A 56,108-nucleotide genomic window follows, 5' to 3' on the forward strand; every position below is an offset into this window, starting at 1 on the left:
TTGCTGCCGGTGACAGTGACGGTCACCAACTGGGTATCGACGCCACCGAGGCCATCGCTGACCTGGACGCTGAACACCTCATCATGGCTTTCGCCGGCTTTCAGCGACTGCACGGCACTGGCAACGCCATCGGTGCCGTTGGCCAGGGTGTAGGTCCACTGGCCGGTACTGTCGACGGCGATCGAGCCGTAGGTTCCAGTTGGCGAACCATTGATAGCCCAGGCCGCGGTGGCAGCGTGGTCAATGTCGGTCGAACTGAACTGGCCACTGACGCTGAGGGTGGTGTCTTCCTGTACGGCGCCGATATCGTTGCCGGTCGCGAAGCTGAGCACCGGTGCGTCGTTGTTGCCGGTGACAGTGACGGTGACCAGTTGGGTGTCCACGCCGCCAAGGCCATCGCTGACCTGGACGCTGAATACCTCATCATGAGTCTCGCCGGCTTTCAGCGATTGCACCGCACTGGCGACGCCATCGGTGCCATTGGCCAGGGTGTAGGTCCACTGACCGGTGCTGTCCACGGCGATCGAGCCGTAGCTGCCGGTATTTGCCCCGGCAATGCTCCAGGTAGCGGTGGCGTTGTGATCGATGTCGGCTGAGCTGAATTGGCCGCTGACGCTGAGGATGGTGTCTTCCTGCACGGCACCTACATCATTGCCGGTGGCGAAGCTGAGCACTGGCGCATCATTGCTGCCGGTGACAGTGACGGTCACCAGTTGGGTGTCCACGCCACCAAGGCCATCGCTAACCTGGACACTGAATACTTCGTCGTGACTTTCGCCAGCCTTTAGCGACTGCACCGCACTGGCGACGCCATCAGTGCCATTGGCCAGGGTGTAGGTCCATTGGCCGCTGCTGTTGACGGCGATCGAGCCGTAGGTTCCAGCTGGCGAACCATTGATAGTCCAGGCCGCAGTGGCATTGTGATCGATGTCGGTCGAGTTGAACTGGCCACTGATGCTAAGGGTGGTGTCTTCCTGTACCGCGCCGACATCGTTGCCGGTTGCGAAGCTCAGCACCGGCGCGTCATTGCTACCGGTGACAGTGACGGTGACCAGTTGGGTGTCGACGCCGCCAAGGCCATCGCTGACCTGCACACTGAACACCTCGCTGTGACTTTCGCCAGCCTTTAGCGACTGCACCGCACTGGCAACGCCATCGGTGCCGTTGGCCAGGGTGTAGGTCCACTGGCCGCTGCTGTTGACGGCGATCGAGCCGTAGGTTCCAGCTGGCGAACCATTGATGGACCAGGTGGCGGTGGCAGCGTGATCGATGTCGGTCGAGTTGAACTGGCCGCTGACGCTGAGGGTGGTGTCTTCCTGCACGGCGCCAGCATCATTTCCTGTCGCGAAGCTGAGCACTGGCGCATCGTTGCTACCTGTAATGGTGATGGTGACAGTCTGAGTGACGGAAGCCGCGTTAGCCGCGCCACTGTCATCGGTGGCGACCACCTTGTACGAGAAGGTGATGGTTTCACCCGAACCGAGGAAGTCGAGGTTCTGGCTGCTGCTGTAATCCCAGCTGTTCTGATCGACCGAGAAACCAGCCACTAATGCTGAAGCCACACCCGCATTGAGGGTGCCGCCGCTCCAGGTAATGTCGTTGTTGGCGGTCTGCGATACGGTCACCACGTCGGTGCTGTCCAGATCGGCAAAGCCCAGGGCGCCACTGTCGCTCAGCGTGGCCGCACCGTTGCCTTCGTTCATCGCGCCGGTAGTGTCGGCAATGGTCAACGTTGGCCGATCGTTAGTGCCGGTGAGGGTGATGGTCACAGTCTGCGTTGCCGAAGCCGCGGTTGCCGCTCCGCTGTTGTCGGTGGCCACCACCTTGTACGAAAAGGTGATGGTTTCACCCGCGCCGAGGAAGTCGAGGTTCTGGTGGGTGCTGTAGTCCCAGCTGTTCTGGTCGACCGAGAAACCGGCGACCAATGCCGAAGCCACACCCGCATTGAGCGTGCCGCCGCTCCAGGCGATGTCGCCGTTGGCGGTCTGCGACACGGTCACCACATCGATATTGTCTGGATCGGCAAAGCTCAGGGCGCCGCTGTCGCTCAGCGTGGCCGTACCGTTGCCTTCGTTCATGGCGCCGCTGGTATCGGCAATGGTCAGCGTCGGCCGGTCGTTGGTGCCGGTGAGGGTAATGGTCACGGTCTGTACCGCGCCGTCGCCGATCACCACGTTATAGGTCTGGGTAACGGTTTGGCCTTCGCCCAGGAACTGCAAGGCGGCATTGTCTACCGCGAAGTGCCAGTTCAGCGAACCGCTCCCCGTGCCGGTGCTGTCGTGCAGTGGCGCTGTAGTGAAGCTGCCCAGGTAGCCGGAGGCGCCCGGCGTGACGGTGACGCTGTGGGTGTCGATCAGGTCGGCATCGGTGAAGGTGATGCTGCCGTTGGCCGCGTAGTGGCCGCTGTCTTCCTTGGCATCGCCGGTCTGCACGCCGCTGGTGATCTGCACCTGGTCGTTGGTGCCGGTGATGGTGATGATCACATTCTGCGTTGTCGACGAGCCATGCCCGTCACTGATGGTGACCACATAGGTTTCGGTCGCCGTCTGCCCCTGAGCCAGGGACTGGGCTGCCGCATTGTTCAGGGTATAAGTCCAGTCGACGGTGCCGTTGGCCGCATTGGCGGCTTCAGCCACGGCGGCAAGGGCGAAGCTGCCCAGCGCAGTGGTATTGCCTCCCGCCGCGGCGAAAGAGGCGGTATGGGTATCGCTCAGATCGACATCGTTAAACGCAATCGTGCCGGTCGTGCTGTGCGAGTCGGTCAGGCTCGGCGTGGCGGCCGCATCTTCGGTGACATTACCGGCCTGCGCGCCGAGGCCTAGCGTCACACTGTCATTCGCACCGGCAAATTGCACCTGCGCAGTGGCCCAACTGAGCGTGCCATTACCGAGACGAATCGCGTAGGTAAAGCTGTCTGTCAGGGATGCTCCGACAGCAAGCGCCTGCAGTTGCATCTTGAAGGCAGTGGATAAGGTAGCGGCGTCGTAGCCGACCTTTCCATCCGACGTAATCCAGATTTTCGCGCCATTGAGGCTGGTGTCGGAGCTCGTCGCCTCGATTCTGCTCGTGTCCTGGACCAGCAGATCGGCCGGAGCATAAACCTTGGTGGCAGTAGAAAGACTGGTTGCGTTATCGAGTGACCAGAGGGTCTTGGCGTTGCCCCCCAGGTCATTGGACATGACGTCCAGGTACACGACCCCCAGCAGGTCTTCAGTGATGGTCGCGTTGCCTGTGCCAATGACACCTGTAGTGAAAATGTCGTCCTGGGCCTGCGGTGTATTGGAAAACGAAGTCGCGGTGCCGCCGCTGGTGGTCGTGGTGGTAGCCATGTCTTTCTCCCGAGAATGTTTTTATAGAATCGCCAGGGATTTCCAACGGGACGCAGTCCCGTGCTTGTGCCGCTCAGGGGGTCAGGAGCGCTGCGAGGCGGCGGGGCGGACAGGGGCCCAAGCCGGGGGCTGCGCTGCGCGCGGCGCGCAGTAACCTGAGAGTTCCCATATGAGAGGGACTCCTGAAGTAATGTCTGGATGGGGGGCCGTTGTCTTGGGGGATCCTGACTCAGGGATCGGCCTTGCCTGATATCAGTTTGATAGTGGTTTAGTTGTGGGGGCGGGCGCTGTAAAGGTGTTAACCGGGGTTAACAGTACGAAGTGCCAATAATCCGACAAGCGGACTGCTCGATGTCAATATTATGTCGATTGGTTTTTGGCGAAGTGGCCGCAGGCACCCGGCACTCGTGCGGCTCGAATGAGCTGAAACCCTTATGCGGCATGGGCTGGCTGCGTCATACCGGTGCTGGATCCCCTCTCATTGCAGCGCCAGTTGTTAAAGAGCCTGCCAGGGCATTCCGCTGGCGGGCTCTCAGGCTCGTGTCCAAACGCCAAGATCTGGGGAGTGCTACCTCTGAAACGAATCCGTCCTTTTCAGTGCTTTGAGAAGTGTCTGATATTCGCCCCAACGACTTTTGCCTAGCCTGAGCGCTATCGAATGAGCGGGTCTGCAGGGAGGCGGGTATGGACAGGCGGGGTTTTCAGGTTGATTCAACGTCGCAGGTGGCGGCCTTCAAGGCGGGCATGACTGCGGATGGCGAGATGCTTCAGGCCATTGGCAACGGTTCGGCACTGCCACTGTTGCAAGTACTGGGCAGGCTCATGGACCTTGCGGGCGACAATGAACAAGCCGCACGGCGGCTCATCAAGAGCGTGATGACCTATCAGCAAAAGGACCTCGAGCTGTTACGTGCCTGTCAGCAACAAAATGACCGACAAGCCATTGCCAGGTTGTGCCACAAGATGGCGGGCGCTGCCTGTGTGTTGAAGTACCAGCCGTTGATTGCCAGCTGTCAGCAGCTGAAGGACATCAGCATTGAAGGGGCCTGGCCAATACTGCTGAACAGGGCGCAGGTAGTCGAACAGGCGCTGCTCAACCTTATGGACATCTGTTTAATAGCCCTTCGGGATGATGGTCCGATCGATCTGAGAGAGCTGCCTCGTGAGTGCTAGTTTCCGCTGCTCCGGAGGAAGGTCGTGCTCGATGCGCTGTCGCAAAACCGAAACCACCGATTCTGAAACGGGCAGATGTCCATGCGCTGCTGGATTTTGCAAAGGGTCTAGATGATTCCTTTTTGCCTGGCTAATTCAATCAGCGAGAGAAGGTTGGTGGTGTTGAACTTTTTCAAGAGCCTGACTTTATAAGTGCTGACCGTTTTGTGGCTGATCAGCAGGCTCGCCGCAATTTCCCTGTTATTGAGCCCCTGGGCCAGCAGCCTTAACGTGGTGATTTCCCGGTTGGTCAACTGAGAGGCGGCAATGCTCTGCATGTGATTGGTGTGAATGCTCTCCTGCAGCAGCATCAGAGAACTTTCAGGGAAGTAGGTATGCCCTGATAACAATGCCTTTACTGCGTCTCCCACCTCATCCAGCGCTTCATCCTTGCAGATGAAACCTGCCGCGCCTCCATGTAAACAGCGGACTGCAAAGTTTTTCGAGTCGCTGGAAGTCAGTATCAATGTCTTGACCGGAAAGTCGTTCGCCTTGAAGTGAGCGAGGACGGAGAGTCCGTCCAGTTGCGGCAAGTCCAGATCAAGTATCACCAGGTTTGGTTTGTGGGTGCGGACCACCTGGATTGCATCGACGCCATTTTCAGCTTCAGCGACGATATTATGCCCATTGCGCTCAAGTATGACTTTCAAGGCAATTCTGACCAAAGGGTGGTCGTCGACTATTACTATGTTTCCCATAGTGGGTTCTCTCTGTATTGGTTTTTTACGTATAGGCTTATATGTCTGATCTCTGTATTAAATTTCGCTTGTTGAAGTGTGAGGCCTTGTAAGGGAGGCGTTGTTTGGCCAAGGGAGACTCCTTTCTTTGATTTTGAGGTGGGGGTAGTGATCAAGGCGGACAGGCTGCTGCGGAACAGTTGGCGCACTACAGCTGAACACTAAGATTTGAAGAAGTACACAGTCTTTCCTCATCTGTAAAGACGAAATCAGCGTTGAGTTTATTAGGATTTTTCTGATGGGTGGATCGGCCATCTCTCAATTCAAATTTGAAGATTAATCGGTAAGGTACGGCTTCCTTTGACGACCTGTAGTGGGCTGTCAAAGGGACTCACTATTGTTATCGACTAACCGACTCTGATGTTGAATGAGAGAGGCTTGGTTGCCATGGCTGAAGTGGGTGGGTCATGGCTGAACCGGGAAGGTGATCAAACTTGATTTAACTTTCTTTGCCGATCAACGTGAACAAGGAAATCACATGAAACGAACATCCTTTGTATCCCTTGCAACTTCAAGCTTGATGCTTGCTGCATTTATTCCCTCGCTGTCTCACGCTACTGATGGCGTGATCAACTTCTCCGGCAGCATCAGTGCTGCGACTTGCAACATCAACGGCCAGGCACCGGGTGAAGACAACATTACCAACGTCGAATTGGGACGTATCGCTCCTTCGGCTTTTACCAAGATCGGGGATGCTTCGACGTTCAAGGCTTTCGATCTGGTGCTGTCCGGTGCGGAATGTACCGATAAGGCTAAAGTCACCATTGATTTCGACCAGCTAGGTAACGTCGATCCAGCGACCGGTAACCTCAAGCTGATCGGCACCGCGCCGGCAACGGGCGTGCAGATCCAGGTCTACAACAACGATGCTTCTGGCACCAAGATCCCGCTGGGCCAGGCAGAGACCTCGCCACAGGTCGCCACAGTCGCTGACAAGACGGCAACCCTCAAGTTCAAGGCGAACTATGTCGCGACCGCGGCTGCCGTCGGTGCGGGTTCGGGTAACTCCTACGTCCGATACACCCTGTCGTACAAGTAACGGCAAAGGTCCAAGGAGTGCGTCATGACGCCGAAAGCGCGTGTTTGGTCTTCTTTCGTTCTCGGCGTCATGTTCCTGGGCGTTTGTTCTGGAACTGTGCAGGCGTCGATAGTCATGCAGGGTACCCGGCTGGTTTATCCCGCGGAGGCTCGTGAAGTGACAATCAAAATGAATAACGCGGGGAATACGGCTTTATTGGCCCAGAGCTGGATTGACGATGGCGATTCCAGTAAGGCCCCTGAGGAAATAAAAGTTCCGTTCCTAGTGTCTCCCGCTGTTATTCGCCTGGACCCGGACGCCGCCGCAGCGCTGCGTATTTCTTATACGAAGGAGAAACTTGCCGGGGATCGGGAATCATTGTTCTGGCTTAATGTCCTGGAGACGCCTCCTCGAAAGGAAGCGGACGAAAACGTCCTGCAGTTCGCCTTCAGAACCCGAATCAAAGTGTTCTTCCGGCCGAAGAGCTTGAAGCCGGATGTCGATCTGGCGGCAAACAAGCTCGATTGGAAGTTGACAAGCCATTCGGATGTAAAAGGGGGCAGGGAAAGCCGAGCAGGTCTTCAAGTAACTAATCCGACGCCCTATTACATTTCATTTGCCAGGGTCGAAGTTGTTCTCGATGGTCAGAAAGTTGCCGTCAAGGATGAAATGGTCGCGCCTTTCAGTAACGGACTGTTCTTGTTGCCTGAGCATGCGCCGCAAACCTATCGTAAAGCATCCGTGCATTACGAAGTCATTAATGACTTCGGCGGGCGGCGCACACTTGATAGAGCGCTGTCCCGGTAACTCTTTCATTTTCACTCTGCCCATTTATATGGCGTAGTCGTCCGACGGTATTGAATATGTTGAACGTCCGGTGCCGTTGTCTGGTTGTCTATGCCTGTGCGCTAGTTATGTATGTTTTGAACTCGAGTCGATTTTTCTTATTTATTGTTTCTACGGCGACCATGGTCATGACGACTGCAGTATGGGCTGAAACTTCCGCGGGCTCTGGGGCATTGAACAAGACTGCCGCGGTATCGACAGAGTCGGATGTGGTGTTCGACTCGCAAATGTTGTTTCAAACCGAGGGCAGCTCGATCGATACCAGTCGCTTCGAGCGCCAGGACTTTCTCATTCCAGGCACCTACCGTATCGACCTGCTGGTGAACGGACGTTGGGGGGCCACCCAGGACATCGAGTTTCGCGATACCCACGGACCGCAAGGGGGGCAACCCTGCTATGAGCGTTCGCTGCTGACCCGGGCCGGTATCGACCTGGAAAAGGCCGACGCGGCCCAGCCTTCTTCCGCGCCTATGCCAGAGGGGCTCTATTGCGCGGACCTGGCGCGCTACATTCCTGGCGTCACGGCCAAGATCGATCTGCGGGAGCTGAAGATCGACCTGTCCGTACCGCAGTATTTCCTGCAGAAAAGCCGATCGAAAACCTATGTCGATCCAGCGAACTGGGATCGCGGCATTTCCGCGGGGCTGCTCAACTACAACACCAACCTGTTCAGCGTGCAGAACGATGGCGCCACCATGACCAGTGGTTATGCCGGGCTGAACATGGGGCTCAATGTCGGCGCGGTGCGCTTGCGGCATACCGGCACCCTGGCCTGGTCATCGCAGGCGGGCAGCCGTTACCAGCGCGGCCATATCTATGGCCAGACCGAGCTGCCGGCATGGCGTTCGCAATTGCTGGTGGGGGAGAGCGCCACCGAGGCCGATCTGTTCGACTCGGTATCGTTTCGCGGCGTACAGCTATTCAGCGACGACCGGATGCTCCCCGACACCGAGCGTTTCTACGCCCCGGTGGTGCGAGGTACGGCCAGCTCCAACGCCAAGGTCTCGGTGTATCAACGCGGTTACCTGATCTCCGAAACCTCGGTCGCTCCCGGGCCCTTCGAAATCAGCGATCTGCAGGCCGCCAGTTTCGGCGGCGACCTGAATGTCACCGTGACCGAGGCCAACGGGCAGAGCAGCAGCTATACCGTGCCCTTCGCCACCACGGTCCAGTTGCTGCGCCCGGGCAACTCCCGCTTCAGCCTCACCGCCGGCCAGGTCATCGATCCCGGGCTGCGTGGCGATAACCAGTATGTGCTGCAGGGTACGGCGCAGCGCGGCCTGGATAACGACATCACCGGCTACCTCGGCAGCGCGGTCACCGGCAGCTACATGTCGGCGCTGATAGGCAGCGCGATCAATACCTCTGTGGGCGGTTTCGCCGTCGACCTGACCCAGGCCCGGACCGATGTGCCCCGCAGCGGCAGCCTGCAGGGTTCGAGCCTGCGTCTTTCCTACAGCAAGAACCTGCCCAACAGCGGCACCAACTTCTCGTTGCTGGCCTACCGCTATTCGACCAGCGGCTACCTGGGCTTGCACGACGCGATCGCCTTGCAGGATTTCGTCGAGGGCGGCGAATCGCTGGAGTCCTTCGCCCGGGTGCGCGACAGGCTGGATGTGAACCTCAGCCAGCAGCTGGGCGCCACGGGGGGTCAGTTTTATGTGAGCGGTTCTTCGCTCAAGTACTGGAACCAGAAGAGCCAGGCGCTGAACTTCGCCATGGGGTACAGCGACCAGTGGCAGGGCAACAGCTATTCCTTCTCGGTCCAGCGGATGGAGGGACGCAGCGGGCGTTCCGGGCATCGGACGGAAAACAACGATACCGTCTTCAGTTTCACCCTGACGATTCCGCTGGGCCGCGAGACGCGCGGCGGGACCACGCTGAATAACTTCGTCAGACATGACCAGCGCACGGGCGCTCACCTGAGCAGCGGCGTGTCCGGGACCCTGGACGAGGCGGGCAAGGCCTCCTATGCGCTCTCTCTGGCCCGCAATGAGCAGCAGCGGCAGACCACGCGCAATGCCAGTTTCAACTACTTCCTGCCCGAAGTGGCCTTGAGTTCCAGCTATTCCGAGGGCAGCGATTACCGTCAGGCATCCATCGGCGCTTCCGGCGGCCTGGTCCTGCATTCGGGCGGCGTGACGTTCGCCCAGACCCTGAGCGAGACCACCGGCCTGGTTTATGCGCCCCATGCCGAGGGCGCGGCGGTCGGTTACAGCGGCGCGCGAGTGAACAGCAGCGGCTACGCCGTGGTGCCCAGCCTGACGCCGTTCCAGCTCAATACCGTGGATGTCGATCCGCAGGGCATCCCCGATGACGTCGAGCTGCAGGCGAGTTCGCGCAATACCGCACCGGTGGCGGGGGCCGTGGTGAGGCTCTCCTACCCGACGCGCAAGGCCCGTTCTTTCCTGGTCGACAGCCTGCAGCCCAATGGTGCGCACCTGCCGTTTGCCGCCCTCGCCACCGACGCCGAGAGCGGGGCGGAAATGGGCGCGGTCGGCCAGGGCAGTCGCCTGGTGCTGCGCAGCGAAAAGGACCGCGGCACGATCCGCGTCGAATGGGGCGACGAGCCTTGGCAGCAGTGCCTGATCGACTATCGCCTGCCGGAGCGCGACGGGGCGTCCGCCAAGGGCTATGAGGTGTTCGAACTGCCCTGTCGCGCGGTGGCCCCTGAAGCTGCGGCGGCCGGCCAGGCGAGGAACGGCTGATGCAGCGGACAGGTCATCCATCGACCCCGGCCCGGCGCGCCTGCTGCGGCCTGATCGCGAGCCTGCTGCTGATGACCCTCGGCAGCGGGGCGCAGGCGGCACTGGCGGTGACCGGTACGCGCTTCATTTACCCGGCCGGCACCTCGGACTTGTCGGTCAGGGTCGCCAACACCGGCGATGGGCCGATCCTGCTGCAGGCCTGGCTGGATAAGGGCGACGCCAGTACCAACCCAAGCCATCTGGACGTGCCGTTCGTACTGGCGCCGCCCATTGCCCGGCTCGATCCGCAACAGCGCAGCGCGCTGATGGTGCGCTACACCGGCGAAGCCTTGCCCGGCGATCGCGAGTCGGTGTTCTGGATCAATTTTCTTGAGGTGCCGGCGCGGACGACGACCGACGGCAATGTGCTGCGCGTGGCCTACCGCCTGCGCATGAAGCTGCTGTATCGCCCCGCGGGCCTTGTCGGAAAGGCCGACGAGGCGATCCGGCAGGTGACCTGGCGCCTCGACCGGGCGCCGGCCGCGGACGGGCAGATGGCCCTGCTGGCCACCAGCCGTGCGCCTTATTACGTGTCCCTCCCGCGCCTGGAATTGGGGGAGGGGGACCAAGCGATCAGTTGGCAGGGAATCACCGTCGAGCCGTTCGGCACGACACGCATCGCCTTGCCTGTTGCAAAACAGGCCGCCGCCCAGGCGACGGTCGTTCATTACCAGGTAGCGATAGACAGCGGGGAGACGCGGAGTGGAAGTGCGCGCATACAACCATAGTTTTGGCCAGGACAAGGCCCCGGCAGGCAGGCGCCTGCCGGGACGTGGCTCGGGTCTGGTCCTGGCGGTGCTGCTGCCGCTGACGGTGTCCGGTGTCGCCCAGGCCTTGCAGGTGCCCAACGCTGGTCAGGCGATGCGTGACATCGAGGCGGTCCAACCGGCCCAGCCCGCCCCCGCGGCGCCGGAGCTGGACCTGCCCAAGGCCGATACACCCGCCGCGCCAGCGGCCCCAGACACCTCCGGGATACGGGTGCGGATCACCGCATTCGTCATCGAAGGCAACCAGGTGTTCGACGACCCGCGCTTGCAGGCGCTGCTGGCCGACCTCAAGGACCAGGAGCTGGACCTGGCCGGCCTGCGCGGCGCCGCGCAGCGCATTACCACCTACTACCAGAAGCAGGGTTATGTGCTGGCCCGCGCCTTTCTGCCCGCCCAGGACATCGAGAACGGCGTGGTGCGGATCGAGGTGATGGAGGGGCGTTACGGGCGCATCGAACTGAACAACCGCTCCCGTGCCTTCGACCAGGTGGTGCGGGCGCCGCTGTCGTCGTTGAGCAGTGGCGAGGCGGTGTACGACGCGGACCTGGAGCGCAGCCTCTTGCTGCTGAGCGACCTGTCCGGGGTCCAGGCCCGGGGCACCTTGCGCCCCGGCCTGGAGTACGGGACCACCGACCTGGTGATCGATACCGAGGCCACACCGCTGCTCAACGGCACCCTGGAAGCGGACAACTTCGGTGGCTACTACTCCGGCGAGTACCGCCTGGGCGGCAGCCTCAACCTCAACAACCCGTTGCGCCTGGGCGACCAGCTCAGCCTGCGCGCACTGCGCAGCGACGAGGCGCAGCGCTACTACCGCGTGGCCTACCAGGTGCCGGTCGGCCCCTGGTCGACCCGCATCGGCGCGGCGTACTCGGAAATGAGTTACCGCTTGGGCCGCAACTTCGAGGTGCTCGACTACCACGGCGTTGCCAGCTTTCGCAGCGTCTTCGTCGCACAACCCCTGGTGCGCAGCCGCACCTTCGACCTCAGCGCGCAACTGCAGTACGAAGACAAGCGCCTGCGCGACGACATCGACCTTTTCGAGACCAGCAGCCGCAAGCAGATCGATCTGTGGACCCTGGGCCTGAGCGGCAGCGGCGAGGACCTGTTCCTCGGCGGTGGCCGCAACCAGTTCGATCTCTCCTACGCCAGCGGCCGGCTGCATCTGGGCGATCGCGAGGAGCAAGCCCGCGACCGGCGTACCGCGGGCATCGAGGGCGACTTTGCCAAGGTCAACCTCAATGCCGCGCGCCTGCAACGCCTGAGCGATCGCTTCCAGCTCTACACCCGCCTGAGCGCGCAGTGGGCCTCCGCCAACCTGGACAGTTCGGAAAAGCTCGGCCTGGGCGGCCCTTACGGCGTACGCGGCTACCCGCTGGGGGCCGGCAGCGGCGATGAGGGCTGGCAGGCGAGCGCCGAGCTGCGCTACGCCCTGGCCCCCCGCTGGCAGCTCAGCGCCTTCGCCGACAACGGCGTGGCCAAGACCAACCGGCGAACCTGGACCGCAGGGGACAACAGCCGGCGGCTCACTTCCACGGGCGTCGGCGCCACGTGGGTGGGGCCTTCCCAGCAAGTCAACCTGACGGCCGCCTGGCCCCTGCACGACAACGGGGAAAACGAAGGCCCGCCGCGCCGGCCGCGGATCTGGGCGAGCGCGACGCAATATTTTTAGGACCTGCTCGTAGCAGGAGTGGCGTCGCCCTGCAAATGGTTTGCAGGGCGTTAACAAGTGAAGAGGAAGTTACCCGTGAACAAGATCTATGCACTGGTTTGGAACCAGGCCCTGGCGTGCTGGAGCGTGGCCCACGAAGGGGCACGCCGGCGGCGCAAGTCCGGAGGGCGCAGGGGCATGGTGGTGGCGGCTGTCAGTCTGCTGGGCCTGGGCGCGATGTCATCGGCCTTCGCCTTGCCGAACGGCGGCAAGGTGGTGTCCGGTAACGGCGACATCCTGACGTTCAACAACGGCCAGGAAATGGCGATCAACCAGCATTCCGACAAACTGATCACCAACTGGAACGACTTCAGCGTCGCGTCGGGCCAGAAGGTGACGTTCAACCAGCCCGGTACCAGCTCGATTGCGCTGAACCGGGTGGTCGGCGTCAACGCCAGTAACATTCAGGGCCAGGTCAAGGCCAACGGCCAGGTGTTCCTGGTCAACCCCAACGGCGTCGTCTTCGGCCAGGGGGCCCAGGTCAATGTCGGTGGCCTGGTGGCGTCGACCAAGGATATCTCCGATGCCGACTTCAACGCCGGCAACTACAGGTTCGCGGGCAATTCGACGGCGCAAATCATCAACAGCGGCACCCTGGCCGCCGCCGAAGGCGGCAGCATCGCGCTGCTGGGCAACAACGTCAGAAACGACGGGGTCATCCAGGCGCAGATGGGCCGGGTCGCCCTGGGCGCGGGCAATGCCTTCACCGTGAACTTCGATGGCAACAACCTGCTCAATCTGCAGGTCGACGGTGCGGCGGTGGATGCCCTGGCGAAAAACGGCGGTCTGCTCAAGGCCGACGGCGGCCAGGTGCTGATGACCGCCAAGAGCGCCAACGCCATGCTGCAGACGGTGGTCAATAACCAGGGGGCGATCGAAGCCAATACCCTGCGTGGCACTTCCGGCAAGATCACCCTCGACGGCGGCGACGCCGGCACGGTGCAGGTGGCGGGCTCGATGAGCGCCGGCGCTATCGGGACCCTGGGCAACGGTGGCCTGATCGAGACCAAGGGTGCGAACACCGAAGTGCAACTGGCGGCCCGGGTCAACACCCAGGCCAGCAACGGCCGGACCGGCAACTGGAAGATCAGTTCGTCCGAGGTCAAGGTCAGCCCGAGCGCGGCGTCGGGCCGCAACACCGCCTATGCCGACACGCTGTCGAACAACCTGGCGACCACCAACATCGAACTGGCCAGCACCGCCGGTGACGTGGTGGTGGGCGGCCCTGTCACCTGGAAAAGCGGCAACCAGCTCAAGCTCTCCTCCAATGGCGACATCGAGCTCAATGGCGGCCTGACCGCTACCGGGGCCAACGCCCGGGCCGAAATGAACGCCAAGAAAGCGATCAGGCTCAATGGCAACGTGACCCTCAGTGGCGCCAACAGCAGCCTCGGCCTGAACCACGAATCCGGCTACGCCCTGGGAGAGAAGGCCGCGGTTACCCTGTCCGGCGCCGGTGCGGCGTTCGACTCCAACGGTTCGCAGTATGGCGTCATCCAGAACACGGCGCAGTTGCAGACGGTCAACAACAACCTCAACGGGTTGTACGTCCTGGGCAACAGCATCAAGGGCTATGGCAGCTTCAGGTCCATCGGCGGCAATAGCCAGTTCGCCGGGGTGTTCGACGGCCTGGGCAATACCGTCAGCGGTTTCACCGTGACCAACACCGGGCCGAATGTCGGTCTGTTCGCCGCGAACTCGGGTCGCATCAGTAACCTGAAGCTGGCGTCGATGACCATCAACGGCACCACCTCGAACGCCGGTTTCAGCAATGTTGGCGGCCTGGTGGGGATGAACAGCGGCACCATCGACAACGTCAGCGCCACTGGCCTGCGGGTCAACGGCAGTTCGTCGAACGCCAATATCGTCGGTGGCCTGGTGGGCTTTAACTCAGGTGGTTCGATCAATCGGGCGTCGGTGACCTCGAACCTGACCGGCAACGCCTACACCTCCTCCATCGGCGGCCTGGTCGGGGAGAACGCTTCGGGGCTGGCCGGCGCGGGCATCATCACCAACAGCAGCGCCAACGCCAATATTTCCGGGTCCATGCAGCGCAACTCCACGGGCGGCATCGGTGGCCTGGTCGGGAGCAACAAGGGCGGCCGCATTACCGACTCTTCGAGCTCCGGCAGCGTCGGCAACTACTACGCCTACGCCGGCCTGAACCTCGGCGGCCTGATCGGCTACAACCTGACGGGCGTGGTCGAGCGTTCGAACTCGTCGGCGATCGTGCGCGGCTACAGCGCCAGCAACGTGGGCGGCCTGGTCGGGCTCAACGTCAACAGCTCGATCAAGGAATCCAGCGCCAGTGGTGCGGTGTACGGTTCCAGCTCGATGGGCGTGGGCGGCCTGGTCGGCTCCAACCAGAACAGCACCCTGAGCGACGTCAAGGCCACGGGCAACGTCAGCGACTCGTCGGGCGCCCATGTGGGCGGCCTGGTGGGCTACAACAACTACAGCCAGATCGACACCGCCGAGGCCCTGGGGAATGTCACCGGCGGCGCCAACGGCAACATCGGCGGCCTGGTGGGCAACAACTACGGTGGCGCCATCAGCCATTCCGTGGCCCGGGGCAAGGTCGTGGGCGGCACTACCAGCCACGTCGGCGGCCTGGTCGGCTACAACGACGGCGACCTGAGCTCCGTCGAAGCCAGCGGCGAAGCCCGGGGCGGGATGAACAGCTACGTGGGTGGCCTGGTGGGTACCCACGGCCGCAACCTGGGCAGCAGCATCGATACCGCGACCGCCAAGGGCAATGTCTGGGGCGACCGGAACAGCACCATCGGCGGGCTGGTTGGGCAGAACCATGGCCAGGTGCTCAACGCCCTGGCCCTGGGGAGCCTGAGCGGTGGCTACTACGCCAAGCTGGGCGGCCTGGTGGGCTTGAACATGGGCCAGGTTCGTCAATCGGCGGCCACCGGCAAGATCAACGTCCTGCCTGCTTATGGCCAGCAGACCTACGGCGGCCTGGTCGGCGTCAACTACGGGACCATGGCCTACAACTCGGTCTCGGGCGAGGCGGCCCAGGTGCCTCTGGCCGGTCTCAACTACGGGGAAATCAAGTAAGCCTGAGTAACGTCCGTCGATAGCTCGCTATCGCGGATACCCGCTACGCCATGCCAGCGCATGGTGTAGCGGTTTTTCCCCAGGATTCACCCCTCTTTCAGGATGACCCCAATGGCGGATCATCGATGCATCACCAGCCCGGGACGCGCTTGCCAACTGCACGGCAGCGGGCGATCGGGCAGTCCAGAACACGGAGAATGGTCCATGCCCCATCCAATGGCGTTCAGGCGCGCTGGCCTCAGGCGCCGGTTATATCATGCCGCCCAGGCCATGGCCTGGCTGCTTCCGGGCCTGATCGCCGGCCCGGCCCAGGCGGCCATCGTGCAGAGCCAGGCCATCCAGTGCGCCTTCAGTAACGGTGCCGGCAGGCAGTGGCAAGAAGTGACCCCCTTGACCAGCACCACGACAGTGGGGGCGGTGCTGTTTCAACGGCCGGTCGCCCTGGTCACCAACTACCGCTATGGCAGTTCCTCGGGCAATGTCGCCCATGAGCTGGTGTCCGCCGGGCACTGGACCGCCGGCACGCCGTTGCCCGGCGGCATTGCCCCGACCAATGTCAGCGGCATAGGCTTCAAGATCGTCGCAAGCTCCTCGGACGGTGTCGTCCGGGAACTCTCCCAGACCCCCAGGCCCGTCGCCCTGGAAAAGGACCTGGTCCGTTTCGACTCCAGCGCCGGTCAGAACCAGCGCTCGCAGATGGTCACCAACTATGTCCAGTCGCTGATCCTCACGGTACCCCCCAACCAATTGCCCGGCGGCGAGTTGCGCGTCGAGCGGGTCGATGGCAGTTCCGCCCTGATGCTCTATGCGGTCGACCTGGTCCGGGGTGTCGCCAGCCTGGGGGCGGAGGTCACCATCCCGAACGACAACATCCCTGTCGGCATCTGCCGCACCCCCTATGCGCTACTGGGCCCGGCCATCATCAATATTGGCGGAGGCGGGATCACCATTCCCAACACCTGCGTGGTGGAGTCGTACAAGACCATCCCGGTGAAGCTGGGGCGTTTTTCCTTGACGGATTTCCCCAAGGTGGGCTCCACCTCGGCGTCGGTGCCGTTTCGCATCGAGCTGAGCCAGTGCGCCTTGAATGCCAAGCCGCAAATCACCTTCACCGATAAAGCGGCCGGCCACGGCGACCCGTCGGTGCTGAGCCTGAGCGCCTCGCCCGATGCCGCCAAAGGCTTCGGCATCGTCATGACCAACGAACTGAACGGGCAGCGGGTCAGGTACGACGGCACCCTCTACGACATGCAGCGGGTGGGCGACAGCGCGGTCATCCCGCTGCGGGCCGGCTACATTCGCACCGGCAGCGATGCCGAGGTCAAGGTCGGCGACGCCGATGGCGCGGCGGAGTTCACCTTTACCTTTCCCTGAGCCAAGCGTGCGGCAAGGGCTTTCCAAGGGGCGCAGAGGCCCCTCGATGACGATGGACGCCGCCGCGGGGCCTTTTCTACACTGTGCTCCGACCTGGGGATGGAGAGCACGCGGATGAATCGCAACGAACTGCGCAAGGCCGATATCAACCTGATGGTGGTGTTCGAAACCCTGATGCTCGAACGCAACGTGACCCGGGCCGCGGAGAAGCTGTTTCTCGGCCAACCCACCATCAGTTCGGCGCTCAACCGGCTGCGGGCGATCTTCAACGATCCGCTGTTCATTCGCGTGGGCCACCGGATGGAGCCGACCGCCCGCGCCGAGGAGCTGATCCAGCACCTGTCGCCGGCGCTGGACGCTTTGTCCCTGGCCTTGAGCCTGACCCGCGATTTCGATCCCGCCAGCAGCACCATGACCTTTCGCATCGGCCTGTCCGACGACGTCGAGTTCAGCTTGCTGCCGCCGTTGTTGCGGGCCTTGCGCCTGGAAGCGCCCAACGTGGTGTTCGTGGTGCAGCATGTCGATTACTGGCGGGTCCCGGACCTGCTGGCCTCGGGTGACATCACCGTGGGCATCACCCAGACCCGCGAGCTGCCGGCCAATGCCAAGCGCAAGCTGTTGCGGCATATCCGCCCCTGCGTATTGCGCGCCGATGCCAGCGATACGCCCCTGACCCTCGACGAATACTGTTCCCGTCCCCATGTGCTGGTGTCGCCCACGGCCAATGTCCGTGGTTTTGCCGACGACTGGCTGGCGGAGATCGGGCGGCAGCGCCAGGTGGTGCTGTCAGTGCCGCAGTACAGCGCGCTGCCGGCATTGCTGGCGGGCACCGACATGCTTGCCAGCCTGTCGGACTATGCCGCGCAGGCCATGGCCGCCTCGGGGCAACTCTTCCAGGAACCGTTCCCGTTCAAGACCCCGAACCTGGACCTGTCCATGGTCTGGCTCAGTCATGTCGACAGCGACCCGGCCGAGCGCTGGCTGCGTTCGCGGCTGGAGGCGTTCATGAGCGATCGCGAGCTGGCCGGGCCGGCGCCGCTCAAGGCGCAGTGAACCGCGGCGAGGCATTGCTGTGTAGTATGGGCGGCTCTTTCCTCGCCACCCTTCAGGGAGCTGCACCATGCCTCATCTGCATATGGAATACACCGCCAACCTGCCGCAAGTGGACGCCGAAAAGGCCTTGCTGCGGTTCAACCATGCGTTGGTGGCATCCGGGCAGTTCGCGGAATACGACATCAAGAGCCGGGCGCTGAAGGTCGAGACCTTTCGGGTCGGCACCGGCCTCGGCGAGCGGGCGTTCGTGCATGTGAAGCTGGCGCTGCTCAGCGGCCGCTCGCCACAGATCAAGAAGCAGCTGTCGCAAAGTCTGCTGGCGGTGTTGCAGGAACTCTGCGAATGGCCGGTTGGCGTCGAGTTGCAACTGGCGGTGGAGATCCTGGACATCGACCGCGAGTCCTACGCCAAGCTCAGCTTCGGCCTCTGATGCCGCATGGAGCAGGGCCTAGGCCAGGCCCTGTTGCACACAGACCTTGACCACCTGCTCGCGAAACCAGGTGTTGGCGCTGTCCTGGTCGGTGCGCTCGCTCCATTGCATGTCCAGGGTGAAGCCCGGCAGGCCGTTGGGCGCTTCGCAATGGCTGAACACCGCGTCGTTGGTCAGCAGCGCCTGGATGCGCCGGGGCAGGGTCAGGATGAAGTCGGTTCCGGTGATCAGTTTCAGCGCCGCGCTGTAGCTGTTGGAACGCGCGACGATCTGTCGCCGCTGGGCCTGGCGCGCCAGCCAGCCATCGACCATGTTGGTGGTCGAGGTCCAGGGCGTTGGGTAGACATGCCGCCGCTCGACGAACGCCTGCAGGCTGAAACGCCGCTCCTGGGGCGGCGTCGCGCGTTTGTCGAAGACACACACCAGGTCGTCCTCGAGCAGCATCTGCGATTTGAAGTCAGGGTGGCTCTGGTGAAAGTTCGGGCCGAAGCAGATCACCAGGTCCAGGCTGCCGTCGCGCAGTTCCTCGGCGGGGATATCGGTTTCCAGCTTGTGCACATTGACCGTCACCGGCAGGTCGGCGTAGTCGAAACCCTTGAGCAGCCGCGGCAGGATCAGCAGTTCGAAGTATTCCGGCGCACAGACGTTGAAGGTGACGGCCTGGCGCGTGGGGTCGAAGGTCGGGGCCCCGGAGTGGCACAGATTGATGCTTTCGAGGATCCCCAGCACGTGGCCGTACATGGTGGTGGCCTTGTAGGTCGGCCGCATGCCGGTGCGGGTGTTGATGAACAGTTCGTCTTCGAAGCTGGTGCGCAGCTTCTTCAGGCAGTAGCTGACGGTCGACTGGCTGACGCACAAGGTCTCGGAGACCCCGGTCACACTGCTTTGCTCGTACACGGCGACGAACACCATCAAGTCCTGCATGTCGAGCTTTCTAAGCAAGTTGCTGTTCAGCATCCGTTCTGTCTCGTTAGGCTCCTCGCGCCGGTTGCGCGCAAACTCGCCTGATGCTAACGGAACGATCGTCCTAATTGAATCCTCGCCCCGGGCTTTGACTGACAGCCAGGGGACAATTTGTTCCGAGAACACGACCTGCGCGCGAGATATGTCCGGTCATGGCTTCAGCCGGGCACGGGCGCCGGGCGACGGCTGCCGAGGATCAGGGCGAGCATGCCCAGCCCTACCAGCAGCGCGCCGAGCAGCTCGCCGGGCCAAGGCTGCCGGCCGAGCCAGAACCAATGGAACAGGGTGACGAACAGGGTGCTCAGGTAGATGTAGGAAATGACCGTGGCCGGCGCGATCACCCCGATGGCGCGGTGCAGCAGCCAGAAAGTCGCCAGGGTCGCGAACAGCGCCAGGTACAGCAGCCACAGGCCATCGCTCAGGCTCAGCAGGGCGGCGCTGCGCCAACCGCCGCCGGGCAGGCAGAAGGCGAACAGGAACAGCGCGCCGAACAGCATGTTCCAGAAGGTCATGGCGGCCGGGCTGCGGTCTTTCAGGCTGCTGGCTTTGAGCCGCTGGCTCAGGGGCGAATAGCCGGCCATGGCCAGGCAGCCGACCCCGTAGACGCCGATGGCATAGGGCGACGGCAGGCTTTGCGCGCCGCTGCCGTTGAAGGTCAGCAGCATGGCCCCGGCGGCTGCCAGCAGCATCGGCAGCAGGCGGTTTTTTGTGCTCCCGCCGGGCAGCAGGATGCCCTCGAACAGCAGCGTCAGCAGCGGCACCAGGGCGAACAGGATGCCGGTGTTGACCGCCGAGGTATGGCGCAGCGCCTCGAACAGCGAGGCAAAGTAGATCGCCAGCAACAGGCCCAGCAGCGCATGGGCCCGCAGCCCGGCCCGGGTGATGCGGAACGAGCCGTTGAGCAGCAGCGGCGGCACGAACATCAGCGCTGACAGCAGCAGGCGCAGGCCGGTCAGCAGGAGCGGGTCGATGGCCTGGCTGACCTGGGCCGCGGCGAAGAACGAGGCGGCGATCAGTGCCGCCCACAGCAGCATGCCGACATGGGCGTTGAGCACACTGGCGGGTTTCATGGCTGGGTTCCCGGGCTTATTGGAAGGAGGCTCATTGGAAGTGACGGTGGTAATGCCGTGGATCGAAGCGCAGGACCATCAGGATCATCAGCGCCATGACCGCGGTCAGCGCCCACCAGGCCCCTTCGAAACTGCCCAGGCGGTCGCGGATCATTCCCGCGAGCAAGGGCGACAGGCCGGCGATCAGGTAGCCGATGCCTTGCACGAAGGCCGTCAGGCCGCCGGCGCGGCGCGGGTTGTCCAGATGGTCGAGGGACACGATCAGGCTCATGGGGAACAGCCCGCCGATGCCCAGGCCCAGCAGGCAGGGCCAGAGCAGGCTGAGGTGCCGCGGGCTGAGGATCAGCCCGCAGAAGCCGGCGATGATCAGCAGCAACAGGGCCACCAGCACCCGGCGACGGTCCTGGCTGCGGTTGGCGATGGCCGGCGTCACCAGGCCCGAGACCACTTCCATGGCGGTGAGAAAGCCCAGCAACAGACCGGCGTTCTGTTCGCTTAAGCCCAGTTCCACGTAGTAGGGGGCGAGCCACGCCAGGACGCAGGTGTAGGACGCCGTACCCAGGCCGAAAAAGACCGCCAGCAGCCAGGCGCGGCGGTTGCCGGCGAAGGATTCGTGGCGGGCACCGCTGTCCGGCAGCCTGGGCATGGCGGCCCGTTGCCCGTACCAGAACAGCAGCGCCACGACCGCCAGGGCCGCCCAGATCGCCAGGCCCAGGCGCCAACTGCCGGTCCGGGCGCTCACCAGCGGGGCGAAGGACGCCGCGATGGCCGCGCCGCCCATGATCGAGGTGACGTACAGGCCCATGAACAGCGAGACGTTGTCGCTAAAGCGCGACTTGATCAGCGCCGGCATCAGGGCCTGGATCAGGGCGATGCCGAGGCCGGCGAGCACGGCGCTGAGGATCAGCTCGGCGGCCGAATCGACGAACAGCCGCGCCAGGGTCGCCAGGCCGATGAGCAGCAGCGAGACCACCACGCTGCGGTGGTCGCCCAGGCGCTGGCCGAGGCTCAGGCCGAAGAACATCGCCAGGCCCATGGCCATCACCGGTAGCATGGTCAGCAGCGCCGCGCTGCTGAAACTCAGGGCGATATCGCCGCGGATACCCGACAACAGGGGGCCGACGGCAGCCATCGAGGGCCGCAGGTTCAGGGCCAGCAGGATCACACTGAGCATCAGCCAGAAAGCAGGGCGGGGTGTGGCGCGAACGTTTTCCATGACCGGACCTTGAAGAATTCAGGTGCCGATTAGGCGATGGCCGGCCTCAGGCCGGCAAATCAGAAAGTCTGCAGTGCTATCGAAAAATTAAATAGCACTTGCAGCCGCTGCCGCGGGGGGGCGGCAGCGGCTACAGGTGCAGGGTGATCAGAACGGCTTGGTCGGCAGGTACTTGCCATCCAGGGTGATCACCGCGCGGGAACCGCCTTCCGGGTCTTCGACTTTCTTGATGTCGAGCTTGAAGTTGATGGCGCTGATGATGCCGTCGCCGAACTGCTCGTGCACCAGGGCCTTGAGGGTCGAGCCGTAGACCTGGAGCATTTCATAGAAGCGGTACACGGTCGGGTCGGTGGGGATGCCGCCGGGGATGCTGCCCCGCGACGGGATGCTTTGCAGCAGGCGGCAGGCGTCCTGGTCCAGGTCGAGTTTGGCGCAGACCACCTCGGCGGCAGCCGCCGGCAAGGCATGCTGGCCGAGCAGGGCGGCGGTGACGAACGCCAGGCTCAGGCCGGTGCCGTCGGCGAGCTGTTGCCACGACAGGTCCTTGCGCGCCTTGGCGTCGATGATCTGGTCGGCCAGGGCCAGACGTGGGGCTTGGGTGAATTGGGATTGCAGCATGTCGAGTTCCTCTTTGAGGGATGGTGAAAAAGGTGGTTTCAGGCCGCGTGTCGCGGTTTACCGGAAAAGGCGCAGGTGTCCGGGTGTTCGGCCAGGGACACGAAGTTCTGGCTCGGGCCATCCAGCGCGGCGATATCGCCACTGGCAATGTCGTAGACCCAGCCGTGCAGGTTCAGCCGACCCTGCTCCAGGGCCAGGGCGACCGCGGGATGCGTCTTCAGGTTAGCCAACTGGGCGATCACGTTTTCCCGGACCAGGGCATCCAGGCGGTCTTGTGCCGAAGCATGCTGGCGGGCGGCGTTGACCACCCGCGCCGAGTCGGCATGGCGCAGCCAGTTGGCCACGGCCGGCAGGTGGTCCAGGCATTTGCAGGTGGAGATGGCGGTCATGGCGCCGCAGTCCGAGTGGCCGCAGATCACGATATCGCCGACCCCGAGCACTGCCACCGCGTATTCCACGCTGGCCGAGACGCCGCCCGGCTCCGGCCCGTAGCTGGGCACGATATTGCCGGCGTTGCGGATCACGAACAGATCGCCGGGCTCCTGCTGGGTCAGCAGTTCCGGCACCACCCGGCTGTCGGAGCAGGTGACGAACAGGGCGCTGGGGCTCTGGGTGGTGGCCAGCTGTTTGAACAGCTCGCTGCGTTTGGGGAAGGCTTCGCGCTGGAACTTGAGGAAGCCGTCGATGATGGTCTGCATGATGATTCTCCTTGCATCGCTGATGGCGCAAGGATGGAAAATTTCAGCTATAGGGTCCAAGACTGGTTTGTTATGCTTTCCATAAGTCCTGCCTATAGTTGGAAGCCCAGCATGCTGCTACGTCATATCCGTTACCTGCTGGCGGTCGCCGAGCACGGCAACTTCACCCGCGCCGCCGAAGCCCTGCATGTGTCCCAGCCAACGCTATCGCAACAGATCCGGCAGTTGGAGGACAGCCTCGGCGCGCCGCTGTTCGACCGCTCGGGCCGCACGGTGCGCCTGACCGACGCCGGCGAAGCCTATGTGCGTTATGCGCGCCTGGCCTTGCAGGACCTGCAGGCGGCCAGGCGCGCGATGCACGATGTGCAGGATCTGCGGCGCGGTTCGTTGCGCCTGGCCATGACCCCGACCTTCACCGCCTACCTGGCGGGGCCGTTGCTGACCCGGTTCAACCAGCGTTATCCGGGGATCGGCCTGAGCCTCGAAGAGATGAGCCAGGACCAACTGGAAGCGGCCCTGGCCGAAGACCGCCTGGACCTGGGCATCGCCTTTGCCGGCCAGCACCTGCCGGACATCGACAGCCAGCCGCTGTTCGAGGAGCACCTGAGCCTGATGGTGAGCCGCGAGCACCAGGCCGGACTGCCGCGGGAACTGACGGCGGCTGCGCTGCAAGCCCTGCCGCTGGTGTTGCTCAGCGGCGATTTCGCCACGCGCCAGCATATCGATCGTTATTGCCGCGAGCAGGGCATTGCGCCGCAGATCGCCATCGAGGCCAATTCCATCGGCGCCATTGTCGAGATCGTCCGGCGCGGGCAACTGGCGACCCTCCTGCCCCTGGCCATCGCCGACGAACTGCCGGGCTTGCGGGCGCTGGACCTGCAGCCGGCCCTGGCGTCACGCCGGGTGGCGCTGCTGGGACGCAAGGGGGCCTATCGCAGCGCCGCGTCCCAGGCGTTTCGCCAGCTGTTGATGGATCAGGGCGCCGCCAGCCACTGATCGACCACGCCCTTGTAGAAGCCGGTGGCCTTGCTCAGGTGCAGCCACTGGTCGACGTAGCTTTTCCAGGCCACGTCGTCGCGCGGCAGCAGGAAGGCTTTTTCACTGTATTGCAGGTACTGCTCGGGGTTCACCGCGCAGAGCCCGGGCTTGAGCTTCTGCTGGAAGCGCGCCTCGGAGGCGTCGGTGATCATCACGTCGGCCTTGTGCTCCAGCAGTTGCTCGAAGATGGTCACGTTGTCGGCGAACAGGGTCAGGCTGGCCTTGGGCAGATGGGCCCGGGCGAAGATTTCGTTGGTGCCTCCCGGCGGTTCGATCAGGCGCACCGACGGCTGGTTGATCTGTTCCACGGTCTGGTAGCGCGACTTGTCCGCGCAGCGCACCAGGGGAATTTTCCCGTCGATCCCCAGGGTGTCGCTGAAGAAGGCTTTCTTCTGCCGTTCCAGGGACACCGAGATACCGCCCACGGCGATGTCGCACGGGGTGGCCAGGAAGTCCGGCATCAGGGTTTTCCAACTGGTCTTCACCCACTTCACCTCGACCCCCAGGCTCTGGGCCAGGGACTGCGCCATCGCGATGTCGATGCCTTCGTAGGCGCCGTCCGGGCGCAGATAGGTGTAGGGCTTGTAGTCGCCGGTGGTGCAGACATTCAGCTGCCCGCGCTCGATGACCTGGTCCAGGTGCGAGACGCTGGGGGCGGCAAAGGCCGGGGCGCAGAGGCTCAGCAGCGAGCAGAGCAGAAGGCGTGGGTTCATGCAGTCGATCCTTGAGGGCGAGGGGAAGGGGCGGCTCATTATTGGCGCCGGGCCCGGGCGGGGCAAGGCGCAACGCTGGCCGGGGCGCGGGTGGCCAGGTGCGTTGGACGCGTCTTGGCAAAGGGCCATGCCAACTATTTGTTGGCGTCTTTTTCACGAAACATTGATGGGTGGCTACCTAAGGTTCGTGCTGCCGTGGGAAACCGTTCGATAAGCGGTTTTCGACGACGCATTTCTTTCCAGGAACCAGCAGATCGTCATGTTCAAAACCAAACCCCTGCGCCCCGAATGGGTGACGCTGATAGCCAGCGCCTTTTTATTGTTCGGTTGCAACTTTGTGCTCTGGCAGCATCTGTTCAGCATTACCGCGTCGGACACCAGCGGCATTGCCATGCGCGTGGCGTTCGGGGTGATGATCTTCTGTGCCTTCAACATCGTCCTGACGTTATTGGCGTTTCGCCGGGTACTGAAACCGGTGCTGACCCTGTTGTTCATGGTCAGTGCCGGCGTGGCCTATTTCATGAGCCAGTACGGGGTGCTGATCGACGCCGGAATGTTCCGCAACTTTGCCGAAACCAATGCGACGGAAGTGCGCGACCTGCTGTCGCTGAAGTTGCTGGGGTATATCGTGGTGCTGGGCGTCTTGCCCTCCTGGCTGTTGTGGAAGACCCCGATCGCTTATCGCCGCTGGCACCGCGAGTTACTGAGCAAGTTGCTGGTCTCGTTCCTCTCTGCCACGGCTATTGGCGGGGTGGCCCTGGCCAACTACCAGGGGCTGGCTTCGCTGTTTCGCAATCACCATGAATTGCGCCTGATGATAGTGCCCAGCAACTACGTGGGGGCTTCCATCGGTTACTTGCGTGAGCAGGTGGTGTCGGCGCGCCAGCCGTTCATCAAGATCGGCGAGGACGCCCAGCGCAACCCGACCTGGCAGGCCCATGCCCGCAAGTCGCTGACAGTCCTGGTGGTGGGCGAGAGCGCCCGGGCCGAGAACTTCGGCATCCTGGGCTATGAGCGCAACACCACACCGCAACTGAGCCAGGAAAACGGCCTGATCGCCTTCACCGACGTGACGTCCTGCGGCACCGAGACCGCGGTGTCGGTGCCCTGCATGTTCTCCAACATGGGCCGCAAGAACTACGACGCCAGCAAGGCCAAGCACGAAGAGGGGCTGCTGGATGTGCTCAAGCGCGCCGGGCTCGAGGTGATCTGGCGCGACAACCAGTCCGGCTGCAAGGGCACCTGCGACCGGGTGACCCTCGACGACGTCAGCAACCTCAAGGACCCGGCGCTCTGCGCCAACAGCGAATGCCGCGACGAGATCCTGCTCCAGGGCCTGCAGCACTTCATCGACACCCTGGACAAGGATACCGTGCTGGTGCTGCACCAGATGGGCAGCCACGGTCCGGAATACTTCAAGCGCTACCCCAAGGCCTACGAGCACTTCACCCCGGTGTGCGAAAGCAATGCCCTGAACAATTGCAGCCGCGAGAGCATCGTCAATGGCTACGACAACACGCTGGTGTACACCGATCACGTACTGGCGACCCTGATCGATCTGCTGCGCAGCAACCAGGACAAGGTCGACACCGCCATGCTCTACCTGTCGGACCACGGCGAATCCCTGGGCGAATACAACCTGTACCTGCACGGCACGCCGTACATGCTCGCGCCCGAGCAGCAAAAACACGTGGCGATGCTGGCCTGGTTCTCGGACAGCTACCAGAAGGCGTTCTCGGTGGACACCCATTGCCTGCAACAGAGCCGGGAAAACCCCCTGAGCCAGGACAACCTGTTCCACTCGATGCTCGGCTTGCTGGAGGTCGACAGCAAGGTCTACGACCCGGGCCTGGACCTGTTCGCCGGCTGCCGCGGCAGCGTGGTCGACGGGGTGCTTGCACGCAAATGAAGCCTTGATCGGCGTTCGACCTTTTTTTCACGCTGCGGGCGCTAGCCTGTCAGCAGCCCATTTTTACAAGAGCCAGCAAAGCCATGTCCGCGCACCCTCCATCCCCCATCGAGCTTGAGTTCGTCAGGCGCTATGACCAGGCCCATGCCCGCGTCTGCGGCGACGAGCGCCCGCTGGGACTGGGGCGGCGCCTGTCGCTGTGGCGTGACGAGCGGCTGGTGCGCCACGCGCTGAAGGTGGCGGGCGAGCCGGGCCTGCTTCTGGACGTGGCCTGTGGCGCCGGGCGTTTCTGGCCGGTGCTGGGCGAGCACGGCAACCGGGTGATCCTGGCGGCGGACCCGTCCCAGGACATGCTTGAGCACGCCCAGACCCATCACCCGGCCAGCCTGCTCAAGCGGGTCAGGACCTTCCAGAGTTCGTCGTTCAGCATCGGCTTGTCGGCCAATGCGGTGGACTGCATCGTCTGCCTGCAACTGTTCCCCCATGTGGCCAGCAGCGAGGCACGCCTGGCCCTGCTGCGGGAGTTTCACCGGGTCAGTCGCGACGCGGTGATCCTTGCGGTGCGCCTCGACAGTCGTTTCAAGGCGGTGCAGGAGCGGCTGCTGGGCAGCAGCACGTTGCAACTGCAACCCGCGTCGCCGTTGCCCACCAGCAGGGCACGGGTCGAGGCCGAGTTCAAGGAGGCGGGATTCGAGGTGCTCAGCCACCAGGACTTCATCCCCGGTTGTGCCGCCTGGCGGGTTTACGTACTGCGCAAACAGGGATAGCCGACGGGGCTCGGACTATTCTTGGGACCCCAGGCCGATTTCGCGCAGGCTCTTGTCGAGTGGATGCTCGGAAATCGCCGAGGGCGATATATACTGCGCGCCATTCTTCAAGGGAGAGCCGTGTGGCCATCGATATTCACTGGATTCGCGACAACGATAGCCTCGGTCAATTCTGCACCGAGTGGCAGCAGTTGCCATTCGTCGCCCTCGACACCGAATTCATGCGGGTCGACACCTTCTATCCGATCGCCGGCCTGTTGCAGGTGGGCGATGGCCAGCGCGCTTACCTCATCGACCCCTTGACCATCGACGACTGGCAGCCCCTGGCGGCCTTGCTGGAGAACAGCGCGGTGGTCAAGGTGGTGCACGCCTGCAGCGAGGACCTCGAAGTCCTGCTGCGCCTGACCGGCAGCCTGCCGGCGCCGCTGTTCGACACCCAACTGGCGGCCGCCTACCTGAACCTGGGGTTCTCCATGGGCTATTCGCGGCTGGTCCAGGAAGTGCTGGGTATCGAATTGCCCAAGGGCGAGACCCGCTCCGACTGGCTGCAGCGTCCGCTGTCGGAAACCCAGGTCAGCTACGCCGCCGAAGACGCCGTGCACCTGGCCGAGGTCTACACCCAGCTGCGGCCGAAACTGTCCGCGGACAAATACGCCTGGGTGCTGGAAGACGGCGCCGAGCTGGTGGCCAACCTGCGCCGCGAAACCGACCCCTACGAGGTCTACCGCGACGCCAAGCTGGCGTGGAAACTGTCCCGCGCGCAACTGGCGGTCCTGCGTGAACTCTGTGCCTGGCGCGAGCGCGAGGCGCGGGCGCGGGACCTGCCGCGCAACCGGATCGTGCGTGAGCATTCGCTGTGGCCCCTGGCCAAGAGCCAGCCGGACAGCCTCGGCGCCCTGGCGAAAATCGAAGACATGCACCCGCGCACCGTGCGTCAGGACGGCGAGTTCCTGCTGGGCCTGATCAAGCGCGCCGCCAGCGTCGGCCCGGACCAGTGGCCGCCGGCGGTCCCCGAGCCGTTGCCGATGGAAGCTTCGCCCCTGCTCAAGCGCCTGCGCGCGGTGGGCCAGGCCGAAGCCGAGCGCCTGGGCATCGCCCCGGAACTGATGTTGCGCAAGAAAACCCTGGAAAGCCTGCTCAAGAGCGGCTTCCCCAACGGACCCTACCAATTGCCCGATTCGCTGCGTGGCTGGCGCCGCGAATCGATGGGCCAGGCGCTGCTCGACAGCCTGGCCACCGCCGGAGAACAGCCATGAAACGTATCTGCTCCATCTACAAAAGCCCGCGCAAGAACGAGATGTACCTCTACGTGCTCAAGAGCGATGCCCTGGAGCGCGTGCCGGAAAACCTGCTGCTGGCGTTCGGCAAGCCGCAGCACGCCTTCGACCTGGTGCTGACCCCGGAGCGCAAACTGTCGCGCGAGGACATCCACAAGGTGCTGGAGAACCTCGACAAGCAGGGCTACCACCTGCAGATGCCGCCGGCCGAGGACGAGTACATCGAACACTTGCCCGAAGAGCTGCTGCGCCGTAACGATCCGGTCTGACGGACCGCTGTAGAAGCCCCGTCCGGGGCTTCGTCGAAAAATGGAAATGACTTGTCCGGCGGCCGCCGCGATCGATGGAGCGATACTCCGTCGGCGGTCGCCTGTACCGTTTTTGTAAGGTTTGAACCATGCGCGTTCTGATTGCCGAACACGATCACGCTATTTATGCCCGTTTGTTGCGCCAGCTGGCGCCTGACCTGGAAGTACTGACCAGCGGCGATTCCGCTGAACTCGCGAAGCTGGCCGCGGACTGTCCGGTCTGGCTCGGCCAGCCGGACCTGCTGGCCACCCTGTTGCGCCAGGGCCACCGGCCGCAGTGGCTGCAATCGACCTGGGCCGGCATCACCCCGCTGCTGGCCGACGGCCTGCCACGGCATTACCGCCTGACCCGCGCCGTGGGGATCTTCGGCCAGGTCATGGCCGAGTACGTACTCACCTACATGCTGGGCCACGAGCGCGAAGTCCTGGCGCGGTTGGTCAGCCAGGTCGAGCGCAAGTGGGACAACCGCACGGGCCAGGGCCTGAGCGGGCGCAAGGTGCTGATTGTCGGCGCGGGCGATATCGGCCAGAGCGTGGCGCAGTTCCTGCTGCCGTTCGGCGTCGAGCTGTACGGCATCGCCAGCGAAGCCCGGGAGCAGGCGCCGTTCATTGAAGTGGCGGCATTGTCGGACCTGGGGCGTCTGGTGGGCGAGGTGGATTATGTGATCAACCTGCTGCCCAACACGCCGCATACCCATGACCTGTACGACGCGGCGCTGTTCAAGCAGTTCAAGCCGACCGGCCTGTTCATCAACGCCGGCCGCGGCGTCGCGGTGGTCGATGCGGACCTGGTGGCCGCCCTGAAGGAAGGCCATCTGGCGGGGGCGGTGATCGATGTCTGCCGTCAGGAACCGCTGCCGCAGCGCCATCCGTTCTGGACCGCCTGGGGCCTGTTGCTGACCGGCCACAGCTCGGCGCCGACCTCGCCGACCCTGATGGCGCAGCTGTTCATCGACAACCTGCGGGCCTATCAGGCCAACACGGCCTTGCGCGGCGAAGTGGATTTCGCGCGGGGGTATTGAGGGCGTATCGCGGACCCTGTAGCCGCTGCCGAAGGCTGCGATAGGACCGAAGGTCCTCCAGCGATCTAAGATCCTGCGCCCACGTTGTGGGCGATCGCAGCCTGCGGCAGCGGCTACAGGGATTGCATCCTTACAGGCTGAAGTCGCCTTCGGCCACGGTTTCGCTCAGCGGGCGACGCGGGCTCGGTGTTTCGCGGGCCTGCAGGTATTCGGCCAGGCTCGCCTTGTCCCCCAGTTTGCCGACGGCCACGGCGGCGTGCAGCGCATAACCTTCCGGAATTTTCAGCTCCTTGCGGGTCAGCTCCTGGTCGAAGCCGGCCATGCCGTGGGTGTGCCAGCCGCTGATGCTGGCTTGCAGCGCCAGGTGGCCCCAGGCCGAGCCGGTGTCGAAGGTGTGCCACAGGGCCGGGGTTTCTTCGCTGGCGCCCGGGGCGGTGAAGGTGGTCTTCGAGATCACGATCACCAGGGCCGAAGCGTTCTGCGCCCAGCTGCGGTTGAATTCGTTGAGCAGACCGAGGAAACGCTCCCAGTTCGGCGTGTCGCGGCGGGCATAGAGGAAGCGCCACGGTTGCGAGTTGTAGGCCGACGGCGCCCAGCGCGCGGCTTCGAAGAAGCTCAGCAGGGTTTCCTCGGGGATGGCTTCGCCGGTGAAGGCCCGTGGCGACCAGCGATCGGTGAACTGCGGGTGGATGGCGTACTCGGCAACGCGGGGATTGGCACTCATGACAGAGATTCCTGGCAACGTTTGAGAATGAACAGTGTGGGTAACCCGACGAGCGCAGTTGAGCTGGGCGATGGGGTTTTGCGACAGGCAAAGCTACTGTGCGCCATGCGGCCTGACAAGTAGTGCGTTACCGACAGTCGCCGGCGCTTGGCCCACGGGGCCGCTGGCACTAGACTGGCGGCCTTTTTCCTGTCCGATACCGATTACCCGAACCATGGCCGCCAAAGTCGAACCCTTCTGGATACGCAAGACCCTCGAACAACTCGATCAGGAGGAGTGGGAGTCGTTGTGCGACGGTTGCGGCCTGTGCTGCCTGCAAAAGCTCGAGGATGAAGAGGACAACAGCGTCTACTACACCCGTATCGCCTGCAAGCTGCTGGACCTGAAAACCTGCCAGTGCAGCGATTACGCCAACCGCCGCGCCTCGGTGCCGGACTGCATCCAGCTCACCCCGGGCAAGGCCGACGAGTTCAAGTGGCTGCCGCCGACCTGCGGTTATCGCCTGGTCAGCGAGGGCAAGGACCTGCCGCTCTGGCACCATCTGGTGTGCGGTGACCGCGATGCGGTGCACCACGAGCGCATTTCCCAATCCGGACGCATGCTCGCCGAAGGCAGCGTGGCCGAAGAGGACTGGGAAGACCATCTGATTTTCCGCGCCGGCTGAAGGCCGGCGCGTTCAAGCTGTGATTCACGAAGGAGTGTGTATGGCTGTGGGGGCAAGGCTGGCGCTGGCCGGCTGGTTGCTGGCGTTCGCCGCACCGGGGTGGGCGGCGAACAAGGTCGATCTGGATTACCACGTGCGTCTGTTGCCCCAGAGCGACCAGGCGGAGGTGCGCCTGACCCTGGCGGACGGCGCGGCGGTGCGCAGCCTGGATTTCGATCTGGGTACGCACGGCGATTACAGCGACTTCAAGGCCGATGGCCAATGGCAGTCCGAGGCCGGCCAGCCCCCCGTGGCGCGGCGCGGCGTATGGCGCCCGGGCAGTGGCAAGGCCAGCCTGAGCTACCGGGTACGGATCAGCCACAGCCTGAAAAAAGACAGCTTCGACAGCCGCCTGACGCCCCATTGGGCCCTGTTGCGCGGCGATGCGCTGGTGCCGGCGGCCCGGCTCGACCAGCAGGACGGTGTCGAGCTGGTGTCGCGGCTGGAGTTCGAGTTGCCCGCGGGCTGGAAAAGCGTGGAGACCGCCTGGCCGCGCATCGGCAAGAACCGTTTCCGTATCGATAACCCCGAGCGCCTGTTCGACCGGCCTACTGGCTGGATGCTGGCCGGTACCCTGGGCAGCCGCCGCACCCGCCTGGGGGAGACCGAAGTCACGGTCGCCTCGCCGCAAGGGCAGGGCATGCGGCGCATGGACGTGCTGACGTTGCTGACTTTCGTCTGGCCGCAGATCCAGGCGACCTTTCCCCGGCATCCGGGCAAGTTGCTGATCGTCGGTGCGAGCGACCCGATGTGGCGCGGCAGCCTGGCCGGGCATGCTTCGCTGTACTTGCACAGCCGCCTGCCGCTGGTCAGCGAGAGCGGCACCAGCCCGCTGTTGCGCGAGGTGATCCAGGTTTTTGCCCGGATCGACGACAGCCAGCGCAGCGACTGGATCGGCGAGGGACTGGCGGAGTACTACGCCATCGAGCTGATGCGTCGCGCCGGGGGCATGAGCGATGAGCGTTACCAGGCCCTGCAAGAGCGGTTGGGCAAGAGCGGTCATGACGTCACCAGCCTGCGCGGCGAGCAGGTGGGGGCGCCGCTGGTGGCCAGGGCCGTGCTGCTGTTGCAGGAACTGGATCGGGAGATCCGCCTGAAAACCCGCAACAAGCGTTCCCTGGACGACGTGACACGGGAGCTGGTGGGGCTGGAAAACGTCAGCACCGAAACTTTCGTGAAGGTCAGTGAAAGCGTGCTGGGTGGCGCGTCGAAGGTGCTCGACAGCGATTTGTTGCGTTAGGTCGGGATGACCGCCGGGCGGTCAACCCGTTCATGCACCGCGGCGTTCGAACCCGCCGTTCAAACCTCGTCCTTGGGTGACTTCAATGAGTCGCCGCGGGCCGCCGCCTCGGCATTGGCCTTGAGGTCCTTCAGTTCCGCCGCGCGACGTTCGATTTTCGCCCGCACGTTGTGCAGGTCCTGGCGGCCTTGCTCCAGCAGGCTTTTCGCCGAGCTGTGGCCGGTGATGCCGCGGGCCAGGGCGACGCCGCCGATGGCTACCTGGATCAGGCCGAACACCCCGCCGCGGCGCAGGCCCTTGCCCACCATCGCCACGCCGCCGGCCAGCGAACCGATGCGCTCCCAGCCCTGGACGTTCCGGGTCGGCTGGCTCTGGAGCGGGGGGCTTGCGATGAGTGGCTTGCTGTCGCTCATGATCGGTCTCCAGGGGGAATGGACATAAGGCTGACTGCGCGGGCGCAGCGCTCGTTCCATCGGATATCGGGGGGGCTGGGAATTCAGCGTCAGGCATTCAGAACTCAGAACTTGGGACCCGAGCGAGTGTTGTTGCCCTTGGCCAGGCGGTCGTAGAGCACCACGTTGACGGTGGCGGCCAGGTTCATGCAGCCGGTGGTCGGGATATACACCACGTCTTCGCACCAGTCGCGGATCTCCTTGTCCAGGGAGCCGTCTTCCGGGCCGAAGATGTACAGCGCGCGATCCGGGTGGGTGTACTCCGGCAGCGACCGGGCGCCTTCCACCAGTTCGACCGCGACCGGGATGCAGCCCAGGGGCAGGATCTTCTTCAGATCGTCGATGCCGATCAGCGGAATGTCCTGATGGACCTTCTTGGTGTCGGTGACGAAGTCCCGGGCCCGTTCATAGCGCTTGCCGGTGTAGAACACCGACGCGACGCCATAACAACCGGCGGCGCGCATCACCGAACCGACGTTCTCCGGCGACTTGGGGTTATACAAACCGATGCAGCTGTACCTTTTGTTTGCCACGAGCGGGGAGCCTTCGAAAAAAATCGCGATTATACGGGGATTGGCGGCTGGCGGTTGGATCCGCTCAAAGCACCGCGGGCAAGTCGGATCGCCGACTTGCCCGCGAGAGTCCGGCCCTGTCGGACCGATAAAGAGAGGAGGTTACTCTTCGTCTTTTTTCATCAACCCCGCCAGCGCGGCGAAGGGGTTGTGGGTGGCCTTGGCGACTTTCGGCGTGCTCAGGGAGCCGTCGCCGAAGTACTGCTGGTCGGTGTAGCGCGAGTGCTCGTTGTCGTGGCAATACAGGCACAGCAGCTCCCAGTTGGAGCCGTCCTGCGGGTTGTTGTCGTGGTTGTGGTCGCGGTGGTGCACGGTCAGCTCGCTCAGGCGCTTGCCGGAGAACTCGCGGGCGCAGCGCCCGCAGACGTGCGGGTACATCTTCAGGGCCTTGTCGCGGTAGCCCATCTCGCGGTCGCGCTGGGCGTCGGCGAGGATGCGGTCCAGTTTGGACGTGTTGGTCGAACTCATGGGTTCACCTTCAGATAAAGACTAATGACGGTAATGGGCTCATTTTAGCTCAGGCCTTGAGCTTCTCGGCAATCCAGATGGTGTGGCGGGTGCCTTTGTTGCCATGGGCGAAGACCTGAACTTCCTCGGCTTTGAAGCCGGCCTTGCGCAGCTTGTCGGAATACTGCCGATCGGCACTGGCCGACCACACAGCCAGCACGCCCTTGGGCCGCAGGGCCCGGGCGCAGGCCGCCAGCCCGGCGGCGGAATAGAGCCAGCTGTTGGTTTTCCGGGTCAGGCCTTCGGGGCCGTTGTCGACGTCGAGCATGATCGCATCGAACCCCTGGGGTTCGGCCTGCAGCACCTTGGCCACGTCTTCCTGGCGGATCACCGTGCGCGGGTCGAGCAACGGCCGGCCGGATTTCTCCCCCAGCGGCCCGCGGTTCCACTCCACCACCCCCGGCACCAGCTCGGCGACCACCACTTCGGCGCCCTTGCCCAGATGCTTGAGGGCCGAGGCGAGGGTGAAACCCATGCCCAGGCCGCCGATCAGCACCCGTGAATTCGCGCGTCCGGCGACCTTGCGGCAGGGGATTTCGGCCAGGGCATCCTCGGAGCCGTGCATGCGGGTGTTCATCAGCTGCCCGCCGTCGCCGCCCTGGATCTTGATGACAAAATCCTCGCCGTACTCGAACAGGCACAAGGCACCGCCATTGTCGGGAATCGGGGTGGTGTCCAGCAGCACGAAACGTTTCATGAGGTTCTCAATGAGGAAGGCAAACCGGCGCGGTTGGGAGTAGCCTGAGGGCTGACAATCGCTCTGGAGCCATTGATGAAGCGCACTATTCTAACGGTCATTGCCCGGGCAGCGCTCTTGCTCGGTGCCGCGTCGGCGATGACGGTCGTGCACGCCGAGGAACTGCAGGCCGTACCCGTGACCCCGGCTCCTGTTGCCGGCTCGCCCGGCACGGCGACCCCGACCCCCTATCCGCAGATCACGCCCCCCAGCACGCCCAAGGCTGGCGTCAATGGCGGCGCGCCGTTGCTGCCGCCGATCGACATGCCCAAGCCGCCGAAGGATCAGACCCTGCCGGGGCTGGAGCAGAACGAGGCGAAAGCCAAGGCGTCGGGCGCCTAGACCTGCTGCGACAGCAGTTGCCCGTCGGCCATGCGCAGGCGCTTGGACAAGGAGATGGCCAGGGCGCGGATGATCTTGGCGGCGATCTTCGGCGCGTCGTTGAGCATTTTTTCCAGGGAATCCTTGCCCAGGTTGAGCAGCCGGCAATCGCTGGCGGCCACGCAGCTGGCCGAGCGCCGTTCGCCGTCGAGCACCGCCATCTCGCCGAAGGCCCGGCCGCTGCGCAGGGTGGCGATGGTCACGCGCGCGCCTTCGCTGTTGCTCTTCTGCACGGCCACCTGGCCGGAATGGATGATGCACATGAAGCTGCCGGCGTCGCCCTCGCGGAAGATCTCCTGGCCCTGGGCGATGCTGCTGATGCTGAAATAGCCGGCGGCGGCATTGAAGTCGGCCGGCAAGAGTTGATCGAACAGTCCGCAGTCCATCAGCCAGTCGCGGATTTCGTTGTTCAACAAGGTAGGTTCGGGCATGTCGTCACGGTCTTTTTTTGTGTCTGTTGCGGTTCCGGGGGGGGAGTATGACCTAGAGCCGGCGGTCCCGTGTTAAGACAGGACGGCCGGCCGGAGTTCCTCAGGCGATGCCCAGAATCTTGAAAACAAATGCATATTCGAGCGCTACGTCACGCAATCCCTGATAACGCCCGCTCATGCCGCCGTGGCCGGCGCCCAGCTCGGTCTTGAGCAGCAGCAGGTTGTCGTCGGTCTTGGTGGCGCGCAGCCGGGCCACCCACTTGGCCGCTTCCCAGTACTGCACGCGGCTGTCGTTGTAGCCGGCGATCACCAGGGTCGCCGGGTAAGCCTTGGCCTCGACGTTCTCGTAGGGCGCGTAGGCCTTGATCCGCTGGTACACCTCCGGCTCTTCGGGGTTGCCCCATTCGTCGTATTCGGTGACGGTCAGCGGCAGGTCGGGGTCGAGCATGGTGTTGAGCACATCGACGAACGGCACTTCGGCGATCGCCGCCTTGAACAGTTCCGGGCGCTGGTTGAGCACCGCGCCGATCAGCAGGCCGCCGGCGCTGCCGCCGCTGATGGCCAGCTGTTCGGCGCTGGTCAGGCCCTGGGCGATCAGGTGCTCGGCGCAGGCGATGAAGTCGCTGAAGGTGTTCTGCTTGTGTTCCTGCTTGCCGGCGCGGTACCAGGCCTCGCCCAGTTCGCCGCCGCCGCGCACATGGGCGATGGCGAAGGCCACGCCGCGGTCCAGCAGGCTCAGGCGGGCGTGGGAAAACCACGGGTCGAGGCTTTCGCCGTAGGCGCCGTAACCATAGAGGTACAGCGGTGCCGGCCGGCCCAGGGCCTCGCGCCTGATCACCAGGCTGATCGGCACCTGGGTGCCGTCGGCCGCGGTTGCCCACAGGCGCTGGCTGACATAGGCGTCCGGGTCGAAAACCCCCAGCACCGGGGTTTCCTTGAGCACTTTCTGCTCGCCGTCGGCCAGTTCCAGCTGGCGGATCTGCGCCGGGCGGTTCAATGCCTCGTAGCGCAGGCGGATGCGCGGGCTGACGAATTCCAGGCTGTTCTGCACATGCAGGCTGTAGGCCGCGTCCGGCAGTTGCACGCGATAGGCCGGCAGGCCCTCGGGGCGCACCTCGATGATCGGCAGGCCGCCTTCGCGCAGGCTCAGGGTCATGGCCGAGGTGTTCAGGCTCAGGCCTTCGAGCATCACGCTGTCGTTGTGGGGGATCAGGTTCTGCCAGTCGGCCTGGCCGGGTACCGAGCCCTGGTCCGGCGCCTGGTAGAGGGCGAAGTTGATGCCGTCGCGGTTGCTGCGGATGAACCAGGTCCACTGGCCATCGAGCAGGCCGTGGTCGACGTCGTATTCATGTTGCTCGACCCGCGGCGCCAGGCAGGTAAAAGCCTGTTGCGGCTGGGCCGCGTCCAGTACCCAGACCTCGCTGGTGGTCTTGCTGCCCAGGGACAGCAGCAGCTGCTTCTCGGAGCTCGAGCGGTAGCAATGCAGGAAAAAACGCCCGTCCGGCTCATGGAACACCTCTTCGGCGGCGGTGCCGTCCAGGCGGTAGCGGAACAGCTTGTGCGGGCGATGGGTGTCGTCCAGCTCGCCGAAGAACAGGGTCAGGCTGTCGTTGGCCCAGGTCATGCTGCCGTCGCAGTCGGCGAACGGCAGTTCGCTGATCTTACCGCTGGACAGCTCCTTGACGAACAGGGTGTAGACCTCTTCGCCACTGGTATCGAGGCTGTAGGCCAGGCGCTGGTGGTCGGGGCTGATGCTGAAGGCGCCGAGGGAGAAGAACCCGCCATTGGCCAGGGCGTTCGGGTCCAGCAGCAGTTGTTCGCGGCTTTCGTCGACGGTGAGGCTGTCGTCGGCCGGGCGCGGGCAGCGGTAGTGCCGGGCGTATTCGTCGCCGGCGGTGGTGCGGGTGTAATACAGGTACGGGCCCCAGGGGGAGGGCAGGGACAGGTCGGTTTCCAGGATCCGGCCCTTGATTTCCTGGAACAGGGTTTCGCGCAGCGCCGCCTGGTCGGCCAGGGCGGCTTCCTGGTAGCGGTTCTCGGCCTTCAGGTAATCGAGCACGGCGTCGGTGTCGCGCTCCTGGAGCCAGGCGTACGGGTCCGGCCCTTCGGCCTTGCGGGCGATCGGGGCACTGATGACGTGGGCGGATACGGGCATGGAGGGCTCTCGGGGCGGTAACGAATAAGGGCGCGGCAGACAGCGGTGCAGCCTGACATGCGAAAAGCCGTTATCATAAGCGCCTCTTTGCCAGCCTTGCCATGGACACCATGACCGAGAACGACTATCTGATCGCCTGGGGGCTTTACGCCTTCGCCGCCTTGGGCTGCCTGCTGGTGTGGATGCGCCTGACCCGCTGGATGTGGCGCTGGTTGCGCGAGCCGCTGCGCGTGCTGGTGGCGGTGCTGCTGTTCAGCCCGACCGTGGTCGACTCGGCCAAGGACATGTTCGCCCCGGCCGTGGCCATCACCGCCCTGGACATGCTGTTCAAGGTCGGCAACAACGCCTGGCGCGCGGTCTCCGACCTGTTCATGTACGGCATGATCGCCTTCGCTCTCTACCTGGTGTTCGTGCTGATCCGCTGGCCGATCGAACGCGCGGCCAACGCCCGCAAGGAACGAGCCGAAGCCGCCAAGGCCGCGGCCCGGGCCGACGAGCCGGGCGACGACCAGCCGTTCGGCGGCGCCGGCGACGATCGTTATGGCCGTCCGCCCGTGCCCGGCAATCCCCAGCGTTCGCGGATCGAGCCGCGCCTGTAAGCCGCATTGGAGCGAGAGTCCGAGCATGTGTGAGTTATTGGGCATGAGCGCCAATGTGCCGACCGATATCGTGTTCAGCTTTACCGGCCTGATGCAGCGCGGTGGGCGTACGGGGCCCCATCGCGACGGCTGGGGCATCGGGTTCTACGAGGGTCGCGGCCTGCGCTTGTTCCAGGACCCGGCGGCGAGCAGCGAGTCGGAAGTGGCCAACCTGGTGCAGCGTTACCCGATCAAGAGCGAAGTGGTGATCGGCCATATCCGTCAGGCCAACGTCGGCAAGGTCTGCCTGTCCAATACCCATCCGTTCGTGCGTGAGCTGTGGGGGCGCAACTGGTGTTTCGCCCACAACGGCCAACTGGCGGACTTCCAGCCGGTCGCCAGCTTCTATCGTCCGGTGGGCGATACCGACAGCGAAGCGGCGTTCTGCGATCTGCTCAACCGGGTGCGCGCGGCGTTTCCCGAGCCGGTGGAGGTCGAGGCGCTGCTGCCGTCGCTGGTCGCCGCCTGCGCCGAATACCGCAGCAAGGGCGTATTCAACTGCCTGCTCAGCGACGGCGACTGGCTGTTCTGCTATTGCTCGACCAAGCTGGCGCAGATCACCCGCCGGGCGCCGTTCGGCCCGGCACGTTTGAAGGACGTCGATGTGATCGTCGACTTCCAGGCGGAAACCACGCCCAACGACGTGGTGACCGTGATCGCGACCGAACCTTTGACCGAAAACGAAACCTGGACTCGCTACGAGCCGGGCCAATGGAGCCTGTGGCGGCGCGGTGAATGCGTCGTCCACGGCCAGACCGAATAAGGACACCCCCTATGTTGCTCAGTTATCTGCGGCTGGTGCTGTTTGCGGCGGGCCTGTTGATCGGGGTCCAGGTCCCGGGTTTTCTCAGCGATTACACCAAGCGGGTCGAGGCCCATCTGATCGAGGCCCAGACCGGCCTGCAGGGCTTCCAGGGCACCGCCACCCAGTTCTTCAAGGGCGATTTGCAAGCGCTGGTCGCCCACTATCGGGCCAGCGACGACCCGGTGTTCCGCAGCGACGCCGACAGCCTGAGCAACCTGCTGGGGCGCCAGCTGGCCCTGGACAAGCAGTTCCAGGCCATGCAGGGGCCGTGGTACATCCGCCTGCTGCAGGTGCTGCTGGCCGCCGATCCGGACATCCGCCTGGAAACCTGGAATGGCTACAGCTACCAGATCCTGCTGACCCCGCAAGCGATGATCTGGGCCATGAGCGGCGCCTTGCTGCTGTCGTTCGGCCTGGAGTGCCTGTATCGCCTGATCGACTGGGTGGTGCTCGGCGGCAAGCGCCTGCGCCAGAGCCGGCCAATCGAAGAGCGTGATCTGAAAGGGCTGTGATGTAGCCGCGATCCCTGTAGCCGCAGCCTGCGGCAGCCGCTACGGGAGCGGGTCAGCCGGCCAGGACGATGTAGTCCTCACCGGCCTTTTGCGCGTATTGCTCCAGCACCTGCTGGCACAGCACCACCACTTCTTCCACCAGATCCACCCCCACTCGCCATGACACCACCACCTGCAGGTTCGGCGGGCGCTGGTCGATGGCCAGCAGGGTCAGCTCGCCGCGGGCCAGTTCCTCGCTGACCAGCACCGGCGGCAAGGCGCCGATGCCGAAGCCATCGCGCAACAGGCGGGTGATGGCCGAGACCGAGTTCACGCAGTTGAGCCGGGGCGCGGTCACGCCGTTGGCCTGCAGCAGGCTCAGCACCTCCTGGTGGGGCAGGGAGTTCTTCGAGTAGGTGATGATGCGTTCCCGGGCCAGCTCGGCCAGGTTGGCGTACTCGCGGTTGTAGATCGAATGGCTGGCGACTATCCAGCCCATCGGGTGGCTGGCCAGTTCCAGGCTGCGAATGGATTCCTGGCGCAGCAGGTCGGTCTGCAGCACCAGGTCGAGAAAACCTTTCTGCAACTGTTCGCAGAGGTTGAGCGAGGTGTCGGCCACCAGCTCGATCTCCACCTGGGGATAGCAGTCCATCATCCGCGCCACCAGGGGGCTGAGCCAGGTGTGGATCACGGTGTCCATGACGCCGATGCGAATCCGCCCGACCTTGCTCGAACGGGTCTCGATCGACTGCTTGAGGGCCTGCAGGGTGTCCAGCATCTGCTCGGCGTAGTCGAGCACCTTCAAGCCTTCCGGGGTCAGGGTCACGCCGCGGGAATCGCGCAGGAACAGCTTCACCCCGAGTTCGCCCTCGAGCACGGCGATGCGGCTGGAGATCGAGGCCTGGGTGGTGAAGAGTTTGTCGGCGGTCAGGCGAAAGCTTTTCAGGCGTGCCACCCAGACGAAGGTTTCGAGGAACTTGAGATTCATGCGATCAACTTTTCTTATGTCTGGAGACGGTTTTTATTCGTTGGACGCAGCAGGGGGCGGGCGCCAAGAATCGCTGCGTCTCACGATAAAGCGTCGTCGGGGCCCAGAACAATACCAATAAAACCAAGGTGGAGATTCGCCATGAGTGCGCCCGACTCGCTCGCCGCCGGCAAGGCCAAAGGCCGCGCCGGCCCCTTCGACTGGTACCGCGACATCAACCAGCAGGAACGCCGCACATTCTGGAGCTGCAAGGCCGGCTATGGCCTGGATGGCATGGACACCCAGATGCTCAGCTTCGTCATCCCGACCCTGATCGCCCTGTGGGGCATCAGCTCCGCCGAAGCCGGCCTGATCCACACCAGCACCTTGCTGGCCTCCGCCCTGGGCGGCTGGATCGCCGGCATCCTGTCCGACCGCATCGGCCGGGTGCGCACCCTGCAACTGACCGTGCTCTGGTTCGCCTTCTTCACCTTCCTCTGTGGCCTGGCGCAGAGCTATGAGCAACTGCTGATCGCCCGGACCCTGATGGGCTTCGGGTTCGGCGGCGAGTGGACCGCCGGCGCGGTGCTGATCGGCGAAGTGATCCGCGCCGAGAACCGCGGCAAGGCGGTGGGCATGGTGCAGTCCGGCTGGGCCCTGGGCTGGGGCATCACGGCACTGCTCTATGCGCTGATGTATTCCCTGCTGCCTCCGGAAGACGCCTGGCGCGCCCTGTTCCTGCTGGGCATCCTGCCGGCGATCTTCGTGATCTTCGTCCGCCGCCTGGTCAAGGACCCGGAGGTCTACCGTGAAACCCGGGCCCGGGAAGTCCCCGATAACCCGCCGCGTTTCTACGAGATTTTCGCGCCGGCCATTCTTAGCACCACCTTGCGCGCCTCGTTGCTGGCGGCCGGTGCCCAGGGCGGCTACTACGCCATCACTTTCTGGCTGCCGACCTTTCTCAAGACCGAGCGCGGCTTGAGCGTGCTGAGCACCGGCGGTTACCTGGCCATGGTGATCTTCGGCTCCTACGTGGGCTATGTGGTCAGCGCCTATCTGACCGATCTGCTGGGGCGCAAGAAGAACTTCGTCCTGTTCGCCGCCGGCTCGTTCACCATCGTCCTGCTGTACACGCAGATGCCGGTGAGCAACGCGGTGATGCTGTGGCTGGGCTTTCCCCTGGGCTTCTTCGCCTCCGGGATCTTCAGCGGCATGGGCGCGTTCCTGACCGAACTGTTCCCCACGCGCATCCGCGGTTCGGGCCAGGGTTTCTGCTACAACAGCGGCCGCGCCCTGGCGGCCCTGTTCCCGCTGCTGATCGGGCTGCTCAGCCAGCACATTCCCCTGGGCGCGGCCATCGGTACCTTCGCGGCGGTGTCCTACGGCATCGTGGTCCTGGCCGCCCTGAGCCTGCCGGAAACCCGTGGCAAGCAACTCGAAGCCCGCTAACTGATAGTCTGTGGGCATCCCTGCGCGATGCCCGCAGCCGGAACGACAACCTCTACAGGAGCACCGACCGTGAGCCGCCTGTTATTGAATTGCGACATCGGCGAAAGCTTTGGCAACTGGACCATGGGCCTGGATGCCGAGGTGATGCCCTTTATCGATTGCGCCAACATTGCCTGCGGTTTCCACGCCGGCGATCCGAGCATCATGCGCAAGACCGTGAGCCTGGCCCTGGCCAACGGCGTGCGCATCGGCGCGCACCCGGCCTACCAGGACCTGGCCGGCTTCGGCCGCCGCTCCATGGCCTACGGCGCCCAGGAACTGCAGGACCTGCTGCATTACCAGGTCGGCGCCCTCGACGGCATCTGCCGGGCCCAGGGCAGCCGCGTCAGCTACGTCAAACCCCACGGCGCCATGTACAACGACATGATGGCCAACCCGGCCCAGCTGCGGGCGGTGATCCAGGCCGTGGCGGCCTATGACCAGTCGCTGCCGCTGATGCTGATGGCCACCCGGGACAACAGCGCCGCCCAGGCCCTGGGTGACGAGTACGGTGTGACCCTGTGGTTCGAAGCCTTCGCCGACCGCGCCTACGACAACGCTGGGCACCTGGTGTCGCGGCAGTTGCCGGGGGCGGTGCACCACGATCCGGAACAGATCATCGCCCAGGCCCTGACCATCGCCCGTGGCGACGCGCTGCAGGCCAGCGATGGCAGCGCCTTGCACCTGCGGGCCAATACCCTGTGCGTGCACGGCGACAACGCCAGCTCGGTGGCCGCGGTGCAGCGTATCCGCGCGGCCCTGCAGCAGTTGCCAGCATGAACATACGGGTTGAAGTGGTGGCCATCGACTGTCTGATGGTGCGGTTGTTCGAGGTAATCGCCGAGGCCAACATGCCGTGGATGCTCGCCGCCAGCGAGCGGCTGCGGATGGCCTTCGGCGCGCACTTGATCGATCTGGTGCCGTCCTACACCACGCTGATGGTGCACTACGACCTGAGGGCCCTGAGCCCGTCCCAGGCCCGGGAACTGATCGATGCGGCCCTGACCGACCTGACCCCCGACTCCCGTTCCGGCGGCCAGCGCCATGTGCTGCCGGTCTGGTACGACCTCAGCGTCGGCCCGGAACTGAGCCTGCTGGCGCAACGCAGCGGCCTGTCGGTGAGCGAGGTGATCCGCCGCCACAGCGAGCGTGAATACCAGGTGTTCGCCCTGGGCTTCGCCCCGGGTTTCGCCTTTATGGGGCTGGTGGACGAAGTGCTGGCCGCGCCGCGCCTGGATACGCCGCGCAAGCGCGTGGCGGCGGGCAGCGTGGGGATTGCCGAGCGCCAGACCGCGGCCTATCCGGTGGTGTCGCCGGGGGGCTGGAACCTGATCGGACGCACGCCGAGCCGCCTGTTCGATCGCGAACGGGACGGCTACAGCCTGATGCAGCCTGGCGACCGGGTGCGTTTCGCCGCGGTGGATCGTGCCGAGTTCATTCGCCTGGGCGGCGACGACACACCATTGGAGGTGCCGGCATGAGCCGTCTGACCATCGAAGCCAGTACCCCGCTGTGCCTGTTGCAGGACGCCGGTCGTTTTGGCGTGCGCCACCTGGGCGTGACCCAGGGCGGCGCACTGGACTGGGTGTCGATGTCCTGGGCCAACTGGCTGCTGGACAACGCCCTGGACGCCCCGGTGATCGAGATCACCCTCGGCGGTTTCAGCGTGGTCGCCGAGGAACTGTGCCTGCTGGCGCTGGCGGGCGCTGACCTGGGGGCCTGTATCGACGAGCGTCCGCTCAGCCCGGGGCGCAGTTTTATCCTGCAGAAAGGCCAGCGGCTGCGCTTTACCCAGCCGTTTCTTGGCGCCCGGGCCTACCTGGCGGCGCCCGGCGGTTTCAATGCGCCGAAGGTGCTGGGCAGTTGCGCCAGCGTGGTCCGCGAAGAGCTGGGCGGGCTCGACGGTTTCGGCCGGCCATTGGCCGAGGGCGCGGGACTTGAGTATTCGGGGGCGGGAGTGAACCTCAAGGCGCTGTCGGGCAAGCAACTGCCGGACCTGCAATCGAAGGCGCCGCTGGAGGTGATTCTCGGGGCGCAGATCGGCCAATTCAGCGGGCAGAGCCTGTTCGATGCCTTCAACAGCGCCTGGACCCTGGACAGCCGCGCCGACCGCATGGGCATGCGCTTGCTGGGGCCGCAGCTGCGCTATCAAGGGCCGCCGATGATCTCCGAAGGCATTCCCCTGGGGGCGATCCAGGTGCCGCCGGACGGCCAGCCGATCGTGCTGCTCAACGACCGGCAGACCATTGGCGGGTATCCGCGGCTGGGGGCCTTGACACCCCTGGCGCTGGCGCGGCTGGCGCAATGCCTGCCCGGCAGCGAGGTGCGTTTGACGCCGGTGGTGCAGGAGACGGCGCACCGCCAGCAGATCGAGTTTCTGCGACAGTTCGTCTGAACCCCTGTAGCCGCTGCCGAGCCTGCGAGGCTGCGATAGGACCGAAGGTCCTCCTGCGGTCTCGCGATCCTTGCGCCCCCTTCGGGGTCGATCGCAGCCTGCGGCAGCGGCTACAGGGATCGGCGGGAGTCATTTGGAGAGAAACCGCATCCCTTCTTCCAGCCCGCGCAAGGTCAGCGGGTACATCTGCTCTTCGACCAGCTCGCGCACGATGTTGGTCGAGGCGGTGTAGCCCCAGGTGTCTTTCGGGTAGGGGTTGATCCAGATGAGCTTCTTGTACTTCTCCATGAAACGCTGCATCCACACGTAACCGGCTTCTTCGTTCCAGTGCTCGACGCTGCCGCCGGCCTGGGTGATCTCGTAGGGCGCCATGGCGGCGTCGCCGACGAAGATCACTTTGTAGTCGGCGCCGTACTTGTGCAGCAGGTCCTGGGTCGAGGTACGTTCCGAGCCGCGGCGCAGGTTGTTCTTCCACACCGACTCGTAGATGAAGTTGTGGAAGTAGTAGTACTCCAGGTGCTTGAACTCGGTCTTGCACGCGGAGAACAGCTCTTCGCAGATCTTCACATGGGCATCCATCGAGCCGCCGATATCGAACAGCAACAGCAGCTTGATGTTGTTGCGCCGTTCCGGGCGCATCTGGATGTTCAAAAGGCCCGCGTCGCGGGCGGTGTGGTCGATGGTGCCGTCGATATCCAGCTCGTCCGCGGCGCCCTGGCGGGCGAACTTGCGCAGGCGGCGCAGGGCCACCTTGATATTGCGGGTGCCCAGTTCCACCTGGTCGTCGAGGTTCTTGTACTCGCGCTGGTCCCAGACCTTGACCGCGCGGCCCTGGCGCTTGCCGGCATCGCCCACGCGAATGCCTTCCGGGTTGAAGCCACCGGAGCCGAAGGGGCTGGTGCCGCCGGTGCCGATCCACTTGTTGCCGCCGGCGTGGCGTTCCTTCTGTTCTTCCAGGCGTTTCTTGAACTCTTCGATCAGCTTGTCCAGCCCGCCCAGGGACTGGATCTGCGCCCGTTCCTCATCGGTCAGGGAGCGCTCGAACTCCTTGCGCAGCCAATCCTCGGGAATCAGTGCCTGCAGGTGGTCGTCGAGTTTTTCCAGGCCCTTGAAGTAGGCGCCGAACGCGCGGTCGAACTTGTCGAAATGCCGTTCGTCCTTCACCAGGATCGCCCGGGACAGGTAATAGAACTCGTCCATGTCGGCGAAGGTCACGCGCTGCTTGAGCGCGTTGATCAGGTCGAGCAGCTCGCGTACCGACACCGGCACCTTGGCCGCACGCATTTCATTGAACAGGTTGAGCAGCATGGCAATGCCCTCTTAACGGGTGCCGCGACGGCTCATGAACGCCAGGCGCTCAAGCAACTGCACGTCCTGCTCGTTCTTCACCAGGGCGCCGGCCAGCGGCGGGATGGCCTTGGTCGGGTCGCGTTCGCGCAGCACCGCTTCGCCGATGTTGTCGGCCATCAGCAGCTTGAGCCAGTCCACCAGCTCGGAGGTCGAAGGCTTCTTCTTCAGGCCCGGCACCTTGCGCACATCGAAGAACACGTCCAGGGCCTCGCTGACCAGGTCCTTCTTGATGTCCGGGTAGTGCACGTCGACGATCTTCTGCAGGGTCGGACGGTCGGGGAAGGCGATGTAGTGGAAGAAGCAGCGGCGCAGGAAGGCGTCCGGCAGCTCTTTCTCGTTGTTGGAGGTAATGATGATGATCGGGCGCTGCTTGGCCTTGATGGTCTCGTCGATCTCGTAGACGTAGAACTCCATCTTGTCGAGTTCCTGCAACAGGTCGTTGGGGAACTCGATGTCGGCCTTGTCAATTTCGTCGATCAGCAGGATCACCCGTTCTTCGGATTCGAAGGCTTCCCACAGCTTGCCCTTTTTCAGGTAGTTGCGGATGTCGTGCACCTTATCCACGCCCAACTGCGAGTCGCGCAGGCGGCTTACCGCGTCGTACTCGTACAGGCCCTGGTGGGCCTTGGTAGTGGACTTGATGTGCCAGGTGATCAGCTTGGCGCCGAAGGACTCGGCCAGTTGCTCGGCGAGCATGGTCTTGCCGGTGCCCGGTTCGCCCTTGACCAGCAGCGGCCGCTCCAGGGTGATGGCAGCGTTGACTGCCAGCTTCAGGTCATCGGTGGCGACGTATGCGCTGGTGCCTTCGAACTTCATCTGCAATTCCTCGAACGGTAACGCCGACCTGCATCGAGCAGGTCGGAAGAATATAGAAACACGGTGGCCGACTATAACGCGGTGCCCGGTCGACTGTGAACGCAGACGGCCCATTCAGTCTCTGAATGGGGCGTCACATGCTGACTCAGTCAGTGGAGGGCTTGGGGTTTTCATAGTCGGCATTGAAGGCCTGGATGAAGCCATTGCGCAAAATCTGCAAAAAGGCCTGGAATGCGCTGATATCCCGCTGATGTACGCTGCCTTTGAGTTCGACCCGGGTGGCGAACTGGTTTTTCGGCTGGTTTTTCAGCAGGGTTTCGCCGCTGCCCACCAGGGCTTCCCAGATCGAGCGGAAAATCCCCTTGTCCTGGTTCTCCACGTCCTGCTGCCAGTTGAACACGTCGACATCGCGCAGCAGCGGCTTGATGTAGCCGCTGAGCTGGCCCTGGTCGGACTTGGCCTCGATCACCAGGTCGCCGTGGCCGGCGTTGAAGTCGAACTTGCCATAGGCCGAGGCGAAGTCGTTCAGGCGCTTGAGTTCGATGTCGCGGGCGCGCAGGCGGAATTCGAAGTCCTGGAAATCGCTCAGCGGGTCGAAGGTGGCGTTGGTTTCCAGGGGCGCATGGCCCGGTAGCAGGGCCTTGCCCTCGAGGCGGGCATCGCGCTTGCCCCGGGTATCGACCACGTTGGTCAGGTTGTAGGCGCTGGCGTCGACCTCAGTGGCGCTCAGGTTCACCGGCGGCGTGGAGTTGAAATTGCGGAAACTGATCCTGCCGTCGCTGACCCGCACTTCGTCGAGGGTAATGGGCAGCAGCTTGTTCAACTGGGCCCGCCAGTCGGTGCCCTGGCCGGTCTGCGAGGCCTGCTTGTCGGGGCCGCCGTCGACGAAGTTGAGCTCGGGCCCGACGAAGTGCACCTTGGCCACCACTGCATGGTCGTACCACAGGGAATGCCAGCTCACCGACAGATCGACCAGGGGCGCATTGACGAACGGCACCGGCACCTTGCCCGTGACCTTGACGATCTTCAGGCCGTTGATCTGGTAGGCGCCGCGCCACAGGGTCAGGTCGATGTCGCTGATCTGGCCGCGGTAGTCGCCCATGCTGGCGAGCCGGTCGTTGAGGTAGTCGCGCACCAGATAGGGCAGGGCGACGTGCAGGGCGGCCAGTAGCGCCAGGATGCCGGCGAGGGTCCACAGCGGCCAACGGTAGCGACGTTTCATGAGCAGGAGTCTCCAGCCTTATACAGGGATTGACTCCCGCACATCGCAGTCGTTCGTCCCGACTGGACGCTCATGGGGGCGAGGCATACGCTTGAGGACTTCCTTCCACGCTGTACAAGGGGGTCCTGCCATCATGAGCCGCATCTTTGCTGACAACGCCCATTCCATCGGCAATACGCCACTGGTGCAGATCAACCGCATCGCGCCCCGCGGCGTCACCATCCTGGCCAAGACCGAAGGACGCAACCCGGGGTATTCGGTGAAGTGCCGGATCGGCGCGAGCATGATCTGGGACGCCGAAAGCAGCGGCAAGCTCAAGCCGGGCATGACCATCATCGAGCCGACCTCGGGCAACACCGGCATCGGCCTGGCGTTCGTCGCCGCGGCCCGTGGCTACAAGCTGATCCTGACCATGCCGTCCTCGATGAGCATCGAGCGGCGCAAGGTGCTCAAGGCCCTGGGGGCGGAGCTGGTGCTGACCGAGCCGGCCAAGGGCATGAAAGGGGCCATGGAGAAGGCCGCGGAGATCCTCGCCAGCGATCCGGGCCACTACTTCATGCCGCAACAGTTCGATAACCCGGCCAACCCGGCGATCCACGAAAGGACCACCGGCCCGGAAATCTGGAACGACACCGATGGCGCCGTGGACGTACTGGTGGCCGGCGTCGGCACCGGCGGCACCATCACCGGGGTTTCCCGCTATATCAAGAAGACCCAGGGCAAACCCATTCTGTCGGTGGCGGTGGAACCGGCGGTTTCGCCGGTGATCACCCAGAAACTGGCCGGCGAAGAGCTCAAGCCCAGCCCGCACAAGATCCAGGGGATCGGCGCCGGCTTCGTACCGGCCAACCTCGACCTGTCGATGGTCGACCGGGTGGAGCTGGTCAGCGACGAGGAATCCAAGGCCATGGCCCTGCGCCTGATGCAAGAGGAGGGGATTCTGTGCGGCATCTCCTGCGGCGCGGCGATGGCGGTGGCGGTACGCTTGGCGGAAACCCCCGAGATGCAGGGCAAGACTATAGTCGTGGTGCTGCCGGATTCGGGGGAGCGTTATCTGTCGAGCATGTTGTTCAGCGACCTGTTCACCGAACAGGAGAACCAGCAGTAAGCCATTGCAGGACCTTGGCAAAGGCTCCGGCAGGCAGCCGGTCTGCCGGCGATCGAACGGCCGATGGTTGTCCCGCAGGGCAATGGCGGTTGGAGGTGACATACGTCAGCCTGCGTTCAGGCGCCCTGTGATAATTAGCGCCTTTGTTGCACAACCGTTAACACTGATTGTTCGGTCGTGCGGGTTTTTCCAGGGGCCGGGAGTGTTTATTATGGCCGACTGCCATGCCGGGTAAGCACTGCCCCGTCGGAGACTATTTCAAGGAGTTGTTTGCATGAGCCTTTCCTTTGCCGCCAAGTTCGCGGTGTTGCTGCTATTCATCGGCAGCATTCTCTTCGTGCATCTGCGTGGCAAGGCGCGACTGCCGGTGTTGCGTCAGTTCGTCAACCATTCGGCGCTGTTCGCGCCTTATAACACCTTGATGTACCTGTTTTCCGGGGTGCCTTCCAAGCCTTACCTGGACCGCAGCAAGTTCCCCGAGCTGGACGTGCTCAAGGACAACTGGGAAGTGATCCGCGACGAAGCCATGCACCTGTTCGACGAGGGCTATATCCGCGCCGCCGAGAAGAACAACGACGCCGGTTTCGGTTCGTTCTTCAAGAAGGGCTGGAAGCGTTTCTACCTCAAGTGGTACGACAAGCCGCTGCCGTCGGCCGAAATGCTGTGCCCCAAGACCGTCGAACTGGTCAGCCGCATTCCCAACGTCAAGGGCGCGATGTTCGCCTTGCTGCCCGGCGGCAGCCACCTGAACCCGCATCGCGACCCGTTCGCCGGGTCCCTGCGTTATCACCTGGGCCTGTCCACCCCGAACTCCGACGACTGCCGGATCTTCGTCGACGGCCAGGTCTACGCCTGGCGCGATGGCGAAGACGTGATGTTCGACGAAACCTATGTGCACTGGGTGAAAAACGAGACCGACAAGACCCGGGTCATCCTGTTCTGCGACATTGAGCGTCCGCTGAGCAACCCGTTGATGACGCGCATCAACCGCTGGATCAGCGCCTGGCTGGGGCGTGCCACCGCGCCGCAGAACCTGGACGACGAGCGCGTCGGCGGGATCAACCAGGCCTATGCCTGGAGCAAGCGTTTCAGCGATCGCACCAGTGGCGTGGTCAAGCAGTGGAAGCGCCGCAATCCGAAGCTCTACCGCATCATGCGCCCGGTGCTGGCGGTGCTGGTCCTGACCGCCCTGGGTTACTGGCTGTTCGGATAAGACGTTGCAATGAATATCGGGCGCTGGTTATAGTCGGCGCCCTGTGTATCAGAAGATTCACCTTCCTCCTTCAGAAAGATCAGCACATGCCTCATTCCCTCATCAATGCGGTAGTCGATTCAGCGGTCAACGCTGGCGTCGTGCCGTGCGGGAACCCGCAGCCTGTGCAGATCAGTCATTACCCCCCACCTGTCAGTAGCACGCCGGTGTGCGCCGTCGTATCACCGCCAGGCGTTGTCGTACGGGGCTGATCAGCAACCTCTGCTGTTCCCCGTGCCCGCCGGAAAAAACTACTGAATTTCAGCTTCGGCTGAGTTGGCTATTTGCCTGACTACAGGTGGTATTCATGTTGGTCCTATCAAAAAAATCCGCGCTCGCGGCGGCTTCCACGAGCCTGTTCGTCCTGCTCTGGAGCAGTGGCGCGATCTTCTCCAAATGGGGCCTGGCCCATGCCTCACCCTTTGCCTTCCTGCTGATCCGTTTCGCCATCGCCCTGTGCGGGCTGCTGTTGTTGATCCCCCTGCTCAGGCTGCGCCTGCCCCGCGGGCGCAAGCCGATGCTGTTCGCGGTGGCCACCGGCCTGGTGCTGCTGGGGATGTACCAGATCTTCTATCTGCTGGCCCTGGACCTGAAGGTCACGCCCGGGGTCATGGCCACCATCATGGGGGTGCAACCCATCCTCACGGTGGTGATCATGGAGCGCCAGCGTTCCTGGAGTCGGATGTTCGGCCTGGCACTGGGCCTGATCGGCTTGATCATGGTGGTGTACCAGGGCATCGGCCTGGCCGGCATGTCGCTGGCGGGGATGCTCTTCGGCCTGCTGGCCCTGGCGAGCATGACCCTGGGCTCGATCATGCAGAAGCGCATCAGCGAAAATCCGCTGGGCACCCTGCCGGTGCAATACCTGGCCGGGCTGTTGCTGTGTGCGCTGTTCGTGCCGTTCCAGCCGTTTCATTTCGAACACAGCGTCGAGTTCGTGCTCCCGGTGCTGTGGATGGGGCTGGTGGTCTCGGTGCTGGCGACCTTGCTGCTGTACCGGCTGATCGCCCGCGGCAATCTGGTGAATGTCACCAGCCTGTTCTACCTGGTGCCGGCGGTGACCGCGGTGATGGACTACCTGGTGTTCGGCAACCGGCTGGCACTGCTGAGCCTGTTCGGCATGCTGTTGATCATTGTCGGGCTGGGGTTCGTCTTCCGTAAACATGCCTGATTCATGAAGGTGGGGCGCGGTTCCGGCGTTATGCGGGGGCCGCGCTTTTTTTGCTTCCGGCGCGGTCTTCAGTTTGTTTTTGCCTGGTCGATATCAATGATGGCTAATGGCTATTAAATAATTCATTCCCTTACACCGTAATGCTGGTTCTTTGCAATAAGAAAAACCTTAAAAGTTAAAGAAGTGTTCTACGCTGACGACATACTCTTTAGGTTCTAAGGAGAAGTCGGAAATGAACACCAGACTGGTGATGGCAAGTATCGGTGTGTTTCTCGGATTGAGCGGCGTCTGCTCCGCAGCCCCTCAAACCGCGCAAGGAGTGATCTATTTCCACGGCAGCATCGAAGAGGAGCCGTGCACGCCCAGCATGGTTCCCGATGTCTCCGGTAGCAGCCTTACGTTCAACCTTTCCCAATGCCCGACGCTCTCACGCGGCAACGACATTCGCGTGAGCGCGGTCGGCCCTTCGCGTACGGTGACGGCGCTCGATCGCTCGGCGGTCGATGTCAAGCTGGTAGCGGACAGCGGGCAAGCAGGGCGTTACTACGACCAGCAATATGTCCTGGTCGACAAGGCCGGCAAGCCGGTCAATTCGGGGACCTACCTGATTACCCTGACGTCGCCATAAGCGATTCGATCGCCGGTTGTCGCAACGACTCCGGCAAGCAAGAAGAGGGGACCGGCAGGCAACCGAGGCTGCCTTGCCGGTCGATCCCGGATCCGACACGGCAAGAGCGCCGTGCCGTCACCGGGAGGAGGCTCAGAAGCGGTAGCTGGCGTTCAGCCGCAGACCGTGTTCCCTGGTACCGTCGCCCATTTGCCCGCTGTAGCCGGCACCCAGGCTCAGCTCGCGGGTGATGCGCGCTTCCACGCCGGTTTCGACCACCGCGCTGTTGCGCGACAGGGCTATGCCTTCGACCCGGAACGCATCGCTGCCGTCGAAACGGTAGGTGTTGGACGGTGAGTCGCTGTCCAGGGCATGTTTCCAGCCGGCGCTGGCGAAGACAGTCAGTTGCTTGCCGTTGTCGAGCTGTTTGTCGGCGCTGACGCGCAAGCCCAGGGTAGTGCTGGTCTGTTCGTCAGAACCGCGCTTGGCCTGCAGGGCGGCGGGGCCGCCACGTTCCTTGAAGCCATCGCTCTTGACCTGCACATAGGCCAGGTTGGCGAAAGGTTCCAGGTGCACCGAAGGGCTGAGGTCGAAGCGCCGCCCCAGTTCGCCGAAGGCTTGCAGGGTATCGGCGTCGTAGCTGGACTTCAGGTGGTCGCTGTAGCCGGCGAAGTTCACCGAACGCTTGGCGTCGATCCGGCTCCAGGTGTAAGCCATGCCGCCACGCACATCGATCGCGCCGAGCGCCGTCCCGCCATAGACCCCCAGGTGGATGTTGTCGTTGTCGCTCGACGAGTCCCGGGACGAGGTCTTGAGTTCGGTGCGGCTGTAGCCGGCCATGACCCCGAGACGACTGCTGTCGCCGACCGCGGTGTCGACACCGGCGAGCAGGCCTTTGGTGTCGCTGCGCAGTCGGGCGGCGTTGGTGTCGCCCTTGATCTGGCCCCAGCTGCCCAGGGTGGTGATCCAGGTGCTCGGGCCATTGTCCGCGGCGTTTGCCTGCTGGTCGGAGACACTCGAACGCAGACGATTGTTCGCGGCCTCGCGGACCAGGCGGCTGTCCTGGACCTGCGCCGTGCGTGCCGAGCTGTGGAATTCCCCGGACAGTTGATCGAAGGCATCGCGGGCCTGCTCGTCATCGGGCAGGTAGGCAATGGCCTCGAACAGCTTGTTGTGGACCGGCGGTGTCAGGGCCGGCACCGCTGCGCCCTTCAGGCTTTGCGCGGCCGTGGCCGTGGCGTACTGGTTCGGGGTGTAGGCCGCTTCCTGGAACAGGCGCGTCTGTTGCACATCGAGATAGGCGTTGTGGCTGTCGTAGTTGTCCACCAGGTCGTAGAAGGTCGATACCCAGGTATCGCCGGTCAGCGTGTAGCGCCCGGTCAGGCCCTGCTCGGTCGAGAGCGCCAGGTAGCGCCGATCCAGCTGGTAGCGGGCACTGTCGAGTTTGTGGGCGTCGATGATGCTGCCGTCCTCGAGGTGCGCCGAGCCATTGACGATCAGCCGGTCGTTGGCGCCGGTGCTCAGCAGTTCGGCCTGGAAGGTCGAGCCGCTGTGCTGGTTCAGGTCGCCCGCCACGGTGAGGGTACCGATGGAGTTGCCGGGGGCGATGGTGGCGCCGCGGTGCAGGGTGACGTCGCCGACCTGGCCATTGCCGGCCAGGATCGCGCTGTCGTACACGTCGACCGTGCCGCCGAGCTTGCCGTTGACGGCCAGGATGCCGTTCTCGACCTGGGTCTTGCCGGTGAAGGCCGAGCTGTCGCCGGTCAGGTTGGTACGCCCGTTGCCGCGTTTGTAGAGGGAGCCGGTGCCGGAAAGCTGGCCGTCGAAGCGGTAGCCGTTGGCGCGGTTGAAGACCAGGCTGCCGGGGGCATCGATCTGTACGTCGCCGAGGATCGAGCCAGTGTCGCCGCCGTCCTCGCCAGAGCCCAGTTGCAGGGTACCGTTGCTGATCCGCGTGCCGCCGCTGTAGGTGTTCTCGCCGGTGAGCACGGTGGTGCCGGTGCCGAGCTGTTCCACCGAACCGGTGCCGGAAATCACCTGGTCGTACTGGTACCGGTTGCGGCGATCGAAGGCGACGCGGCCGTTGTTGTCGATATCGCTGAGCACTTCACCCGCGGTGCCGTTGTGGGCGCCGATATGCAGGCTGGCGTTCTGCTCGACATGCACTTCGCCGGCCAGCTTGTTGTTCAGCAACAGCTCGCCACCCTTGACGTTCAGGCGGCCGGTGAACTGGCTGGAATCGCCGTTGAACTGGGTCTGCCCGGCGATGTGGTTGATCGTGCCCTGGCCTTCGAAGCCGGCCTCGAACTGGTAGTCGCGGTCACTGTGGTTGAGCTGGACCAGCCCCTGGCCTTTGCCGAAGACGATCCGTTGCGCCTCCAGATGGCCTGCGGCCTTGGCATCGGCGGCGTTGTCGCTGGCCGCGCCAATATGGAGGGTGCCGCTGGAGGTGCCGTTTTCGGCGATCAGCAGGGTGCCGTTGCCGACGCTGAGCGTGCCCTGGTCGGTCAGCAGCAGGCTGGCGATACCGCTCTGGCCCAAGGTCATGCCATCGATAGTCTTCCACAGGCTGCCCGCGCCGCTGACGCTGGCGTTGCCGTTGGAGTCCTGGTCGGAGGCGATGATGCTGTCCTGGCTGGTGACCTGGCTGCCGTTCTTGATCTCCAGGGAGCCGTTGCCGCCGGCACCGACAATCAATCGTTTGTCGCTGGTCAGTGTCGAGTTGCCGTCGACAATGAGCTGGCCCTGTCCGTCACGCAGCATGCCAATCACGGTGTCGCCCTGGGAGCGGGTGTTGGAACCGCCTTTGAGGGTCAGGGTGCCCGATCCGCTCTGGCCGACGATCAGTGCGCCACCGGTGGTCAAGGTCGCACCGTTGTCGAAGGTGGCTCTGCCCTTGGTGCCCAGCCCGGTGCCGAGGGTGAAGGTGTCGCCGACGGTGAGCTTGCCACTGCCGCCGACGTTCAGTTGTCCCAGGCCATTGTTCACGGTGCCGACGTTCAGGGTGCCTACCGTGCGCGTGCTGTCCAGTTGCGCGACGTCATGGCGGCCGGAGTACGGTCGATCGATGTTGACCACCTCGGTGCTGGAGGGCGCGCCGTTGCTCCAGTTGCCACTATTCTCCCAGGCGTTGCTGTCATTGACTCGAATGCTGGAGTCGGGGTCATTGGGGTCTTGCAGAACAAAGTGATGGGCGTCGCCGGTCCAGGTCGTGGCGGCTATTGTGGCCGGGCTGAGGGAGCTCAAGGCCAGCGCAACGGCGATGGCGATGCCGGAAGGGCTGAAGTTGTGTCGTGTCATCGTTTTCCTTTCCTGGGTGTGCCTGTGTTGTCGTGGGATAAAAAACGGCGTCGAGCGCGTTATGGATGGGCGATGCGAGCCGGGTGGGGAGTGGTTCGGCTATGAAGTGCCGTGGGATCGATACTGGAAGTACGACCTGAGTGCTGTGTTCATAGGAACTGGATATCTGCTCAAGTTGTCCGGGACGGTTAGAGGCGTCCGGTAACTTAATGAAGAAGAGGGCGGGAATATATGCGGGGAGAAGGGTGTAGATATTTGTTGAAGGTTTTCAGAAATATCTGTTTGTTGCTGGGGAGTAATCCTTATTGTCTGTAGTTAGTTGATCGGTGTTTGTGTAAGAAGTGTCTGGGACGGGGTTTTTTTCAGGGTTTCTCTTAAGTTTTCTGGCTGTTGGTCGAGGAGGGAGAAAAAGGAGATGGATAAAAGAGCAGCTCGAAGGGAAAGGTTTTTATTGGGAGGGAGTGTTCTTAGTTGGCGGGGTATTGGGGGTGCTTGATGAAAGTGGCGGTTGTTTGTTGTTGTAAGGTTTTCTTTGTCGAAGGATAAAAGTACCCCGTTCGATATGTACTGCCGTGGTCGGACTAGATGGCGAACCGCCGGGCAGGCCGCGAGTGCACCCTGTTCAATGACAACTCGCGGCCTTGGGTCAACGCGCCGCGATCAACGCTCGGCCAGTTCCCGGTTCGGGATCGCCCGAGGGCCGGGCTT

Annotated in this window: 51 protein-coding genes (1 of these 51 running past the window's edge); 30 read left to right on the forward strand and 21 right to left on the reverse strand. The window is 63.8% G+C overall.

The genetic code is table 11. From position 1 onward, the window contains the following. On the reverse strand, window positions 1-3,329 hold a 3,329-nt coding region (locus ACQKQA_RS09425; RefSeq protein ID WP_427555925.1), incomplete at its 3' end, for a VCBS domain-containing protein. Window positions 3,330-4,013: 684 nt separating this feature from the next. Here ACQKQA_RS09425 and ACQKQA_RS09430 point away from each other — a divergent pair. Next, on the forward strand, window positions 4,014-4,502 hold the full coding sequence (locus tag ACQKQA_RS09430) for an Hpt domain-containing protein (protein WP_427555928.1): 489 nt from the start codon (window positions 4,014-4,016) through the stop codon (window positions 4,500-4,502). A 107-nt stretch (window positions 4,503-4,609) separates the two neighbouring features. On the opposite strand, the gene ACQKQA_RS09435 is transcribed toward ACQKQA_RS09430, so the two are convergent. Continuing rightward, window positions 4,610-5,239, reverse strand: coding sequence for a response regulator (locus ACQKQA_RS09435; RefSeq protein WP_427555931.1), 630 nt, complete (start codon window positions 5,237-5,239; stop codon window positions 4,610-4,612). Window positions 5,240-5,756: 517 nt separating this feature from the next. Between ACQKQA_RS09435 and ACQKQA_RS09440 the strand changes: the two genes are divergently transcribed. From ACQKQA_RS09440 to ACQKQA_RS09480, 9 genes are all read left to right on the forward strand, one after another. Then, window positions 5,757-6,317, forward strand: a complete 561-nt coding sequence (locus ACQKQA_RS09440) for a fimbrial protein (protein WP_427555934.1) — start codon at window positions 5,757-5,759, stop codon at window positions 6,315-6,317. Window positions 6,318-6,341: 24 nt separating this feature from the next. After that, window positions 6,342-7,103 carry a fimbrial biogenesis chaperone gene (locus ACQKQA_RS09445; RefSeq protein WP_427555937.1) on the forward strand — a complete coding sequence of 254 codons (762 nt, stop codon included), beginning with the start codon at window positions 6,342-6,344 and terminating at the stop codon, window positions 7,101-7,103. Window positions 7,104-7,270: 167 nt separating this feature from the next. Continuing rightward, window positions 7,271-9,850 (forward strand): fimbria/pilus outer membrane usher protein, encoded by a 2,580-nt coding sequence (locus ACQKQA_RS09450; protein WP_427555939.1) that lies wholly within the window; start codon window positions 7,271-7,273, stop codon window positions 9,848-9,850. Next, a complete protein-coding gene (locus ACQKQA_RS09455) occupies window positions 9,850-10,617 on the forward strand; it encodes a fimbrial biogenesis chaperone (RefSeq protein WP_427555942.1) in 768 nt (255 codons plus the stop codon). Before ACQKQA_RS09450 ends, ACQKQA_RS09455 begins: the two co-directional genes overlap by 1 nt. A gap of 133 nt (window positions 10,618-10,750) precedes the next feature. Next, window positions 10,751-12,328 carry a ShlB/FhaC/HecB family hemolysin secretion/activation protein gene (locus tag ACQKQA_RS09460; RefSeq protein ID WP_427556118.1) on the forward strand — a complete coding sequence of 526 codons (1,578 nt, stop codon included), beginning with the start codon at window positions 10,751-10,753 and terminating at the stop codon, window positions 12,326-12,328. Between the two features lie 75 nt (window positions 12,329-12,403). Continuing rightward, window positions 12,404-15,433, forward strand: a complete 3,030-nt coding sequence (locus ACQKQA_RS09465) for a GLUG motif-containing protein (protein ID WP_427555945.1) — start codon at window positions 12,404-12,406, stop codon at window positions 15,431-15,433. Window positions 15,434-15,703: 270 nt separating this feature from the next. Further along, window positions 15,704-16,807: a fimbrial protein gene (locus ACQKQA_RS09470; protein ID WP_427555948.1), complete on the forward strand. Its 1,104-nt coding sequence runs from the start codon at window positions 15,704-15,706 to the stop codon at window positions 16,805-16,807. 114 nt (window positions 16,808-16,921) lie between these two features. Beyond that, entirely contained in the window at window positions 16,922-17,860 is a 939-nt protein-coding gene (locus tag ACQKQA_RS09475; protein WP_427555951.1) for a LysR substrate-binding domain-containing protein, read from the forward strand. Window positions 17,861-17,927: 67 nt separating this feature from the next. Further along, complete coding sequence (locus ACQKQA_RS09480) at window positions 17,928-18,290, forward strand: 5-carboxymethyl-2-hydroxymuconate Delta-isomerase (RefSeq protein ID WP_427555954.1); 363 nt, start codon at window positions 17,928-17,930, stop codon at window positions 18,288-18,290. Window positions 18,291-18,308: 18 nt separating this feature from the next. Here the strand turns inward: ACQKQA_RS09480 and ACQKQA_RS09485 are convergent, their stop codons facing one another. From ACQKQA_RS09485 to ACQKQA_RS09505, 5 genes are all read right to left on the reverse strand, one after another. Continuing rightward, complete coding sequence (locus tag ACQKQA_RS09485; protein ID WP_427555957.1) at window positions 18,309-19,247, reverse strand: LysR family transcriptional regulator; 939 nt, start codon at window positions 19,245-19,247, stop codon at window positions 18,309-18,311. 164 nt (window positions 19,248-19,411) lie between these two features. After that, window positions 19,412-20,323, reverse strand: coding sequence for a DMT family transporter (locus ACQKQA_RS09490; protein WP_427555959.1), 912 nt, complete (start codon window positions 20,321-20,323; stop codon window positions 19,412-19,414). Window positions 20,324-20,354: 31 nt separating this feature from the next. Next, window positions 20,355-21,539 carry a cyanate transporter gene (locus ACQKQA_RS09495; RefSeq protein WP_427555961.1) on the reverse strand — a complete coding sequence of 395 codons (1,185 nt, stop codon included), beginning with the start codon at window positions 21,537-21,539 and terminating at the stop codon, window positions 20,355-20,357. Between the two features lie 147 nt (window positions 21,540-21,686). After that, complete coding sequence (cynS, locus tag ACQKQA_RS09500; protein WP_427555964.1) at window positions 21,687-22,157, reverse strand: cyanase; 471 nt, start codon at window positions 22,155-22,157, stop codon at window positions 21,687-21,689. Between the two features lie 38 nt (window positions 22,158-22,195). Next, on the reverse strand, window positions 22,196-22,855 hold the full coding sequence (locus ACQKQA_RS09505) for a carbonic anhydrase (RefSeq protein ID WP_427555967.1): 660 nt from the start codon (window positions 22,853-22,855) through the stop codon (window positions 22,196-22,198). Window positions 22,856-22,966: 111 nt separating this feature from the next. Here ACQKQA_RS09505 and cynR point away from each other — a divergent pair, with 111 nt between their 5' ends. Beyond that, a complete protein-coding gene (gene cynR, locus ACQKQA_RS09510; protein WP_427555969.1) occupies window positions 22,967-23,851 on the forward strand; it encodes a transcriptional regulator CynR in 885 nt (294 codons plus the stop codon). Here the strand turns inward: cynR and ACQKQA_RS09515 are convergent. After that, a complete protein-coding gene (locus tag ACQKQA_RS09515) occupies window positions 23,830-24,606 on the reverse strand; it encodes a transporter substrate-binding domain-containing protein (protein ID WP_427555972.1) in 777 nt (258 codons plus the stop codon). The two genes, cynR and ACQKQA_RS09515, sit on opposite strands and share 22 nt — an antisense overlap. A 259-nt stretch (window positions 24,607-24,865) precedes the next feature. Here ACQKQA_RS09515 and ACQKQA_RS09520 point away from each other — a divergent pair, with 259 nt between their 5' ends. From ACQKQA_RS09520 to ACQKQA_RS09540, 5 genes are all read left to right on the forward strand, one after another. Next, complete coding sequence (locus ACQKQA_RS09520; protein ID WP_427555974.1) at window positions 24,866-26,515, forward strand: phosphoethanolamine transferase; 1,650 nt, start codon at window positions 24,866-24,868, stop codon at window positions 26,513-26,515. An 83-nt stretch (window positions 26,516-26,598) separates the two neighbouring features. Beyond that, window positions 26,599-27,282 (forward strand): class I SAM-dependent methyltransferase, encoded by a 684-nt coding sequence (locus tag ACQKQA_RS09525; RefSeq protein ID WP_427555976.1) that lies wholly within the window; start codon window positions 26,599-26,601, stop codon window positions 27,280-27,282. Window positions 27,283-27,404: 122 nt separating this feature from the next. Then, window positions 27,405-28,538: a ribonuclease D gene (gene rnd / locus ACQKQA_RS09530; RefSeq protein WP_427555979.1), complete on the forward strand. Its 1,134-nt coding sequence runs from the start codon at window positions 27,405-27,407 to the stop codon at window positions 28,536-28,538. After that, on the forward strand, window positions 28,535-28,828 hold the full coding sequence (locus tag ACQKQA_RS09535) for a YcgL domain-containing protein (protein WP_427555982.1): 294 nt from the start codon (window positions 28,535-28,537) through the stop codon (window positions 28,826-28,828). Before rnd ends, ACQKQA_RS09535 begins: the two co-directional genes overlap by 4 nt. Before the next feature lie 128 nt (window positions 28,829-28,956). Further along, the gene (locus tag ACQKQA_RS09540) at window positions 28,957-29,889 is read left to right on the forward strand and encodes a D-2-hydroxyacid dehydrogenase (protein WP_427555984.1); all 933 of its coding nucleotides are present in this window, start codon (window positions 28,957-28,959) and stop codon (window positions 29,887-29,889) included. Between the two features lie 130 nt (window positions 29,890-30,019). On the opposite strand, the gene ACQKQA_RS09545 is transcribed toward ACQKQA_RS09540, so the two are convergent. Continuing rightward, a complete protein-coding gene (locus ACQKQA_RS09545) occupies window positions 30,020-30,613 on the reverse strand; it encodes a nitroreductase family protein (RefSeq protein WP_427555987.1) in 594 nt (197 codons plus the stop codon). A gap of 214 nt (window positions 30,614-30,827) precedes the next feature. Here ACQKQA_RS09545 and ACQKQA_RS09550 point away from each other — a divergent pair, with 214 nt between their 5' ends. Both ACQKQA_RS09550 and ACQKQA_RS09555 read left to right on the forward strand, forming a co-directional pair. Continuing rightward, entirely contained in the window at window positions 30,828-31,277 is a 450-nt protein-coding gene (locus tag ACQKQA_RS09550; protein ID WP_007926912.1) for a YcgN family cysteine cluster protein, read from the forward strand. Window positions 31,278-31,317: 40 nt separating this feature from the next. Beyond that, window positions 31,318-32,556: a hypothetical protein gene (locus ACQKQA_RS09555; RefSeq protein WP_427555991.1), complete on the forward strand. Its 1,239-nt coding sequence runs from the start codon at window positions 31,318-31,320 to the stop codon at window positions 32,554-32,556. Window positions 32,557-32,615: 59 nt separating this feature from the next. Here the strand turns inward: ACQKQA_RS09555 and ACQKQA_RS09560 are convergent, their stop codons facing one another. The 4 genes from ACQKQA_RS09560 to ACQKQA_RS09575 all read right to left on the reverse strand — a co-directional run bounded on the left by ACQKQA_RS09560 (window position 32,616) and on the right by ACQKQA_RS09575 (window position 34,784). Continuing rightward, complete coding sequence (locus ACQKQA_RS09560; RefSeq protein ID WP_427555994.1) at window positions 32,616-32,969, reverse strand: YgaP family membrane protein; 354 nt, start codon at window positions 32,967-32,969, stop codon at window positions 32,616-32,618. A gap of 104 nt (window positions 32,970-33,073) precedes the next feature. Then, complete coding sequence (locus ACQKQA_RS09565) at window positions 33,074-33,541, reverse strand: RNA methyltransferase (RefSeq protein WP_095107241.1); 468 nt, start codon at window positions 33,539-33,541, stop codon at window positions 33,074-33,076. A 141-nt stretch (window positions 33,542-33,682) separates the two neighbouring features. Next, window positions 33,683-34,048: a YajD family HNH nuclease gene (locus tag ACQKQA_RS09570; protein WP_097302389.1), complete on the reverse strand. Its 366-nt coding sequence runs from the start codon at window positions 34,046-34,048 to the stop codon at window positions 33,683-33,685. Between the two features lie 49 nt (window positions 34,049-34,097). Continuing rightward, window positions 34,098-34,784 (reverse strand): hypothetical protein, encoded by a 687-nt coding sequence (locus ACQKQA_RS09575; protein ID WP_427555997.1) that lies wholly within the window; start codon window positions 34,782-34,784, stop codon window positions 34,098-34,100. A gap of 75 nt (window positions 34,785-34,859) precedes the next feature. On the opposite strand from ACQKQA_RS09575, the gene ACQKQA_RS09580 reads away from it, so the two are divergent. Continuing rightward, entirely contained in the window at window positions 34,860-35,165 is a 306-nt protein-coding gene (locus tag ACQKQA_RS09580) for a hypothetical protein (RefSeq protein ID WP_427556000.1), read from the forward strand. Here the strand turns inward: ACQKQA_RS09580 and ACQKQA_RS09585 are convergent. Further along, window positions 35,162-35,635, reverse strand: coding sequence for a cyclic nucleotide-binding domain-containing protein (locus ACQKQA_RS09585; protein ID WP_427556002.1), 474 nt, complete (start codon window positions 35,633-35,635; stop codon window positions 35,162-35,164). The genes ACQKQA_RS09580 and ACQKQA_RS09585 overlap by 4 nt on opposite strands. Window positions 35,636-35,735: 100 nt before the next feature. Then, window positions 35,736-37,790 carry a S9 family peptidase gene (locus ACQKQA_RS09590; protein ID WP_427556004.1) on the reverse strand — a complete coding sequence of 685 codons (2,055 nt, stop codon included), beginning with the start codon at window positions 37,788-37,790 and terminating at the stop codon, window positions 35,736-35,738. Between the two features lie 101 nt (window positions 37,791-37,891). On the opposite strand from ACQKQA_RS09590, the gene ACQKQA_RS09595 reads away from it, so the two are divergent. The 3 genes from ACQKQA_RS09595 to ACQKQA_RS09605 are packed head-to-tail and all read left to right on the forward strand — an operon-like array spanning window position 37,892 to window position 39,745. After that, window positions 37,892-38,389 carry an MFS transporter gene (locus ACQKQA_RS09595; protein WP_427556007.1) on the forward strand — a complete coding sequence of 166 codons (498 nt, stop codon included), beginning with the start codon at window positions 37,892-37,894 and terminating at the stop codon, window positions 38,387-38,389. Window positions 38,390-38,414: 25 nt separating this feature from the next. Next, window positions 38,415-39,191: a class II glutamine amidotransferase gene (locus ACQKQA_RS09600; RefSeq protein WP_427556010.1), complete on the forward strand. Its 777-nt coding sequence runs from the start codon at window positions 38,415-38,417 to the stop codon at window positions 39,189-39,191. 11 nt (window positions 39,192-39,202) lie between these two features. Beyond that, window positions 39,203-39,745 carry a DUF2937 family protein gene (locus ACQKQA_RS09605; protein ID WP_427556013.1) on the forward strand — a complete coding sequence of 181 codons (543 nt, stop codon included), beginning with the start codon at window positions 39,203-39,205 and terminating at the stop codon, window positions 39,743-39,745. A 52-nt stretch (window positions 39,746-39,797) separates the two neighbouring features. Here the strand turns inward: ACQKQA_RS09605 and ACQKQA_RS09610 are convergent, their stop codons facing one another. Then, window positions 39,798-40,712 carry a LysR family transcriptional regulator gene (locus tag ACQKQA_RS09610; RefSeq protein WP_427556016.1) on the reverse strand — a complete coding sequence of 305 codons (915 nt, stop codon included), beginning with the start codon at window positions 40,710-40,712 and terminating at the stop codon, window positions 39,798-39,800. 141 nt (window positions 40,713-40,853) lie between these two features. Between ACQKQA_RS09610 and ACQKQA_RS09615 the strand changes: the two genes are divergently transcribed. The 4 genes from ACQKQA_RS09615 to ACQKQA_RS09630 all read left to right on the forward strand — a co-directional run bounded on the left by ACQKQA_RS09615 (window position 40,854) and on the right by ACQKQA_RS09630 (window position 44,574). Further along, entirely contained in the window at window positions 40,854-42,140 is a 1,287-nt protein-coding gene (locus ACQKQA_RS09615; RefSeq protein WP_427556019.1) for an MFS transporter, read from the forward strand. A 69-nt stretch (window positions 42,141-42,209) separates the two neighbouring features. Further along, the gene (locus ACQKQA_RS09620; RefSeq protein ID WP_427556022.1) at window positions 42,210-42,959 is read left to right on the forward strand and encodes a 5-oxoprolinase subunit PxpA; all 750 of its coding nucleotides are present in this window, start codon (window positions 42,210-42,212) and stop codon (window positions 42,957-42,959) included. After that, on the forward strand, window positions 42,956-43,660 hold the full coding sequence (locus ACQKQA_RS09625) for a 5-oxoprolinase subunit B family protein (RefSeq protein WP_427556024.1): 705 nt from the start codon (window positions 42,956-42,958) through the stop codon (window positions 43,658-43,660). Before ACQKQA_RS09620 ends, ACQKQA_RS09625 begins: the two co-directional genes overlap by 4 nt. Further along, entirely contained in the window at window positions 43,657-44,574 is a 918-nt protein-coding gene (locus ACQKQA_RS09630; protein WP_427556027.1) for a biotin-dependent carboxyltransferase family protein, read from the forward strand. Before ACQKQA_RS09625 ends, ACQKQA_RS09630 begins: the two co-directional genes overlap by 4 nt. 129 nt (window positions 44,575-44,703) lie before the next feature. Here the strand turns inward: ACQKQA_RS09630 and ACQKQA_RS09635 are convergent, their stop codons facing one another. From ACQKQA_RS09635 to ACQKQA_RS09645, 3 genes are all read right to left on the reverse strand, one after another. Then, complete coding sequence (locus ACQKQA_RS09635) at window positions 44,704-45,882, reverse strand: vWA domain-containing protein (protein ID WP_427556030.1); 1,179 nt, start codon at window positions 45,880-45,882, stop codon at window positions 44,704-44,706. 12 nt (window positions 45,883-45,894) lie between these two features. Then, entirely contained in the window at window positions 45,895-46,740 is an 846-nt protein-coding gene (locus ACQKQA_RS09640) for an AAA family ATPase (RefSeq protein ID WP_427556032.1), read from the reverse strand. A 145-nt stretch (window positions 46,741-46,885) separates the two neighbouring features. Further along, complete coding sequence (locus tag ACQKQA_RS09645) at window positions 46,886-47,962, reverse strand: DUF748 domain-containing protein (RefSeq protein WP_427556035.1); 1,077 nt, start codon at window positions 47,960-47,962, stop codon at window positions 46,886-46,888. A 133-nt stretch (window positions 47,963-48,095) separates the two neighbouring features. Between ACQKQA_RS09645 and cysK the strand changes: the two genes are divergently transcribed. The 4 genes from cysK (at window position 48,096) to ACQKQA_RS09665 (ending at window position 52,121) form a co-directional block, all read left to right on the forward strand. Then, the gene (gene cysK, locus ACQKQA_RS09650; RefSeq protein ID WP_427556038.1) at window positions 48,096-49,070 is read left to right on the forward strand and encodes a cysteine synthase A; all 975 of its coding nucleotides are present in this window, start codon (window positions 48,096-48,098) and stop codon (window positions 49,068-49,070) included. A gap of 274 nt (window positions 49,071-49,344) precedes the next feature. Then, window positions 49,345-50,283, forward strand: a complete 939-nt coding sequence (locus ACQKQA_RS09655) for an aspartyl/asparaginyl beta-hydroxylase domain-containing protein (protein ID WP_427556041.1) — start codon at window positions 49,345-49,347, stop codon at window positions 50,281-50,283. A 346-nt stretch (window positions 50,284-50,629) separates the two neighbouring features. Continuing rightward, window positions 50,630-51,493, forward strand: coding sequence for a DMT family transporter (locus ACQKQA_RS09660; RefSeq protein ID WP_427556044.1), 864 nt, complete (start codon window positions 50,630-50,632; stop codon window positions 51,491-51,493). Window positions 51,494-51,725: 232 nt separating this feature from the next. Next, complete coding sequence (locus ACQKQA_RS09665; RefSeq protein WP_427556047.1) at window positions 51,726-52,121, forward strand: type 1 fimbrial protein; 396 nt, start codon at window positions 51,726-51,728, stop codon at window positions 52,119-52,121. Between the two features lie 132 nt (window positions 52,122-52,253). Here ACQKQA_RS09665 and ACQKQA_RS09670 read toward each other — a convergent pair whose 3' ends face one another. Further along, complete coding sequence (locus tag ACQKQA_RS09670) at window positions 52,254-55,400, reverse strand: autotransporter outer membrane beta-barrel domain-containing protein (protein ID WP_427556050.1); 3,147 nt, start codon at window positions 55,398-55,400, stop codon at window positions 52,254-52,256. A gap of 660 nt (window positions 55,401-56,060) precedes the next feature. Continuing rightward, window positions 56,061-56,108 carry the end of a DMT family transporter gene (locus ACQKQA_RS09675; protein ID WP_427556053.1) on the reverse strand. 867 nt of this gene lie beyond the right edge of the window, so the window shows 48 of its 915 coding nt (coding positions 868-915); the start codon falls outside the window, past its right edge; the stop codon is at window positions 56,061-56,063.

The organism is Pseudomonas sp. NPDC089530 (assembly GCF_050280705.1).
Lineage (GTDB): Bacteria > Pseudomonadota > Gammaproteobacteria > Pseudomonadales > Pseudomonadaceae > Aquipseudomonas.

What these genes read in the sequence shown, in the direction of transcription:
- ACQKQA_RS09430 (WP_427555928.1), top strand. Translation starts at nt 4,014, where the DNA reads ATGGACAGGCGGGGTTTTCAGGTTGATTCAACGTCGCAGGTGGCGGCC.
- ACQKQA_RS09435 (WP_427555931.1), bottom strand. Translation starts at nt 5,239, where the DNA reads ATGGGAAACATAGTAATAGTCGACGACCACCCTTTGGTCAGAATTGCC.
- ACQKQA_RS09440 (WP_427555934.1), top strand. Translation starts at nt 5,757, where the DNA reads ATGAAACGAACATCCTTTGTATCCCTTGCAACTTCAAGCTTGATGCTT.
- ACQKQA_RS09445 (WP_427555937.1), top strand. Translation starts at nt 6,342, where the DNA reads ATGACGCCGAAAGCGCGTGTTTGGTCTTCTTTCGTTCTCGGCGTCATG.
- ACQKQA_RS09450 (WP_427555939.1), top strand. Translation starts at nt 7,271, where the DNA reads ATGACGACTGCAGTATGGGCTGAAACTTCCGCGGGCTCTGGGGCATTG.
- ACQKQA_RS09455 (WP_427555942.1), top strand. Translation starts at nt 9,850, where the DNA reads ATGCAGCGGACAGGTCATCCATCGACCCCGGCCCGGCGCGCCTGCTGC.
- ACQKQA_RS09460 (WP_427556118.1), top strand. Translation starts at nt 10,751, where the DNA reads ATGCGTGACATCGAGGCGGTCCAACCGGCCCAGCCCGCCCCCGCGGCG.
- ACQKQA_RS09470 (WP_427555948.1), top strand. Translation starts at nt 15,704, where the DNA reads ATGGCCTGGCTGCTTCCGGGCCTGATCGCCGGCCCGGCCCAGGCGGCC.
- ACQKQA_RS09475 (WP_427555951.1), top strand. Translation starts at nt 16,922, where the DNA reads ATGAATCGCAACGAACTGCGCAAGGCCGATATCAACCTGATGGTGGTG.
- ACQKQA_RS09480 (WP_427555954.1), top strand. Translation starts at nt 17,928, where the DNA reads ATGCCTCATCTGCATATGGAATACACCGCCAACCTGCCGCAAGTGGAC.
- ACQKQA_RS09485 (WP_427555957.1), bottom strand. Translation starts at nt 19,247, where the DNA reads ATGCTGAACAGCAACTTGCTTAGAAAGCTCGACATGCAGGACTTGATG.
- ACQKQA_RS09490 (WP_427555959.1), bottom strand. Translation starts at nt 20,323, where the DNA reads ATGAAACCCGCCAGTGTGCTCAACGCCCATGTCGGCATGCTGCTGTGG.
- ACQKQA_RS09495 (WP_427555961.1), bottom strand. Translation starts at nt 21,539, where the DNA reads ATGGAAAACGTTCGCGCCACACCCCGCCCTGCTTTCTGGCTGATGCTC.
- cynS (WP_427555964.1), bottom strand. Translation starts at nt 22,157, where the DNA reads ATGCTGCAATCCCAATTCACCCAAGCCCCACGTCTGGCCCTGGCCGAC.
- ACQKQA_RS09505 (WP_427555967.1), bottom strand. Translation starts at nt 22,855, where the DNA reads ATGCAGACCATCATCGACGGCTTCCTCAAGTTCCAGCGCGAAGCCTTC.
- cynR (WP_427555969.1), top strand. Translation starts at nt 22,967, where the DNA reads ATGCTGCTACGTCATATCCGTTACCTGCTGGCGGTCGCCGAGCACGGC.
- ACQKQA_RS09515 (WP_427555972.1), bottom strand. Translation starts at nt 24,606, where the DNA reads ATGAACCCACGCCTTCTGCTCTGCTCGCTGCTGAGCCTCTGCGCCCCG.
- ACQKQA_RS09520 (WP_427555974.1), top strand. Translation starts at nt 24,866, where the DNA reads ATGTTCAAAACCAAACCCCTGCGCCCCGAATGGGTGACGCTGATAGCC.
- ACQKQA_RS09525 (WP_427555976.1), top strand. Translation starts at nt 26,599, where the DNA reads ATGTCCGCGCACCCTCCATCCCCCATCGAGCTTGAGTTCGTCAGGCGC.
- ACQKQA_RS09535 (WP_427555982.1), top strand. Translation starts at nt 28,535, where the DNA reads ATGAAACGTATCTGCTCCATCTACAAAAGCCCGCGCAAGAACGAGATG.
- ACQKQA_RS09540 (WP_427555984.1), top strand. Translation starts at nt 28,957, where the DNA reads ATGCGCGTTCTGATTGCCGAACACGATCACGCTATTTATGCCCGTTTG.
- ACQKQA_RS09545 (WP_427555987.1), bottom strand. Translation starts at nt 30,613, where the DNA reads ATGAGTGCCAATCCCCGCGTTGCCGAGTACGCCATCCACCCGCAGTTC.
- ACQKQA_RS09550 (WP_007926912.1), top strand. Translation starts at nt 30,828, where the DNA reads ATGGCCGCCAAAGTCGAACCCTTCTGGATACGCAAGACCCTCGAACAA.
- ACQKQA_RS09555 (WP_427555991.1), top strand. Translation starts at nt 31,318, where the DNA reads ATGGCTGTGGGGGCAAGGCTGGCGCTGGCCGGCTGGTTGCTGGCGTTC.
- ACQKQA_RS09560 (WP_427555994.1), bottom strand. Translation starts at nt 32,969, where the DNA reads ATGAGCGACAGCAAGCCACTCATCGCAAGCCCCCCGCTCCAGAGCCAG.
- ACQKQA_RS09570 (WP_097302389.1), bottom strand. Translation starts at nt 34,048, where the DNA reads ATGAGTTCGACCAACACGTCCAAACTGGACCGCATCCTCGCCGACGCC.
- ACQKQA_RS09575 (WP_427555997.1), bottom strand. Translation starts at nt 34,784, where the DNA reads ATGAAACGTTTCGTGCTGCTGGACACCACCCCGATTCCCGACAATGGC.
- ACQKQA_RS09580 (WP_427556000.1), top strand. Translation starts at nt 34,860, where the DNA reads ATGAAGCGCACTATTCTAACGGTCATTGCCCGGGCAGCGCTCTTGCTC.
- ACQKQA_RS09585 (WP_427556002.1), bottom strand. Translation starts at nt 35,635, where the DNA reads ATGCCCGAACCTACCTTGTTGAACAACGAAATCCGCGACTGGCTGATG.
- ACQKQA_RS09590 (WP_427556004.1), bottom strand. Translation starts at nt 37,790, where the DNA reads ATGCCCGTATCCGCCCACGTCATCAGTGCCCCGATCGCCCGCAAGGCC.
- ACQKQA_RS09595 (WP_427556007.1), top strand. Translation starts at nt 37,892, where the DNA reads ATGGACACCATGACCGAGAACGACTATCTGATCGCCTGGGGGCTTTAC.
- ACQKQA_RS09600 (WP_427556010.1), top strand. Translation starts at nt 38,415, where the DNA reads ATGTGTGAGTTATTGGGCATGAGCGCCAATGTGCCGACCGATATCGTG.
- ACQKQA_RS09605 (WP_427556013.1), top strand. Translation starts at nt 39,203, where the DNA reads ATGTTGCTCAGTTATCTGCGGCTGGTGCTGTTTGCGGCGGGCCTGTTG.
- ACQKQA_RS09610 (WP_427556016.1), bottom strand. Translation starts at nt 40,712, where the DNA reads ATGAATCTCAAGTTCCTCGAAACCTTCGTCTGGGTGGCACGCCTGAAA.
- ACQKQA_RS09615 (WP_427556019.1), top strand. Translation starts at nt 40,854, where the DNA reads ATGAGTGCGCCCGACTCGCTCGCCGCCGGCAAGGCCAAAGGCCGCGCC.
- ACQKQA_RS09625 (WP_427556024.1), top strand. Translation starts at nt 42,956, where the DNA reads ATGAACATACGGGTTGAAGTGGTGGCCATCGACTGTCTGATGGTGCGG.
- ACQKQA_RS09630 (WP_427556027.1), top strand. Translation starts at nt 43,657, where the DNA reads ATGAGCCGTCTGACCATCGAAGCCAGTACCCCGCTGTGCCTGTTGCAG.
- ACQKQA_RS09635 (WP_427556030.1), bottom strand. Translation starts at nt 45,882, where the DNA reads ATGCTGCTCAACCTGTTCAATGAAATGCGTGCGGCCAAGGTGCCGGTG.
- ACQKQA_RS09640 (WP_427556032.1), bottom strand. Translation starts at nt 46,740, where the DNA reads ATGAAGTTCGAAGGCACCAGCGCATACGTCGCCACCGATGACCTGAAG.
- ACQKQA_RS09645 (WP_427556035.1), bottom strand. Translation starts at nt 47,962, where the DNA reads ATGAAACGTCGCTACCGTTGGCCGCTGTGGACCCTCGCCGGCATCCTG.
- cysK (WP_427556038.1), top strand. Translation starts at nt 48,096, where the DNA reads ATGAGCCGCATCTTTGCTGACAACGCCCATTCCATCGGCAATACGCCA.
- ACQKQA_RS09655 (WP_427556041.1), top strand. Translation starts at nt 49,345, where the DNA reads ATGAGCCTTTCCTTTGCCGCCAAGTTCGCGGTGTTGCTGCTATTCATC.
- ACQKQA_RS09660 (WP_427556044.1), top strand. Translation starts at nt 50,630, where the DNA reads ATGTTGGTCCTATCAAAAAAATCCGCGCTCGCGGCGGCTTCCACGAGC.
- ACQKQA_RS09665 (WP_427556047.1), top strand. Translation starts at nt 51,726, where the DNA reads ATGAACACCAGACTGGTGATGGCAAGTATCGGTGTGTTTCTCGGATTG.
- ACQKQA_RS09670 (WP_427556050.1), bottom strand. Translation starts at nt 55,400, where the DNA reads ATGACACGACACAACTTCAGCCCTTCCGGCATCGCCATCGCCGTTGCG.